The organism is Blastococcus aurantiacus, assembly GCF_900102425.1.
Classification (GTDB): Bacteria; Actinomycetota; Actinomycetes; order Mycobacteriales; family Geodermatophilaceae; genus Blastococcus; species Blastococcus aurantiacus.
Genome location: NZ_FNBT01000010.1, coordinates 1 through 56,889 on the forward strand (window position 1 = coordinate 1; position 56,889 = coordinate 56,889).

Annotated in this window: 50 protein-coding genes and 2 pseudogenes (1 of these 52 only partly in view); 15 read left to right on the top strand and 37 right to left on the bottom strand. The window is 74.5% G+C overall.

The genetic code is table 11. The annotated features are described in order from the left end of the window. Positions 1-648, bottom strand: a 648-nt coding sequence (locus BLS70_RS18150) for a DUF222 domain-containing protein (RefSeq protein ID WP_143030450.1), incomplete at its 3' end; no start/stop codon positions are given. A 180-nt stretch (positions 649-828) separates the two neighbouring features. Between BLS70_RS18150 and BLS70_RS18155 the strand changes: the two genes are divergently transcribed. Together BLS70_RS18155 and BLS70_RS21540 are read left to right on the top strand one after the other, a co-directional pair. Beyond that, positions 829-2,226: a thioredoxin family protein gene (locus tag BLS70_RS18155; RefSeq protein WP_091771160.1), complete on the top strand. Its 1,398-nt coding sequence runs from the start codon at positions 829-831 to the stop codon at positions 2,224-2,226. Continuing rightward, a pseudogene (locus BLS70_RS21540) lies at positions 2,223-2,750 on the top strand (UGSC family (seleno)protein). Before BLS70_RS18155 ends, BLS70_RS21540 begins: the two are co-directional and overlap by 4 nt. A 22-nt stretch (positions 2,751-2,772) precedes the next feature. Here the strand turns inward: BLS70_RS21540 and BLS70_RS18170 are convergent. Then, positions 2,773-3,756, bottom strand: coding sequence for a coiled-coil domain-containing protein (locus BLS70_RS18170; RefSeq protein ID WP_091770847.1), 984 nt, complete (start codon positions 3,754-3,756; stop codon positions 2,773-2,775). A 193-nt stretch (positions 3,757-3,949) separates the two neighbouring features. On the opposite strand from BLS70_RS18170, the gene BLS70_RS18175 reads away from it, so the two are divergent. The 4 genes from BLS70_RS18175 (at position 3,950) to BLS70_RS18190 (ending at position 8,351) form a co-directional block, all read left to right on the top strand. Then, positions 3,950-4,231, top strand: coding sequence for a hypothetical protein (locus BLS70_RS18175; protein WP_091770849.1), 282 nt, complete (start codon positions 3,950-3,952; stop codon positions 4,229-4,231). A 223-nt stretch (positions 4,232-4,454) separates the two neighbouring features. After that, positions 4,455-5,957, top strand: coding sequence for an AMP-binding protein (locus BLS70_RS18180; protein ID WP_091770851.1), 1,503 nt, complete (start codon positions 4,455-4,457; stop codon positions 5,955-5,957). Positions 5,958-6,027: 70 nt separating this feature from the next. Further along, on the top strand, positions 6,028-7,227 hold the full coding sequence (locus BLS70_RS18185; protein WP_255362567.1) for an acyl-CoA dehydrogenase family protein: 1,200 nt from the start codon (positions 6,028-6,030) through the stop codon (positions 7,225-7,227). Continuing rightward, positions 7,224-8,351, top strand: coding sequence for an acyl-CoA dehydrogenase family protein (locus tag BLS70_RS18190; protein WP_091770853.1), 1,128 nt, complete (start codon positions 7,224-7,226; stop codon positions 8,349-8,351). Before BLS70_RS18185 ends, BLS70_RS18190 begins: the two co-directional genes overlap by 4 nt. Positions 8,352-8,430: 79 nt before the next feature. On the opposite strand, the gene BLS70_RS18195 is transcribed toward BLS70_RS18190, so the two are convergent. Beyond that, a complete protein-coding gene (locus tag BLS70_RS18195; protein ID WP_176946484.1) occupies positions 8,431-9,480 on the bottom strand; it encodes a porin PorA family protein in 1,050 nt (349 codons plus the stop codon). A gap of 115 nt (positions 9,481-9,595) precedes the next feature. Continuing rightward, positions 9,596-10,255 carry a trimeric intracellular cation channel family protein gene (locus tag BLS70_RS18200; RefSeq protein WP_091770857.1) on the bottom strand — a complete coding sequence of 220 codons (660 nt, stop codon included), beginning with the start codon at positions 10,253-10,255 and terminating at the stop codon, positions 9,596-9,598. Positions 10,256-10,375: 120 nt separating this feature from the next. On the opposite strand from BLS70_RS18200, the gene BLS70_RS18205 reads away from it, so the two are divergent. Beyond that, entirely contained in the window at positions 10,376-11,632 is a 1,257-nt protein-coding gene (locus tag BLS70_RS18205) for an MFS transporter (RefSeq protein WP_091771162.1), read from the top strand. Here the strand turns inward: BLS70_RS18205 and BLS70_RS18210 are convergent. The 22 genes from BLS70_RS18210 to BLS70_RS18310 all read right to left on the bottom strand — a co-directional run bounded on the left by BLS70_RS18210 (position 11,619) and on the right by BLS70_RS18310 (position 34,090). Continuing rightward, positions 11,619-12,647 (bottom strand): MsnO8 family LLM class oxidoreductase, encoded by a 1,029-nt coding sequence (locus tag BLS70_RS18210; protein ID WP_255362568.1) that lies wholly within the window; start codon positions 12,645-12,647, stop codon positions 11,619-11,621. The two genes, BLS70_RS18205 and BLS70_RS18210, sit on opposite strands and share 14 nt — an antisense overlap. A gap of 37 nt (positions 12,648-12,684) precedes the next feature. Further along, positions 12,685-13,899, bottom strand: a complete 1,215-nt coding sequence (locus BLS70_RS18215) for an MFS transporter (protein ID WP_255362585.1) — start codon at positions 13,897-13,899, stop codon at positions 12,685-12,687. A gap of 53 nt (positions 13,900-13,952) precedes the next feature. After that, on the bottom strand, positions 13,953-14,123 hold the full coding sequence (locus tag BLS70_RS20915; protein ID WP_176946485.1) for a hypothetical protein: 171 nt from the start codon (positions 14,121-14,123) through the stop codon (positions 13,953-13,955). A gap of 71 nt (positions 14,124-14,194) precedes the next feature. Continuing rightward, complete coding sequence (locus tag BLS70_RS18220) at positions 14,195-15,244, bottom strand: isopenicillin N synthase family dioxygenase (protein WP_091770863.1); 1,050 nt, start codon at positions 15,242-15,244, stop codon at positions 14,195-14,197. Then, a complete protein-coding gene (gene add / locus BLS70_RS18225; RefSeq protein ID WP_091770865.1) occupies positions 15,241-16,392 on the bottom strand; it encodes an adenosine deaminase in 1,152 nt (383 codons plus the stop codon). Before add ends, BLS70_RS18220 begins: the two co-directional genes overlap by 4 nt. Further along, positions 16,389-17,240 (bottom strand): ABC transporter permease, encoded by an 852-nt coding sequence (locus BLS70_RS18230; protein WP_091770867.1) that lies wholly within the window; start codon positions 17,238-17,240, stop codon positions 16,389-16,391. The genes add and BLS70_RS18230 overlap by 4 nt, the downstream gene beginning before the upstream one ends. Then, the gene (locus BLS70_RS18235; RefSeq protein ID WP_091770869.1) at positions 17,237-18,028 is read right to left on the bottom strand and encodes an ABC transporter permease; all 792 of its coding nucleotides are present in this window, start codon (positions 18,026-18,028) and stop codon (positions 17,237-17,239) included. The genes BLS70_RS18230 and BLS70_RS18235 overlap by 4 nt, the downstream gene beginning before the upstream one ends. After that, a complete protein-coding gene (locus tag BLS70_RS18240) occupies positions 18,025-18,882 on the bottom strand; it encodes an ABC transporter ATP-binding protein (RefSeq protein WP_091770871.1) in 858 nt (285 codons plus the stop codon). The genes BLS70_RS18235 and BLS70_RS18240 overlap by 4 nt, the downstream gene beginning before the upstream one ends. A gap of 38 nt (positions 18,883-18,920) precedes the next feature. After that, the gene (locus tag BLS70_RS18245) at positions 18,921-19,976 is read right to left on the bottom strand and encodes an ABC transporter substrate-binding protein (RefSeq protein ID WP_091770873.1); all 1,056 of its coding nucleotides are present in this window, start codon (positions 19,974-19,976) and stop codon (positions 18,921-18,923) included. A 161-nt stretch (positions 19,977-20,137) separates the two neighbouring features. After that, a complete protein-coding gene (locus BLS70_RS18250; RefSeq protein WP_091770875.1) occupies positions 20,138-20,605 on the bottom strand; it encodes a nucleoside deaminase in 468 nt (155 codons plus the stop codon). Beyond that, positions 20,602-23,253, bottom strand: coding sequence for a molybdopterin-dependent oxidoreductase (locus tag BLS70_RS18255; protein WP_091770877.1), 2,652 nt, complete (start codon positions 23,251-23,253; stop codon positions 20,602-20,604). Before BLS70_RS18255 ends, BLS70_RS18250 begins: the two co-directional genes overlap by 4 nt. Further along, positions 23,250-24,059 (bottom strand): FAD binding domain-containing protein, encoded by an 810-nt coding sequence (locus tag BLS70_RS18260; RefSeq protein WP_091770879.1) that lies wholly within the window; start codon positions 24,057-24,059, stop codon positions 23,250-23,252. Before BLS70_RS18260 ends, BLS70_RS18255 begins: the two co-directional genes overlap by 4 nt. After that, positions 24,050-24,874, bottom strand: a complete 825-nt coding sequence (locus tag BLS70_RS18265) for a MurR/RpiR family transcriptional regulator (RefSeq protein ID WP_091770881.1) — start codon at positions 24,872-24,874, stop codon at positions 24,050-24,052. Before BLS70_RS18265 ends, BLS70_RS18260 begins: the two co-directional genes overlap by 10 nt. Then, complete coding sequence (locus BLS70_RS18270; RefSeq protein ID WP_091771164.1) at positions 24,871-26,109, bottom strand: allantoate amidohydrolase; 1,239 nt, start codon at positions 26,107-26,109, stop codon at positions 24,871-24,873. Before BLS70_RS18270 ends, BLS70_RS18265 begins: the two co-directional genes overlap by 4 nt. Beyond that, entirely contained in the window at positions 26,109-27,332 is a 1,224-nt protein-coding gene (locus tag BLS70_RS18275; protein ID WP_218122488.1) for a pyridoxal-phosphate-dependent aminotransferase family protein, read from the bottom strand. Before BLS70_RS18275 ends, BLS70_RS18270 begins: the two co-directional genes overlap by 1 nt. Continuing rightward, entirely contained in the window at positions 27,332-28,672 is a 1,341-nt protein-coding gene (gene allB / locus BLS70_RS18280) for an allantoinase AllB (protein ID WP_091771168.1), read from the bottom strand. The genes BLS70_RS18275 and allB overlap by 1 nt, the downstream gene beginning before the upstream one ends. Next, a complete protein-coding gene (gene pucL, locus BLS70_RS18285; protein ID WP_091770883.1) occupies positions 28,669-29,565 on the bottom strand; it encodes a factor-independent urate hydroxylase in 897 nt (298 codons plus the stop codon). The genes allB and pucL overlap by 4 nt, the downstream gene beginning before the upstream one ends. Continuing rightward, complete coding sequence (gene uraH / locus BLS70_RS18290) at positions 29,565-29,879, bottom strand: hydroxyisourate hydrolase (protein ID WP_091770885.1); 315 nt, start codon at positions 29,877-29,879, stop codon at positions 29,565-29,567. The genes pucL and uraH overlap by 1 nt, the downstream gene beginning before the upstream one ends. Beyond that, complete coding sequence (gene uraD / locus BLS70_RS18295) at positions 29,876-30,373, bottom strand: 2-oxo-4-hydroxy-4-carboxy-5-ureidoimidazoline decarboxylase (RefSeq protein ID WP_091770887.1); 498 nt, start codon at positions 30,371-30,373, stop codon at positions 29,876-29,878. Before uraD ends, uraH begins: the two co-directional genes overlap by 4 nt. 45 nt (positions 30,374-30,418) lie before the next feature. Next, the gene (locus BLS70_RS18300) at positions 30,419-31,936 is read right to left on the bottom strand and encodes an AtzH-like domain-containing protein (RefSeq protein ID WP_218122489.1); all 1,518 of its coding nucleotides are present in this window, start codon (positions 31,934-31,936) and stop codon (positions 30,419-30,421) included. Continuing rightward, on the bottom strand, positions 31,933-33,003 hold the full coding sequence (locus BLS70_RS18305; RefSeq protein ID WP_091770889.1) for an acetamidase/formamidase family protein: 1,071 nt from the start codon (positions 33,001-33,003) through the stop codon (positions 31,933-31,935). Before BLS70_RS18305 ends, BLS70_RS18300 begins: the two co-directional genes overlap by 4 nt. Before the next feature lie 58 nt (positions 33,004-33,061). Beyond that, entirely contained in the window at positions 33,062-34,090 is a 1,029-nt protein-coding gene (locus tag BLS70_RS18310) for an LLM class flavin-dependent oxidoreductase (RefSeq protein WP_091770891.1), read from the bottom strand. Positions 34,091-34,228: 138 nt separating this feature from the next. Between BLS70_RS18310 and BLS70_RS18315 the strand changes: the two genes are divergently transcribed. Then, a complete protein-coding gene (locus BLS70_RS18315; protein WP_091770893.1) occupies positions 34,229-36,565 on the top strand; it encodes a lysylphosphatidylglycerol synthase transmembrane domain-containing protein in 2,337 nt (778 codons plus the stop codon). A 27-nt stretch (positions 36,566-36,592) separates the two neighbouring features. On the opposite strand, the gene BLS70_RS18320 is transcribed toward BLS70_RS18315, so the two are convergent. Further along, positions 36,593-37,279: an NRDE family protein gene (locus BLS70_RS18320; protein WP_255362569.1), complete on the bottom strand. Its 687-nt coding sequence runs from the start codon at positions 37,277-37,279 to the stop codon at positions 36,593-36,595. A gap of 117 nt (positions 37,280-37,396) precedes the next feature. On the opposite strand from BLS70_RS18320, the gene BLS70_RS18325 reads away from it, so the two are divergent. Next, positions 37,397-37,717, top strand: a complete 321-nt coding sequence (locus BLS70_RS18325) for a hypothetical protein (RefSeq protein ID WP_143030451.1) — start codon at positions 37,397-37,399, stop codon at positions 37,715-37,717. A 43-nt stretch (positions 37,718-37,760) separates the two neighbouring features. Here the strand turns inward: BLS70_RS18325 and BLS70_RS18330 are convergent, their stop codons facing one another. Together BLS70_RS18330 and BLS70_RS18335 are read right to left on the bottom strand one after the other, a co-directional pair. After that, on the bottom strand, positions 37,761-40,304 hold the full coding sequence (locus tag BLS70_RS18330) for an ABC transporter permease (protein WP_091770897.1): 2,544 nt from the start codon (positions 40,302-40,304) through the stop codon (positions 37,761-37,763). 1 nt (position 40,305) lies between these two features. Continuing rightward, a complete protein-coding gene (locus tag BLS70_RS18335) occupies positions 40,306-41,109 on the bottom strand; it encodes an ABC transporter ATP-binding protein (RefSeq protein ID WP_255362570.1) in 804 nt (267 codons plus the stop codon). Positions 41,110-41,267: 158 nt separating this feature from the next. Here BLS70_RS18335 and BLS70_RS18340 point away from each other — a divergent pair, with 158 nt between their 5' ends. Further along, positions 41,268-42,050, top strand: a complete 783-nt coding sequence (locus BLS70_RS18340; RefSeq protein WP_091770899.1) for an alpha/beta fold hydrolase — start codon at positions 41,268-41,270, stop codon at positions 42,048-42,050. Positions 42,051-42,054: 4 nt separating this feature from the next. On the opposite strand, the gene BLS70_RS18345 is transcribed toward BLS70_RS18340, so the two are convergent. The 4 genes and pseudogenes from BLS70_RS18345 to BLS70_RS21675 form a co-directional block, all read right to left on the bottom strand. Further along, the gene (locus tag BLS70_RS18345) at positions 42,055-42,447 is read right to left on the bottom strand and encodes a VOC family protein (protein ID WP_091770901.1); all 393 of its coding nucleotides are present in this window, start codon (positions 42,445-42,447) and stop codon (positions 42,055-42,057) included. A 63-nt stretch (positions 42,448-42,510) separates the two neighbouring features. After that, positions 42,511-43,017 carry a cupin domain-containing protein gene (locus BLS70_RS18350; protein WP_091770903.1) on the bottom strand — a complete coding sequence of 169 codons (507 nt, stop codon included), beginning with the start codon at positions 43,015-43,017 and terminating at the stop codon, positions 42,511-42,513. A 43-nt stretch (positions 43,018-43,060) separates the two neighbouring features. Next, entirely contained in the window at positions 43,061-44,404 is a 1,344-nt protein-coding gene (locus tag BLS70_RS18355; RefSeq protein ID WP_091770905.1) for an amidohydrolase family protein, read from the bottom strand. Beyond that, positions 44,401-46,034, bottom strand: a pseudogene (locus BLS70_RS21675) (amidase family protein). The gene BLS70_RS18355 and the pseudogene BLS70_RS21675 overlap by 4 nt, the downstream one beginning before the upstream one ends. On the opposite strand from BLS70_RS21675, the gene BLS70_RS18365 reads away from it, so the two are divergent. After that, positions 45,955-46,473 carry a nucleoside deaminase gene (locus BLS70_RS18365; RefSeq protein WP_218122490.1) on the top strand — a complete coding sequence of 173 codons (519 nt, stop codon included), beginning with the start codon at positions 45,955-45,957 and terminating at the stop codon, positions 46,471-46,473. The pseudogene BLS70_RS21675 and the gene BLS70_RS18365 overlap by 80 nt on opposite strands. 4 nt (positions 46,474-46,477) lie before the next feature. Here BLS70_RS18365 and BLS70_RS18370 read toward each other — a convergent pair whose 3' ends face one another. From BLS70_RS18370 to BLS70_RS18385, 4 genes are all read right to left on the bottom strand, one after another. Further along, positions 46,478-47,047, bottom strand: coding sequence for a hypothetical protein (locus BLS70_RS18370; RefSeq protein ID WP_091770911.1), 570 nt, complete (start codon positions 47,045-47,047; stop codon positions 46,478-46,480). 48 nt (positions 47,048-47,095) lie between these two features. Continuing rightward, positions 47,096-48,625 (bottom strand): sugar porter family MFS transporter, encoded by a 1,530-nt coding sequence (locus BLS70_RS18375; RefSeq protein WP_369406240.1) that lies wholly within the window; start codon positions 48,623-48,625, stop codon positions 47,096-47,098. A 28-nt stretch (positions 48,626-48,653) separates the two neighbouring features. Beyond that, a complete protein-coding gene (locus BLS70_RS18380; protein ID WP_091770915.1) occupies positions 48,654-50,303 on the bottom strand; it encodes an AMP-binding protein in 1,650 nt (549 codons plus the stop codon). A gap of 114 nt (positions 50,304-50,417) precedes the next feature. Continuing rightward, entirely contained in the window at positions 50,418-51,785 is a 1,368-nt protein-coding gene (locus BLS70_RS18385; protein ID WP_091770917.1) for an amidohydrolase family protein, read from the bottom strand. Positions 51,786-52,018: 233 nt separating this feature from the next. Between BLS70_RS18385 and BLS70_RS18390 the strand changes: the two genes are divergently transcribed. The 4 genes in view from BLS70_RS18390 to BLS70_RS18405 are tightly spaced (at most 51 nt apart) and all read left to right on the top strand, a layout consistent with a single transcriptional unit that may run on beyond the window. Beyond that, a complete protein-coding gene (locus BLS70_RS18390; protein ID WP_091770919.1) occupies positions 52,019-53,665 on the top strand; it encodes an ABC transporter permease in 1,647 nt (548 codons plus the stop codon). A gap of 51 nt (positions 53,666-53,716) precedes the next feature. After that, the gene (locus tag BLS70_RS18395) at positions 53,717-54,742 is read left to right on the top strand and encodes an ABC transporter substrate-binding protein (RefSeq protein ID WP_091770921.1); all 1,026 of its coding nucleotides are present in this window, start codon (positions 53,717-53,719) and stop codon (positions 54,740-54,742) included. Further along, positions 54,739-55,536 carry an ABC transporter ATP-binding protein gene (locus BLS70_RS18400; RefSeq protein ID WP_091770923.1) on the top strand — a complete coding sequence of 266 codons (798 nt, stop codon included), beginning with the start codon at positions 54,739-54,741 and terminating at the stop codon, positions 55,534-55,536. The genes BLS70_RS18395 and BLS70_RS18400 overlap by 4 nt, the downstream gene beginning before the upstream one ends. Then, positions 55,533-56,889, top strand: the 5' portion of a protein-coding gene (locus tag BLS70_RS18405; RefSeq protein WP_255362571.1) for an aldehyde dehydrogenase family protein. It continues 158 nt past the right edge of the window; only the first 1,357 of its 1,515 coding nucleotides appear in the window; it begins with the start codon at positions 55,533-55,535; the stop codon falls past the right edge of the window. Before BLS70_RS18400 ends, BLS70_RS18405 begins: the two co-directional genes overlap by 4 nt.

A 56,889-nucleotide genomic window follows, 5' to 3' on the forward strand; every position in this document is an offset into this window, starting at 1 on the left:
CTGCTGGGCGCGGGTGCGGGTGTCCCCCGCGGGGCGGGATGCCTGCAGGATCGACTCGACCGCGGCCTGGAGCTTCTCCCCGCCGATGGCGTCGAGGGTGCCGTGGAAGGACAGCGACCCGTCGGTGCGCTTGCTCAGCGACAGCGACCGCTTCTCGGTGGGGTCGGGTTCGGTGCCGTCGGGGTCGAGGCGGGCCAGGTAGTGGCCGACCACCTGCCGCAGTTCGGCATGCGGCCGGGTCGATGCCACCGTCGTGAGTGCGGCGTCGATCGCCGGGACGTCGACGTCCTGCGCCTCGGCGCGGGCGAGGTTCTCGGCCGAGGCGACCGGCGCGACCACGGACACGGCTTCCGCGGTCACCGCACCAGCCGTAGCCGCTGCTGCGAGGGCCGGTAGCTGCTCCAGGGCGCGCCCGTTGCGCACCAGCCGGCTCGCCTCGCCCTGGGACAGGCGGTGGTGGCCCCGCAGCCAGGAGGACATCGATGCCTTGCCGTCATGCTCCGAGGCCTGGGTCAGCTCGCCCTCGCGCACCGTGCGCGCCAGCACCGCGTCCAACCGGTTCCGGGCCACCACCAGCGAGCCGGTCCGCTCGATCACCGCCGGCCCGAACGACTGCTTCAGGTCCTCACCGGCCAGCGTCTCCAGCACACCTGCGAGGCACCGCCTTCGGAGTCGCACAGCCGGTCGAACAATGTACGAAGCCTACCGAGGTGGAGTGTCGTCCAGCACCCGAACCCGCAGGTCAGCGCCCTGTCCACAGATGTCGAAGGGGTCTTGACGAGGCTCGCGTGGGCTGTCATCAGCGGTCGGGTGCGCTACGGTCCGGCGATGCGGCTCCCGGACGGTCTCGTGGCCGTGGTGAAGCGCGAGTGCCCGACCTGCGTGCTCGTCGAGCCGGTGCTCCGGGAGCTCGGCGCCGAGGTCTGGTGCCAGGACGACGCCGGCTGGTTCGAGCACGACGACACCGAGCTCGAGCTGTCCTATCGCCTGGGCATCGAGACGGTGCCGACCCTGCTGCGCATCCAGGACGGCGAGGAGACCGCCCGCGTCGTCGGCTGGAGCCGCGAGCAGTGGGAGGCCCTCACCGGCGTCCCAAGCCTGGGCGCGGACCTTCCCGAGCACCGCCCGGGCTGCGGCTCGCTGTCGGTCGACCCGTTCCGCATCGACGCGCTGGAGGCCCGCTACGGAGGCAGCGGTCTCGGCAGCCGCCGGGTGGAGCTGGCAGACCTCGAGGACGAGCACGAGGCGATGTTCGACCGCGGCTGGACCGACGGTCTCCCCGTCGTCCCGCCCACCCTGGAACGCGTCCTGCGGATGCTGCGCGGCACGACCCGCGCGCCCGGCGATGTCGTCGCGGTCGTGCCGCCGGACCTCGTCGAGTGCACGGTCGAGAAGGTCGCCGTCAACGCGGTGATGGCCGGCTGCCTCCCGGAACACCTGCCGGTCGTGCTGGCGGCGCTGGAGGCGGCGTGCACCGAGGAGTTCGCCCTGCACGGCCTCCTGGCGACGACGTACTTCTCCGGCCCCATGATCGTGGTGAACGGCCCGATCGCCCGCCGGATCGGCATGAACAGCGGGGTCAACGCCCTGGGCCAGGGCAACCGCGCCAACGCCACGATCGGCCGGGCGCTGCAGCTCGTCGTCCGCAACGTCGGCGGCGGCCGGCCCGGCGGCATCGACCGCGCCACTCTCGGCAACCCGGGCAAGCTCACCTCCTGCTTCGCCGAGCGCGAGGAGGGCAGCCCCTTCGCACCGCTCGCCGCCGACCGCGGCGTCCCCGGTGACGCGGTCACCCTCTTCGCCGGCTCGGGCGTGCAGCCTGTCGTCGACCAGCTGAGCCGGACGCCCGAGTCCCTGGCGCGCTCGTTCGCGGCCTGCCTGCGCGTCAACGGGCACCCGAAGCTGCCGCTGTCGTTCGACGCGGTCCTCGTCGTCTCCCCGGAGCACGGGCGCGTCTTCCGCGAGGCCGGCTGGGACCGGGCCCGGCTGGTCGCCGAGATCGAGGGCCTGCTGACGCTGGACGCCGACGAGCTCGTCCGCGGCGCCGGCGGCATCACCGAGGGAGTGCCCGAGGCGCTCGCCGGCAGGAAGCTGCCCAAGTTCCGCCCCGGCGGGCTGCTCGTGGTGCACGCCGGTGGCGACGCCGGCCTGTTCAGCGCCGTCGTCGGCGGCTGGGTGTCCGGTACGACCGGGAGCTCCCCGGTGACTCGAGAGGTGCGCGCATGAGAACCGTCCTGGACCCGACCGGCGAGCAGCAGGCATCGGTGCGGGAGCTGCTCCCGCGTCCGGCGTCCCTGCGCGGCCGCACGGTGGGCCTGCTCGACATCAGCAAGCCCCGGGGGGACGTCGTCCTCGACCGGCTCGAGGAGCTGCTCGCCGCGGGCGGCGCCGTGGTGCGTCGGTACCGCAAGCCCACGTTCACCCGGACCGCGCCGGTCGACCTGCGGCACGAGATCGCCGAGCAGTGCGAGGTGGTCATCGAGGCGCTCGCCGATTAGGGCTCGTGCACGTCGTGCAGTGTGCACGACATCGCCGACCTCGAGCGCCGTGGCGTGGTGGGGGTCTTCCTCGCCAGCGAGGTGTTCGCCGACGCCGCCCGGTTGCAGGGCGCCGCACTCGGCTTCCCCGCGCCGTTCGTGCTGGTGCCGCACCCGGTCCAGGACCGCACCGACGCCGAGCTGCGTGCAGCCGCCGAGGGTGCCTACGCCGCGGTCGTCGCCGCCGTCACCGCCGGGGGAGGAGCTGCCTGACCCGTGGTGCCGTCCCGGTTGCTCAGGGGCGGCGGGCGGTGGTGAGCCGCAGGGGAGCGAGCAGCCGACGTCCCGCGCGCCGGGCGTGCGCCGCCGCGACGGCGTTCGCCAGGTGGTCGGCGTGCGCGCGCAGGTCGGCCCGCCGCTGCTGAAGCGCGGCGACCTCCGCGCTCAGGACGTCCAGCTCGGCGAGCAGGGCGGCGCGGCGCGCGGCGGCGTCGTCGTCGAGCCGGGTGCGCGCGTCGGCCGCGGCGTCGTCGGCGCGACGGCGCTCCTCGCGGCCGGCGGCGAGCAGTGCGACGACCTCCTGGCGGGCGTGCAGCAGCGCGGCCGCGGCGTCGGCGGTGGCCCGCTCCCGGAGACGGTCCGCCTCCTCGGCGGCGCGCCGTTCGAGCGCGGCCACGCCCTCCAGCCGCCGGTGGGCCTCGGCGCGGGCGCGGACGCCGGTCTCCCGGGCCGCGTCGCGGTCCTGCCGTGCCTCGTCGAGCAGCGCGCCGGCCGCGGCCCTGGCCTCCACCAGCGTCCGTTCGGCCTGCGCCGCCGTCTCGGCCGCCCGTCGCCGGGCGACGGCGATCGTCTCCTCGGCGGCGTCCGCGGCGGCCCGCCGGTCGGCGGCAGCCTCCGCGCGCATGGCGTCGGCCTCGTCAGCCGCGGTGGCCATCAGGGTCCCGATCCGGCGGGAGACCTGCAGGAACTCACCGCCCCCCGCGGAGTGCCCGAGGAGCTCGCGGGCCTCGTCGAGCGCGGCCCGGGTCTCCAGCTGCCGGGCCAGCAGGTGCTCCCGCTCGCGGTCGGCCGTGGCCAGCTCGCTCTCGGCCCACTGGACGTAGGACTGGACCTCGAACCGGTCGTAGCCGGCGATCGCCCGCCGGAACATGGGCGCGGACCCCAGGACGTCGTCCAGGTCGCCCGCCACGTTCGGGCGCGTGCGCTCGGCGGGCTCCGGAGGCAGGAGGGGACCGGGGTGGCCGTCCGTCCGGCCGTCGGCGTGCAGCTCGATGGTCATCCCACTCACTCCCAGCAGTACCGGTATCCGGGACGACGCTAGGTGGAGCTGAGCGTGCCCGCCCGGTCACGTTCAGTCGCATCACCCGGACGGGGAGGGTGCCGCGCCTCCGCCGGGCGAGGCCTCGCTCCGGCGGGTGACGGCGTCCTCTCAACGGTCGCCGACGGCGGCGCGCGGGGGAACCCTCGGTGCCATGACCCCCGATGCGACCCCGGAACCGGGCAGCCTCACCGTCCCGCCGCTGTTCGGCTGGGAGGGCATCGTGGTGCTGCTGGTCGCCGCGGTCGTGATCGGCGTGGGATACCTCGTGCTCAGCGCCCTGTCCGCGAGCCGACGTCCCTCGGCGGACTGGGACGAGTGGCTGCAGGGCCGCTCCCGGCAGCGGCACGACGTCGTGGACCGGTTCGGCGCCCAGCGGTCGGCCCCGCCGTCCGGGCACGCGGCCGAGCGTCACGGAGCACGCCGGTCCGGCTGACGGAGCGCCGAAGCGACGGCTCCGGCTCGCGGGCGCGTGCTGCCCACCCGGTGTCCCCTCTGCCACACGGCCCGGTCCCCGTGCCCTGATCCGGGCGCCGCCGATCGGGCCCCGCGGGGCCGGGTGAGGCCTGCGTTACAGTCCGAAAGCCGGCGGGCCGATGTGGGCCCGCTCACGCGGTCCGGGGTGCGTCACCGGCCCGCCCGCTCCGTGGAGGCAGCCGATGACCGAGACCGTGCCGGCCCCCGGACCCGTCGAGGAACCCCCGCCCGCGATCCCCATCGGGGTGCGGGTCGCCCAGCTCACGGCCGAGTACGGCGACGCGCCCGCCGTCATCAGCGGGGACACCACGCGCAGCTGGACCGAGCTCGACCGCCGCACCAACCGGCTCGCCCGCGCCCTGCTCGCGCGCGGCGTCGTCCTCGGCGACCTGGTCACCATCGGCCTGCCCAACAGCGTCGAGTTCGTCGAGGCCTGCGTCGCCTGCTGGAAGGCCGGCGCCGTGCCGCAGCCGGTCTCGGCGGCGATGCCGCCGCTGGAGCTGCAGGGCATCGTCGAGCTGGCGAACCCGCCGCTGGTCATCGCCCGCGGCGACATCCCGCTGGACCGCCCGATCGCCGACGTCGACGAGCTGATCGCCGAGGCGGAGGACGACGGCCCGCTGCCGACGGTGGTGTCCCCGGCGTACAAGGCGCCCGCCTCGGGTGGCAGCACCGGGCGGCCCAAGCTGATCGTCTCCGCGCAGGCCGGCGTCGTCGAGCCGTTCGGGTCGATGGTGTGGAAGCACCGGCCCGGCGGCACCGTCCTGATGCCCGGCCCGATGTACCACAACGGGCCCTTCACCAGCGCCATGGCAGGACTGCTCAACGGCTCCACGATGGTCCTCATGCCGCGGTTCGACGCCGAGGGCGTGCTGCGGCTGGTCCAGGAGCACCGCGCGACCTGGCTCTACCTCGTGCCGGCCATGATGAGCCGCATCTGGCGGCTGCCCGAGGAGGTGCGCGCCGCCTACGACCTCTCCTCGCTCGAGACCGTCTGGCACCTGGCCGCCCCCTGCCCGCCGTGGCTCAAGGAGGCTTGGATCGACTGGGTCGGCCCCGAGGTGCTCATGGAGCTCTACGCCGGCACCGAGGCGCAGGCCGGCACGATCATCAGCGGGACCGAGTGGCTCGAGCACCGCGGCTCGGTCGGCACGGTCCTCTACGGCGAGATGACGATCCTCGGCCCCGACGGCGAGCAGCTGCCCCCGGGCACGGTCGGCGAGGTCTACCTCCGCCGTGGCCCTGGCCAGGGACCCTCCTACCGCTACATCGGCGCCGAGGCGCGCACCCGCGGCGACTGGGAGTCCCTCGGCGACATCGGCTGGATGGACGAGGACGGCTACCTCTACCTGGCCGACCGGCGCACCGACATGATCCTGGTCGGCGGCTCCAACGTGTACCCGGCGGAGGTCGAGGCCGCGCTCGACGAGCACCCGCAGGTCGCCTCCAGCGCCGTCATCGGGCTGCCCGACCCCGACCTCGGCCAGGTCGTGCACGCCATCGTCCAGCCGGCTCCCGGCCTCACCGACGTCGACCTCGACGACCTGCGCCGCCACCTGGCCGAGCGGCTGGTCCGCTACAAGCAGCCGCGCACCTTCGAGCTGGTGAGCGAGCCGCTGCGCGACGACGCCGGCAAGGTCCGGCGCTCCCAGCTCCTGGCCGACCGGGTGCCCGCCCAGCAGTGACGGCGCCCGCCCACCCTGACGGCACCCACCGCCCACCCACTGACCGCCCCGATCCGACTGGAGCCCGACCGTGACGACGACCGACGCACGAACCGTGGGGGAGGACCTGCGCCAGCGGGTCGCCGACTTCCTCGCCGAGCACGACCACACGACCATGGACCGGCTGGACTTCCTGCGTGCCCGGTACGACGCCGGCCTGGCGTGGGTCAACTTCCCGGAGGGCCACGGCGGCCTCGGCCTGCCCCGCGCCCTCCAGGGCCAGGTGGACGCCCAGCTCGCCGCCGCCGGCGCCCCCGACAACAACCCGCGCGGCAACGGCATCGGCCTGGGCATGGCCGCGCCGACGATCCTGGCCTTCGGCACCGAGGAGCAGAAGAAGAAGTTCCTGCGCCCGCTGTGGACCGGCGAGCAGGTCTGGTGCCAGCTGTTCAGCGAGCCCGGCGCCGGCTCCGACCTCGCCGCCGTCAGCACGCGCGCGGTCCGCGAGGGCGGCGACTGGGTGGTCAACGGCCAGAAGGTGTGGACGTCGAGCGCGCACAAGGCGCAGATGGCGATCCTGGTCGCCCGCACCAACCCGGAGGTGTCCAAGCACGCCGGCCTGAGCTACTTCCTCTGCAACATGGACGCCCCCGGCGTCGACGTCCGGCCGCTGCGGCAGATCACCGGTGAGGCCGAGTTCAACGAGGTCTTCCTCACCGACGTGCACATCCCCGACAGCCAGCGGCTCGGCGACGAGGGGCAGGGCTGGAGGGTCGCCACGGCCACCCTGAACAACGAGCGGGTGGCCATCGGCGGCGGTGGCGGCGGCCGGGAGAGCGGCATGGTCGGCGTGCTGGCGAAGAGCTGGCGCGAGCACCCCGAGCGGCGCGGCGTCGGCCAGCACGACAAGCTCCTGCGGCTCTGGGTGGACAACGAGGTGGCTCGCATGACCGGCCAGCGGCTGCGGCAGAAGCTCGCCGCGGGCGAACCCGGCCCTGAGGGCTCGGCGATGAAGCTGACCTTCGCCCGCATCGCCCAGGAGGCGAGCGGCATGGAGCTGGAGCTGCTCGGCGAGGAGGGCCTGCGGGCGTCGGACTGGACCATGAAGCGTCCGCAGCACGTCGACTTCACCGGCCGCGACGCGGTCTACCGCTACCTGCGCGCCAAGGGGAACTCCATCGAGGGCGGCACCTCGGAGATCCTGCGCAACGTCATCTCCGAGCGGGTGCTCGGACTGCCCTCCGAGCCGCGCGTCGACACCGGCATCGCCTGGAAGGACCTGCCCCGATGAGCGACCTGAACCTGCTCTACACCGACGTCGAGGACGACCTGCGCAGCAGCGTCCGCGACCTGGTCGCCGCGCGCAGCGAGCCCGCGTCCGTGGCGGCGGTCTACGACGGCGACCGGTCCGTCGTCGACCCGCTGTGGCGCGCGATCGCCGGTGACCTCGGCCTCGCCGGACTGCTGATCCCGGAGGAGCGCGGCGGCGCCGGCGCCTCGGCGCGCGAGGTCGCCGTGGTCCTCGAGGAGCTGGGCCGGTCGGTCGCCCCCGTGCCGTTCCTGACCAGCAGCGTCGTCGCCACGACCGTGCTGCTGGCCGCCGCGCCGGGGGGTGCGGCCGACGACCTGCTCGCCGGCCTGGCCGCCGGTGAGCGCACCGCGGCGCTGGTCCTCCCGCTGGCCGCCGGGCCCGGCGACGAGGCGCCCGCCTTCGCCGTCGACGCCGACGGGCGCCTCACCGGGAGCGCCCGCAGCGTGGCCGGGGCGCTGGAGGCCGACGTCCTGCTGGTGCCGGTCGGGACCGCCGGCGGAACCGCCGTGTACGCGGTCCCGGCCGCGGACGCGCGGATCGAGCCGGTGGTCTCCCTGGACATGACCCGCCAGCTCGCCGACGTGACCATCGAGGGCGCCGCCGGCCAGGAGCTGCTCGGTGGCGCGCAGGGCGGCGACGCCGTCGCCCGCGCGCTCGAGGTCGGCGCCGCGCTGCTGGCCTCCGAGCAGTTCGGCGTGGCCCAGTGGTGCCTGACCACGACGATCACCTACCTCAAGGACCGGCGTCAGTTCGGCCGTGTCGTCGGTGGCTACCAGGCGATCAAGCACCGACTGGCCGACCTGTACGCGGCCGTGGAGTCCGCGGGCGCCGCGGCGCGCTACGCGGCGGCGGCGACGGCCGAGGACGACCCCGACGCCGTCGTGTCCACCGCGGTGGCGCAGTCGTTCTGCTCCGACGTGGCGGTCAAGGCGGCCGAGGAGGCCGTCCAGCTGCACGGCGGGATCGGCATGACGTGGGAGCACCCCGCCCACCTCTACCTCAAGCGCGCGAAGGCCGACCAGATCGCGTTCGGAACGCCGGCCACCCACCGCGCCCGGCTGGCCGAGCTGGTCGACCTGCCCGCGCCGGTCCCGGTGGGCTGACCGCCGGGCACCGCACGCCGGAACGCGGACGGGCCCGGCCCCGGGTGGAACCACCCGGGGCCGGGCCCGTCGTCGTCGGTCAGACCGAGGACTGCGACGCGCTCTCCGTCGGCGCCGAGGCCCGGGCCGCCGCGCGGCGGGCCAGGAGCAGGGCCGCGACGAGGAGCAGGACGCCCAGCACGAGCAGCACGACCGGCAGCACCGTCCCGACCAGGTTCAGCAGGCGGGAGTCGTCGGCGACCTGGTCGCCGCGGGTGTCGATCGAGTCGTCGGTGGAGTAGATGTCGATCGTCGCGAAGGGCACGTCGACGGTGGTGACCCCGAGGTCCAGCGAGCCGGTGACCTCCTGCTTGCTGCCGCCGGCGATGGTCGCCCCGAGCTCCTGGTCGGCGTCGACGAAGGTCGTCGTCCGCGACGTCCAGGCGATCGGGATCTCCGCCGGCAGCGACGGCAGCACCGCGGGCAGAGCGGCCAGCAGCTCGGGGGAGACCAGGCCGTCCAGCCCCGGCGCGAGCGCGGCCAGCGTCGCCTTGGGCAGCGAGGTGGGCAGGTTCAGCGCGGCCGGGTTGGCCAGATCGCCCTCGGAGACCGACTCGTAGCGGTAGACGTCCCGGCCGCCGAAGGTCTCCTCGCCCTCGAAGGTCACCGGGGCGGACTGCAGCGTGTTCTGGTCCCAGTACTCGTACGCACCGTCCTCCGTCGAGGGGTCGACCGGCAGGGTGAAGACCAGGCCCTCGGCGTCGGTGACGTCCTCGGCGCCATCCGGGGCCGGGCCGGCCTCGGCGGTCTCGCGGTCCACGGCGAAGAAGACCTCGGTCAGCGCGGGCTCGCCGTCGCCGACGGTGCGCTCGTCGGCGCGGCGCACGATCTCGGTGTCGCCGTCGACCGACTCGGCCGAGACGTTGCGGGTGGCGACGATCGGGACGCCCTCGGCCAGGACCTCCGTGGCCCCGCCGGAGAGCACCGCGGGGTTGATGCCGTCGTACGTGCCCGCGAACTCGAGCGTGACGTCGAGGTCGGTCGGGAGCTTGGTCACCGACGGGACGACGACGAAGCGGACGACGGCGGCCGCCACGATCAGGAGCACGCCGACGACGGCGAGCACGACGGAGGAACGGGACAGTTTCACTGAGCAGACTCCGGGTTCGTACGGGCGCAAAGAAGCCAGTCTGCGCCCGTGCCGGCCGTCACAGCGGGGCCGGGTGGTTGGCCCTGTCAACCGGTTGGCGCGCCGGTGACGCCGGTCATCGCTCGCCGGTGCCGCGCCCTTCGGGGTCGTCGCGGCGGCGCACGGCCGGCGGGAACGGCGCGTCGATGTCGTAGCGCACGCCCAGCATGCGGATGGCGAAGCACACCGCGGCGGCCGCGACCGCGGCGACCGGGCCGCGGGTGTCGAGCACGTCGGCGACCACGACCACGGTGGCCCCGACGAGGGCGGGAACGGCGTAGAGCCCGCTGCTCAGCACCGACGGCACCTGGCGGATCAGCACGTCGCGCAGCGTGCCGCCGCCGACGCCGGTGATCGCGCCGACGATCACCGCCTGCGCCGGGCCGAAGCCCAGGTCGACCGCCTTGAGCGCGCCGGTCACCGCGAACAGGCTCAGCCCGGCCGCGTCCAGCACGGTGATCGTGCCGTTCAGCCGGTCCAGGCGGTGCCCGGTGAGGAAGGCGAGCAGCCCTCCGGCGGCCGCCACCGCCAGGTAGCGCCAGTCGAGGAACGTAGCCGGCGGCAGGGCGTCGAGGAAGACGTCCCGGAGCACGCCACCGCCCAGCGCGGTGATCATGCCGAGCGTGATGACGCCGACGATGTCCAGCCGGGTGGCCCGCAGAGCGGTGAGGGCACCGTTGAGCGCGAAGGCGAAGGTGCCCACCAGGTCGAGGACCAGCAGGGCCGTCGTCGTCATGCCGGGAACGTAGCTCCCGCCACGCCCGCCCCCGGCCGGCGCCCGGCGGCGCAGGACGTCTAATGGTCGAGGCCGGTCATGGTCGAGGCCGGCGATCGGCCGGGAGGAGGGACCACCGCGATGAGTTCGACCCTGAGCACCGTTCTCCGGCAGATCGGGCCGTCGGTGATGCTGCCGATGCTGGTCTACGAGATCGGCCACGGTGCGGTCATGCCGGTCATCGCCCTCGTGGCCCTGGACGCCGGCGCATCGACGACGGTGGCCGGTCTGATGCTCGCCGCCATCGGCATCGGCACCATCCTCGGCGACGTCCCCGCCGCCTGGCTGGCGAACCGGGTCGGCGAGAAGGGCGCCATGCTCGCGGCGATGCTCGCCTCGGCGGTCGCGATGTCCTCGGTCCTGGTCTTCGACTCGGTCGCCGCCCTGGCCGTCGCGCTGCTGGTACTGGGCGCGTGCGGGGCGACGATGCACCTGGCCCGCCAGTCCTACGTGGCCGAGGTCGTGGCCGTGCACCACCGGGCGCGCGCGATGTCGACCCTCGGCGGCGTCTTCCGCATCGGGCTGTTCATCGGCCCGTTCGTGGGCGCGGCCGTCATCTCGGTGTGGGGCACCCGCTCGGCCTTCGCGGTCGCGGTCGTGGCGTCGCTGCTGGCGGCGGTCGTCCTGGCGTTCGCGCCGGTCACCGGCGCCGCGGGCGCACCCGCGGGCGGCGCGCACGCCGGCCCGGTCGGTGTGCGGGAGATGTTCCGCCGGAACCGCCGCCTCTTCTTCACGCTGGGCGTCGCCGTGGCGTCGATCAGCGCCATCCGCGCGGCCCGGGTGGCGGTGATCCCGCTGTGGGCCGACCACATCGGGCTGGACGCGACCACGACCAGCCTGATCTTCGGCATCGCGAACGCCGTGGACATGGTGCTGTTCTATCCGTCCGGCCACGTGATGGACCGGCTCGGGCGGCTCTGGATCGCCGTTCCCTGCATGGTGGTCCTCGGCCTGGGCACGCTGGCCCTGCCGCTGACGGACAGCGCCGTGAGCCTCACGGCCGTCGCCATGGTGATGGCCTTCGGCAACGGGATCGGCTCGGGCATCGTCATGACCCTCGGCGCGGACACCTCGCCGGCGGTGGACCGGCGCTCGTTCCTGGCGATCTTCCGGCTGATGAGCGACGTGGGGCAGTCGCTGGGCCCGGTGGTCCCGGCCGCCATCGCCACGGTCGCCACCCTGGGGACGGGCATCTCGGTGATGGGCGGCGTCGCCCTGCTCGGTGCGGCCGGGCTGGCCCGGTGGGTGCCGAGGTACTCGACCTACGCCACGCGGGCCATGGTGCGCGACCACCACCGCCGGCTCACCGAGGAGCGGGACTCCGTCACCCCGGGCTGACGGCCCGCTCGAGCGGGGTGGCGGCGCGGCCGAGGAGCGTGGCGAGGGCTGCGTCCGAGGCGGCCAGCGCGGCCCGGTCGAAGGTGCTGCTGCTCGCGACCAGTTCGGCGGCACCCGTGCGCTCGAGCAGCTCGGCCAGCCGGCTCTCCACCGAGGCGGGGGTGCCGGCGATCGCCATGGCCGCCGTCCGCTCCACGTACTGCCGCTGTCGCGGGGTGGGCGAGGCCGCACGGACCGCGGCCACCGGTTCCAGCGGCGGGAACGAGCCGGTCGTGCGCGAGAGCGCCATCGCCCAGGCCTCGGGCAGCAGCAGGTCGGCGGCCTCGGCGGCGGTGTCGGCCACCAGGACGTCGAGGCTGATCGACACCCGGGGCCCGGGCTGCTGGGCCGAGGGCCGGAAGGCGCGCCGGTAGTCGGCCAGGGCCGCCAGACCCGGCTCGGGGTCGCCGGCCACGCCCAGTAGCGGACCGCCGACGATCACCGGTAGCCCGAGCGCGGCCGCCACCTGCAACCCCTGCCCGGTGGCCAGCACGTGCATGGGGACGTTCCCGGCCGGCTGCGGGTGCAGGGTGATCTCGCCCGAACCGGTGAGGAAGGCGCGCAGCTCGGCGAGGTCGGCGGCGAAGTCCCGCTCGGTCTCCCGCAACGCGCGGCGCACCGGCGGGGTGAAGCCGGGGGAGCGGCCCAGCCCCAGGTCGACCCGGCCGGGTGCGAACGCCGTCAGGGTGGCGAACTGCTCGGCGACGACGAGCGGCTGGTGGTGGGGGAGCATGACCCCGGCCGAGCCCAGCCGGATCGTCGACGTCGCCCCGGCGATCGCCGCCAGGAGCACGGCGGGCGCGGCGCCGGCGATGCCCGGCACCCCGTGGTGCTCGGCCACCCAGAACCGGCCGTAGCCGAGCCGCTCGACGGCGACGGCGCGGGAGACCACGCCGGTCAGCGCGGCGCCGTCGGGCTCGCCGGCCCGCGTGCGGGCGCGGTCGAGCAGCGAGAACCCCGGTCCGGTGTCGGTCACGGCACCTGCAGCGCGGGCGGGCGGCGCGCTGTTCCGCTCAGCCGCCCGGTGCATCCGCGGCGGGGACGCCGGGCTGCTCGACGGTCCGCGGCAGCGCCAGCGTCGCGCCCACCGCCGCGGCCAGCACGAGCGCGCTGAGGCCGAACGCCCACTGGAAGGACGCGACGTCGGTGAGCCAGCCGGCCACGAGCGGCCCGGTGATCGCCCCGAGGTCCGCGGCCATCTGGAAGACCGCGACCAGCCGCCCGCCCCGTGCCGGGCTGACGTCGGCGACCAGCGCAGCGGGTGCGCTGGAGAGGAGGGCGGCGGCCAGTCCGAAGACCGCCATCGACAGCAGGAACAGGCCCAGCTGCGGCGGGGCGACCAGCACCAGCATCGACGTCGTGGCCAGCGTCGAGCCGAGCAGCAGGGACGGACGCCGTCCCCACTCGTCGACGAGCCGGCCCGAGCGCAGCAGCGCGATCGCCTGGGCCAGGGAGCCGGCCAGCAGACCGGCCCCGGCCCAGGCGACGGTGCGGCCGAGCTCCTCGGTCACGTACAGCGGCACCAGGGAGTTGCGGACGCCGAAGGCCACCCAGCCCACGCCGAGATTGGCGATCAGGGCGGCGCGGTAGGCGCGGGTGCGCAGGGCGGCGCGCAGCGGCACCGCGCCGGAGCCCAGGTCGACGCCGGTCGTCGCCGGAGCCGGACCCTCGGGCGCGGAGCGCAGCATCACCAGGCCGACCGCGCCGGCCACCAGCAGGAAGCCGGCGTAGAGCAGGAAGGGCAGCCGCGGCGAGAGCTCGGCGAGCAGGCCACCGGCGGCCGGGCCGGCGATCCCGCCGAGGATGAAGCCGCCCTGCCAGGTGGCGGCCGCGCGTCCCCGGTGCGTCGGCGGCGCGACCCGGAACAGCAGCGAGAGCGCGGCCACGGTGAACATCGCGCTGCCCACGCCCCCGGCCGCGCGCAGCGCCAGGAAGACCGGGAACGACCCGGCCAGGCCGGCCGCTCCGGTGGTGACGGCGACGACGACCAGGCCGGCGGTGAGCACCAGCCGTTCCCCGAACCGCTCGACGAGCGAGCCGCCGCCGAACGCGGAGACGAACCGGAAGAAGGCGAAGGCGCTGACCGCCAGGCCGACCGCGGTCCGGCCGACGCCGAAATCGCGGGCGAACAGCGGGATGGCCGGCGCCACGATGCCGAAGCCGAGTGCGACGACGAAAGCGATGATCGCGAGGACGCCGACCTCCCGGGGCAGGTCCCCGCGCCCCATCAGCCGCACGACGGTCGATCCTGGCACGCCGTCGTGGCGGACCTGCCGGGGGCTCAGGCCGGCTCGGGCACCCCGCCCGGGTCGCCACCGGGGTCGTCCGGCGTCGCCTCGATCGGCGGGGGCGGGAGCTCCTCGGGTGCGTCGGGGAGCAGTTCGGCCGGATCGTCGGGGATCGGCTGATCGGGGTCGATCTCCCGACCCGATTCCGGCAGCGGAGAGACCATGCGGTCAGTCAACCAGGTGGGACGTCCCCGGCGCAGCGCCGTGCGCGGCCGGGGACGCCCTCCGTGCCAGGTCAGGCAGGCCGTGCGGCCAGCACCCGTGCCGCCTCGCGCTCCGCCTCCGGGTTGGCGACGCCGGCCCGCGATCCGGCCAGCTTGGCCCGGATGTGCTCGCCCACCGTGGTCGGGCCGTAGGCCGAGGTGCCGTCGGCGTCCAGGCAGGTCGGGAGCGTCTCGATGACGGCGTCGATGTTGCCGTCGTGGAAGAACGCCGCGGACCGGCGCCGCTCGATCCGGCCGTCCACGATCGGCGGCTTGACGCGGTGCAGCGTCGACATCCAGCGCTCGTTCGTCCACCGCGCCATGAGGTCGCCGAGGTTGATGAGCAGGGCGCCGTCGGCGGGCGAGACGTCGTGCCAGCCGCCGTCCCGGCCGAGCACCTGCAGACCCTTGACCTGGTCGGCCCAGAGCACGGTCACGATGCCGTAGTCGGTGTGCTCGCCCATGCCGGTGAGGTCGCCGTCCAGCGTCACCTCGCCCGGAGGCAGGGCGTAGTTGTTCATCCGCAGCACGTCGAGGCTGTGGTCGGTGAAGCCTTCGAAGAACCCCGCGGGGAGGCCGAGCGCGTCGGCGAACATCGTGGTCAGCGTGCGGGCCACCCGCCCCGCCTCGTCGAAGTAGGCCGACACCGCCTCCTCGAAGCCGGCGGCCTCGGCGGGCCACACGTTCTCCGGGTAGTCCTCGGCGGGCAGGTCCAGACCGGGGTAGTCGCTGACGGCCGCCCCGACGTTGAACGCCTCGAAGAAGTCGTGCATCCGGTTGGACGGTGCCAGCCCCAGGCTCAGGCTCAGCGACTCGGTCTTCGGCGGGCTGTACCCGCGGTTGATCTGCGGCGGGGTCCGGTAGGCCTTCTTGGCGTCCACGGGCAGGTGGAAGAACGAGTCGAGCGCGGCGGCGAAGGCGTCGGTGACCGCCGCGGGCACGCCGTGCCCGAGGATCTGGACGAAGCCGACCGTGCGGGCGGCCTCGTCGAAGGCCCGCGCGGCCGCCTGCCGGTCCTCGTCGGTGGCGGCGGGGTCGACGTAGGCGGAGATGTCGACGACGGGGACGGAGAAGTCGGTCATCGGGAGCTGTCCTCCAGGAGGTCGGGACGGTCAGGGGCTGGCGGGGGCGGGAGGAGGGATTGCGGAGGCGCGTCGGGGGTGGCGGCGACCACCGCCTCGACCCGGCGGAGCAGGTCCGCCTTGCTGGTTGCGTCCAGCCAGCAGGCCTCGACGGCGTTGGCGGTGAAGGCGGCCAACTGGTCGCGGCGGTAGCCGAGGGCGTGGGCGAGCACCCGGTAGTCGTGCGTGGGGTCGGTGCCGAACATCGGCGGGTCGTCCGAGTCGATGGTGACGAGCAGCCCGGCGTCGACCATCTGCCGGATGCGGGCGTGCGTGCCGTCGCCGCTGCCGGAGTAGCGGCCGATGTCGGAGCTCACCGGGGTGCAGGTGAACGGGATCCGCTCGGCGACGCAGCGCGCGGTGATCTCCGGGTCGTCGACGACGTGGTAGCCGTGGTCGACGCGGCTGCAACCGAGCTCGTCCAGCAGCGTGAGCACGTGGGCGGGCGGGCCGGACTCGGAGTGCGCCGTCCGCCCGAGGCCGGCGCGACCGGCCAGCCGGTAGGCCTCGACGAACCGCCCGGGTGGGCCGTTGACCTCCGCGTAGTCCAGGCCGATGCCGACCACCTCGTCGATCCGGTGCTCGATCACCTGCTCGACCAGCTCCACCGCGTCGGCGCCGCTGCGCTCCCGGTTGATGCCGACGACGAGCCGGGCGTCGATGCCGGAGTCGGTGCGGGCGTCGCGGAGCCCGGCGACGACGCCCTCGAGGATCCGCGGGTACGGCACCTCCGGGTGACCCGGGGGGCTGAGCTGGATCTCGCGGTAGAGGACGTTGTGGTCCGCACCGCCGGCGACCAGCGACTCGTAGGTGACCCGGTGGAAGTCGTCGACGTCGCGGATGACCGAGCCGACGACGTCGAGCACCCGGAGGAACTCGCCGAGGTCCTCGTAGCTGCCGTGGTCGTACAGGTCGTGGGCCCCGCGGTCGAGGGGCACGCCGTGCTTGGCGGCGAGCTCGACCACCGTCGCCGGCGCCACGGTGCCGATGAGGTGGCAGTGCAGGCTCACCTTGGGCAGCGCGGCGACCATCGCGTCGACGGCCGGGTCGGCGGGGACGGGCCTGGAGTGCGGGGGATAGCCGGGTGGCCGCCGCTGGGTGTCGGTCATGCCCGGCCGGTCTGGCCGAAGCGGCTGAGGACGGCGGCCTCGACCAGCTGGGCCACGAGGTAGAGCAGCAGCGACACCAGCGTGATGACGACGACGAGCGCCCACACCTTGCCGATCTGGGACCGGGAGGCGGCGGACACGACCGCGTACCCGATGCCCTTGCCGGTGGCCAGCCACTCCGCGAGCAGCGCGCCGGTCATCGACGCGGGCACGGCGATGCGGACGGAGGCGAAGAACGCCGGCAGGGCGGAGGGGAACGCGACCTTGCGCAGCACCGACGCGGGGCTGCCGCCGTAGACAAGCACGACGTCGCGCATCTGCGGGTTCACCGACCGCAGCCCGACGACGATGTTGACCAGCGCGGGGAAGAGCACCACGACGGCGCTCATGACGGCGACGATGGAGTAGCCGCGACCGACGAGCAGGATGAGCATCGGTGCCAGCGCGATCAGCGGCACGGTCTGCAGGATCAGTGCCACGGGCATGATCGCGCTCTCGGCGGCGCGGAAGCGGACGACGACAGCGGCCAGCACCACCGCGGCCAGCATGCCGGCGAGGAAGCCGATGCCCGCGTCGATCAGCGTGCGCCCGAGCAGCCCGGCGATCTCCGACCGCAGGGCCGCGGCGTCCTCGTCGAGGATGAGGATGTCGACGACGTCCATCGGCCCCTTGCCGACGTAGGTGGAGACGTCGAACACCTTCAGCGCCAGCACCCACAGGCCGACGACGACGGCGAGGACGAGGGCCATCGTGCCCACCGCCCGGAGCACGGCGCTCAGCAGCGGACGACGACCGGAGGGGGCAGGGACGCCCGCCGTCGGGGCGGACATCAGCAGGTCGGCGCTCATGCCGCTCCTCGGGACCAGGGGGTGACCAGTCGGGCGAACAGGGCGAAGAGGGCGTAGAAGGCACCGGCCACGAGGGCGCAGCCCAGGCCGATGGCCCAGGCACCCGCGACGTCGACGTTCTGCTGGGCGATCTTGAGCGTGATGGCCACGCCGCGCTGCACCCCGCCGACGTACTCGCCGAGGATCGCGCCGAGGAACGCCAGGGGTGCGGCCACCCGCAGGGCGGCCAGCATCGCGGGGAGGGCCGCGATCAGCCGGACCTTGGTGAGCTGGCGGACGGCACCGCCGCCGAAGACGCGGACCACCTCCAGGCTCGCCGGATCCGCCGAGCGGAGGCCGAGCACGGTGCCGACGACGGTGGTGAAGAAGACCGACAGCGCCGCGAGCGCCGTCGCGGTGCCGGCGCGGGTGCCCTCCTCGGGGTTGCCGATGACGATGAACAGCACCGGCGCGATGGCGACCAGCGGCACGCAGTAGGTGATGACGGCGATCTGCATGACCAGCTGCTCGAGTGCCGGCACCAGCAGGGTGACGGCGGCGAGCGCGATCGCGGCCACCGTGCCGTAGGCGAAGCCGACCGCGGCCTCCTCCAGCGTCATGCCGAAGTGGGTGGCGTAGAAGGTCCAGCCGCGATCGAGAGCGGCCTCCACGACCCCCGCCGGTGAGGGGATGCGGGCGTCGGCGAGCACGCTCAGCACGAGCAGCTGCCAGACGGCGACCGCACCGAGCACGCCGAGCAGCCCGAGACCCGCGGAGCGCAGGGCGTCCCGGCGGAGCAGGGCGCTCACTCCGCGGCCGCCCCGCCGCCGAAGAGCAGCTCGGAGGCGTGGTCGTGCAGGGCGTGGAACTCCGGCGTCCGCATGATCTCGGGATGCCGCGGGCGCGGCAGGTCCACGTCGATGACCTCGACGATCCGGCCGGGCCGCGCGCTCATCACCGCGACCTGGTCGGACAGGAAGATCGCCTCGGAGATGCCGTGGGTGACCATCAGGGTGGTGGCCGGCTTCTCCGTCCAGATGCGCAGCAGTTCGACGTTGAGCCGTTGCCGCGTCATGTCGTCCAGGGCCCCGAACGGCTCGTCGAGCAGCAGCACCGACGGCTTGACCACCAGCGCGCGGGCGATCGACACGCGCTGCCGCATGCCGCCCGAGAGCTGGGCCGGCTTGGCCTTCTCGAACCCGGACAGGCCGACCAGGTCGATCAGCTCCGCCACGAGGGCGGCGTCCGGCCGGGCGCCGGCGACCTCGAAGGGCAGCCGGATGTTGGCCTCGACCGAGCGCCACGGCAGCAGCGCCGAGTCCTGGAACGCGATGCCGAGGGCGTGCGCCCGGCGCAGCTCCTCGGGAGTCATCCCGTCGACCAGCGCGGTGCCGTCGGTCGGCTTCTCCAGGCCCGCGAGGATCCGCAGGATCGTCGACTTGCCGCACCCCGACGGGCCGAGCAGCGAGGTGAAGCTGCCCTGGTCGGTGTGCAGGGAGGCGTCGGTGAGGGCCTGCACCTGCTTGCGGCCGGAGCCGAAGGACTTGGTGAGGCCCTGGAGGTGGATGCCGGTACCTCCGGCCGGCCGAGGAGCGGCCGGCCGGAGGGTCCCGGTCCCGGAGAACGATGTCCCGGAGAGCGATGTCTCGGAGAGCGAGGTCACGGGTGTGCTCCGGTTCCGATGGGAGGGGCAGGGGGCGGTCAGGCGCCGGTGGGCACCTCGGTGAGCTCCGGCTTCTCCTCGAGCAGCTCCTCGAGCAGGGAGAGGTCGAACAGGTCGTCGGCCTCGGTGACGCCGATGTCGGCGGCGGCCAGGGTCTCGAGCACCTGCCCGATGAGCTCGTCGGTGATCGTCAGCAGCCCGTTGGCCTCGACGTCGGGGGTGACGATGAGCGTGCTCTGCACCTCGGCCTGCTCGATTTCCTTCGCCATGTCGAGGTCGAGGTCCTTGCCGTACTCCTCGACGGCGAGCCGGGCGCCCTCTTCCGGGTCGCGCAGGTAGTCCTGCCAGCCGAGGATCTCGGCCTCCAGGAAGGCCTTCACCTTCTCGGGCTCCTCGGCGATCATCTGCTCGGTCGTGATGATGCTCTCGGCGACGAACGGCAGACCGTTGTCCGCGAAGGGCAGGTTGGTCACCGCGTAGCCGGCGCTCTCCACCGTGATCGACTCGTTGGTGATGTAGGCCAGGAAGCCGTCGACCTCGCCGTCGATGAGCGGCGCGGGGTCGTACTCGACCGGCACCTTCTCGACCGAGGCGGGATCGATGCCGTTGACCTCGAGGAGCGCGTCGAACAGCGTCTCGTTGCCGCCGGCCTGGACGCCGATCTTCTTGCCGACGAGGTCCTGCGGCGTCGCGATGTCGCCGCCGTCGGCCATCGACAGGATGGTGAAGGGGTTCTTCTGGAACTTCGTGCCGATGATCTTCAGCGGCGCGTCCTCCTCGGCGATGACCTGTGCCGTGGAGACGGCGTTGCTCAGCCCGAAGTCCACCTCGCCGCTGGCCACGAGGGTCTCGATCGGGCCGGGGCCCGGGTCCATCGTCACGTCGGAGAAGCCGACGTCGGTGTAGTGGCCGTTGGCGTCGGCGAAGTACTCACCGGCGAACTCGGCGTTCTTCACCCAGGACAGCTGGAGGCTGACCGGGCCGAGGTCGCCGCCCTCGGCCGCGGAGTCCGACTCGTCGGAGCCGCCGCACGCCGTCATGGCGAGGACGGCACCGGTGAGCACGGCGGTGGTGCGCAGGGCGCGGTTCAACATGTGCGACTCCAGGTCGGGAGAGGGGTTCTGCGACGGCGGGAGGCCCGCCGTCTCTCGGTGCTGGACGCTAGGAGCGGCGGGTTTCGGCCCTGGTCGACCGGCGTTTCCGGGCGGTTAAGGAAATTCCCGTTGCAGGCCGGAACGACCGTTGCGCCGCCGGCTCAGTAGTCGACGCGCACCGGGTTGTCCCGCCAGGCCTGGAACGGGGAGCCGGCGGAGTGCAGGCGCAGCTCGTGGACGGCGGTGGGCCAGCCTTGCGGGGCGGTGGTGAGCAGCTCGTAGAAGGCGCGGTCGTCGAAGCCGCCGTCGGCGGCGTCGTCGCGGTTGGCGCAGAACACCACGCGGTCCAGCCGCGCCCACAGCGACGACGCCGCGCACATCGGGCACGGCTCGCAGGAGGTGTAGAGCGTGCAGCCGGTCAGCGCGAAGACGCCGAGCTCGCGGCAGGCCGCGCGGATCGCGGTGACCTCCGCGTGCGCGGTCGGGTCGAGGTCCAGGGTCACCCGGTTCACGCCGGTCGCGACGACCGCGCCGTCCCGGACGACGAGCGCCCCGAACGGGCCCCCGCCGACCGCGACGTTCGCCGTCGCCAGGTCCACGGCGCTCTGCAGCCAGTGCTCGTCGGTCATCGCTGTTCTCCTCGGGTCAGGCGCCAGATGCGGTCCCGGCTCATGGGCAGCTCGTGCGGGCGGACGCCGACGGCGTCGCGCACCGCGTTGGCCAGCGCCGGCGCCACGGGGTTGTAGGGGGCCTCGCTCATGGACTTCGCGCCACGCGGTCCGAGCTCGTCGAACGTGCGGGCGAACAGCACCCGGGTGGGCGGCACGTCGCCGATCTGCGGGGTGCGGTAGCTGCGGAAACCACGGGTGAGCACCTCGCCGTCGACCACCAGCACCTCCTCCTGGAGGGCCGAGCCGAGCGCCTGGGCGACGCCGCCCTCGACCTGGCCGCGCAGCTGCTCGGGGTTGATGACCACGCCCGCGTCGACCGCCTGGACCGAGTCGAGGATCCGCACCTCGCCGCTGGCCGGGTGCACGGCGACGCGGACGGCGTGCACGTTGAACGCGACCGAGCGCCGCCTGCCGTCGCTGCGCCCGGTCGCCGACAGCTGCCCCTCGAGACGGCCGAGTGCGGGAGGCCCGCCGAGCGCGTCGAGCTGCCGGCGCACCTCCTCGGCGGCGCGCTGGACGGCCAGGCCGGCCACCACCGAGCCGGTGGAGCCGAAGGCGCCGGAGTCGTAGCCGGAGGTGCCGGTGTCGGAGGGGACCAGGCGGACCCGGGCGGGGGAGACGCCGAGCGCCTCGGCCGCGAGCTGCGCGTGCACCGTCGCGGTGCCGTTGCCGAACTCCGCGGTGCCCACCTCGACGGTCACGGTCCCGTCGGGGTCGAGCACGACCCGGGCCTCGGAGTGGTGGCCGCGCGGCGGGATGGTGGCGATCATCGCCATCGCCATGCCCTCGCCCACGGTCCAGCCCTCGCCCGGCGGCACCGCCGGTGCGGTGCCGGCGAGGGCCTGCTCGGCGAGGTCCAGGCACTGGTCCAGCCCGTAGCTGCCGAACTCCAGGTCGGTGGAGGGCGGCCCGTTGACGACGAGGTCGTCGCCGGGGACGACGACGTTGCGCCGGCGCAGCTCGTAGGGGGACAGGCCCACCTCCCGCGCCAGCTCGTCGAGGGCCGACTCGATGCCGAACATGACCTGGCCCAGGCCGTAGCCCCGGAAGGCGCCGCTGGGCGGGTTGTTCGTGTAGACGGCCTCCGCGTCGACCCGCTTGGCGGCGCAGCGGTAGACGGCTACCGACTCGTGCACGCCGTGGTACATCACGCCCGGGCCGTGGTTGCCGTACGCCCCGGTGTCGCTCAGGACGTCGACGTGCATCGCGGTGAGCCGCCCGTCGGTGTCCGCGCCCAGCCGCACCGACACGCGCATGGGGTGGCGCAGCGGCACCGCGGTGAACTGCTCCTCGCGGGTGAGCTCGAGCTGCACCGGCCGGGAGTCGCCCCGGTCGGCCAGCCGCAGCGCCGCCAGCGCGACGACGTCCTCCACGAGCAGCTCCTGCTTGCCGCCGAAGCCGCCTCCGACGCGGGCCGCGATCACGCGGACGCCGGCCGGGTCGCGGCCGAGCACGTGGGCCAGCTCGTCGCGCACGAGGAAGGGCACCTGGGTGCTGGTCCGCACGACGAGCGTGCCGTCGTCGTCCACCCAGGCCCGCGCGCCGTGGGTCTCCAGGGCGGCGTGGGTGACCCGTGCGGTGGTCCAGGTGCCGCTGACGGTGTGCGCGGCGGTTGCCATCCCGGCCTCGACGTCCCCGACCTCGCCGGAGGTCCGGGCGACGACGTTCCGGCCGGGCTCGGCGATGCGGGACTCCGCGGCGTCCTTGTCCCCGTGCACCAGCGGCGCCCCGGGGGTGCGCGCCTCCTCGGGGTCGAAGACCGCCGGCAGCGGCTCGTAGGTGACGTCGACCAGCGCCGCGGCACGGTCGGCGAGCGCCGCCGACTCGGCGACGACGGCCGCCACCCGCTGGCCGCGGAAGCGGACCACGTCGTCGAACAGGCGGGTGTCGTCGGGGTCCTCCAGCCGGCTCTCGTGGCGGCCGGTCGAGTAGAGGACGCCGGGGGAGTCGCGATGGGTCAGCACGAGGACGACTCCGGGGAGCGCCTCGGCGCGCGAGGTGTCGACGGAGCGGACGCGGGCGTGCGCGTGTGGGGAGCGCACGAGCTTCACGTGCAGGACGCCGGCCTCCGGCATGTCCAGCGTGTAGGGCTCCCGGCCGGTGGTGACGCGCGCCCCGGCGGGCGCGGCGACCGACGCGCCGAACGCCTCTCCGCAGCCCCCGCGGGTCACGTTCGCCCGGCCGGCGAGGGCGTCGCGGATCGACCGGTAGCCGGTGCACCGGCAGAGGTTGCCCTTGAAGCACCGGTCGATGTCCCCGTCCGGGACGGTGCCGTCCTCGTCGGCGAGCGCGGTCGCGGTGACCACCCACCCGGGCGTGCAGAAGCCGCACTGGAAGGCGGCCGCCTCGGCGAACCGGCGCTGCACGGGCGAGGGCTCCTCGGGGGTGCCGAGACCGGCGGCGGTGGTCACCGTCCGGCCCTCGGCGCGCACCGCCGGGGTGATGCACGAGTGCACCGGCACGCCGTCGAGCAGCACGCTGCACGCGCCGCAGTCGCCGGTGTCGCAGCCCTTCTTGACCGCCGTCCCACCGGACGCGCGGATCCAGGTGCGCAGGCACTGCCCCGGCGCAGGCCGCCCCGTCACCGGGGTCCCGTCGAGGTTCACGGTGCTCCGTCCGCGAGCTCGGCGCAGACCTCGACCGCGAGGCGCGCGGTCTGGGCCGCCCGCCAGTCCGGCGCGCCGTGCGGATCGGCGTACCAGCCCACCCGGGCACCGGCGTCCGCCACGGCGTCCCGCACCGCGGCCTCCGGGGAGCCGACAGGGACGGCGACGACGACGGGCCGGGGCACGGAGCCGGTGAGCGTCAGGACGACGGAACCGGGCTCGGCCCGGCCGATCACCAGCGCGCCGGTGCGACCGTGGGTGGTCAGCGAGGCACGCCGGAGCGCCGTCGGACGGGAGAGGGCCGCGGCGGGCAGGTCGACCGCGCGGACGACGTCGCCGGGCCGCAGGTCCACGACCTCCGGGCCGCGTACGAAGTCGGTCACGGGCGTGCGCCGCTCCCCGCCGTCGGGGGTCCAGATGACGACCTCGCCGTCGAGCGCCGCCGTCAGCGCGATCATGGCGCCGGCCGGCAGCGCCAGGCACAGGTTGCCGCCCACGGTGGCGGTGGACTGGACCTTGAACGACATGAGCAGCGCATCGGCGCACTGCCGGATCAGCCCGGCCCCGGGCCACGGCGCCTGCTGGGCTTGCGCGATCGTGCAGGTCGCGCCCAGCCGGAGGCCCCCGTCCGGGAGGTCCTCCCACGGCGCCCACCCGAGCGAGGTCAGGTCGACCAGGCCGGTGACGTCCGGCTGCGGCGCGGAGAACAGCCAGGTCCCGCCCGCCAGTACGTGCTCGCCCGGCCGCAGGGCCAGGTCTCCGCGGTCGACGGCGAACCGGTGGGTCTCCACCCGGGTCAGGTCCATTCCTCCACCTCTGCCAGCCGGTCGTAGGTCGCGCTGATCGCCGAGATCCGCTCCCGCCCGGGCCGACCGACGCGCGACAGCACGCCGTCGGCGAGGACCCCGACCAGGCTCATCGCGGCGGCGTAGGAGTCGTAGGCGAGCGCGCCCTGCACGGGGCATTGCAGCCAGACGCGGGCGGAGCCCGAGTGCCCGGCGGCGGTCGGGTCGCCGACCAGGACGACGTCCGCGCCGGTCAGGGCTGCCGCGGACATGAACTCCGCGAAGCCGGCCGGCCGCCGGCGGAAGCCGACGGCGACCACCGCGTCGCCGCGCCCGAGGTCGACCAGTTCCTCGCCGAGCACCTGCCCCGGCAGCGGGGCCAGCGCGACGTCCGGCCGGGCCTGGACCAGCTGCTCGCGCAGGTGCAGCGCGACCGGGTGGCTGTTCCGCCAGCCGACGACGAGCACCCGGCGAGCCTCGGCGAGCACGGCCACGGCGGCGGCGACGGCGGGCTGCAGCACGGTCGTGGCCACCGCCGTCGCCTCGTGCTGGGCGTGCGCGGCCAGGTCGGGCAGCCCCTCGACCCGGCGCGGCTCGCCGGCGGTCCGCAGGGCGCGCAGGTGGTCGCGCACCTCGTCGAAGTCGGTGAAGCCCAGCGACCGGAACAGCCGGCTCATCGTCGCCTTCGACACCCCGGCCATCGCCGCGAGCTCGGCGGCGCGGTAGGTGGCGAGGTCGTCGAGGTGCTCCAGCAGGGTCTCCGCGGCCCGCCGCTCCTGCGCGCTGAGCGAGGGGTGGCTGCGGGCGATCCGCTCGTCGATCCGCAGCCCGCTCATCGCGCCGTCACCTCCGCCGCGACGCGCAGCACCGCGGCCTCGAGCGCGTCGAGCCCCCGGGCGACGTCGACGGCGCGGACGGACTCGTCGGGGGAGTGGCTGATGCCGTCGGCGCAGCGGAGGAACAGCATGCCGACGTCGGTGACCGCCGCGATGGCCATCGCGTCGTGCCCGGCGGGGCTCCACAGCGCCATCGGCTCGTGGGCGCCGACGTCGTCGGTGGTCCGGATGCCGTCGACCACGGCCTGCTGCAGCCACGGGGCGCAGGGAGCGGCCGGCGCGCGGTGGGTCTCGACGACCTCGAGCGCCAGTGCGCGGCGGTCGCAGATTGCGGCGATCTCGGCGCGCATGCGGTCCCACATCGCGTCCCGCTGGGCGTCGGTCCCGGCGCGGAGGTCGAGGGACAGTTCCGCGCGGCCGGGGATGACGTTGACCGCGCCCGGCCACACCTGGATGCGGCCGACGGTGGCCAGGCAGCCGCCGTCTCGGGCCAGCCGCTCGACGGCCACGACCGCCTCGCCCGCGCCGACCAGCGCGTCGCGGCGCCGCGGGTAGGGGGTGCCGCCCGCGTGCCGGGCCTCGCCGACGACGGTCAGCAGGAAGCGCCGGGCGCCGGCGATGGTGGTCACGTAGCCCAGCGAGCGGTCCGCGGCCTCGAGGTAGGGGCCCTGCTCGATGTGCGCCTCCAGGTAGCCGACCAGCTCCTCCGGGCGCCGGGCCGCCTCGCCGACGCGGGCGACGTCCAGGCCGAAGTCGAGGAAGGCCTGGCGCAGGGTCGTGCCGTCCCGGTCGCGCAGCTCCGCCCAGGCCGGGTCCCAGGTGCCCGCGACCGCCGAGCTGCCGAGCAACGCCTTGCCGAACCGCGCGCCCTCCTCGTCGCCGAACCCGACCACCTCGAGGGCGAAGGGCAGGTCGGTGCCGCGCAGCCGCTCGGCGACGGCGATCGCCATGACCACGCCGAGCATCCCGTCGTAGCTGCCGGCGTCGGGCACGGTGTCCAGGTGCGAGCCCAGGACCAGCGCCGGCCGGCCCGGGGTGCGCGCCTCGCGGCGTCCCCACTGGTTGCCGGCGGCGTCCTGCCAGGTCCGCAGGCCGGCCTGCTCGAGCCAGCCGGCCGCCAGCCGGTTGGCCGCCGCGTGCTCCGGGGTGAGGTGGACGCGCTCCAGGTGGTGCGGGCTCGCCGAGCAGCGGTCCAGCTGGGCGCAGCGCGCCAGGACCTCGGCCGCGGTGGTCATCACGCGTACACCTCGCGGGCGGCGCAGACCCCGCCGCCGGCGGTCACCGGCACGCCGTAGCCCCGGAGCACCTGCTCGAGCGCGGCCAGGGTGGTGAGGACGGCGTCCCGGCGGGCGTTGTAGCCCATCGTCCCGATCCGCCAGACCCGGCCGGCGAGCGGACCGAACGAGGTGCCGATCTCGATGCCGAAGTCCTCCAGCAGCGCGTTCCGCGCGGCGTCACCGGGGACGCCGTCGGGGATCTCCACCGCCACGACGTTGGTCATCTTGTGCGCGACGTCGCCGAAGACGGCGAGGCCCAGGCCGCGGACGCCCTCGAGCATCGCGCGGCCGTGCAGCTCGTGCCGGGCCACGGCGGCGTCGACGCCCTCCGCGACGAGCAGCCGGGCGCACTCGCGGGCGGCGTAGAGCATGCTGCCCGCCTCGGTGTGGTGGTTGAGCCGGCGCGGGCCCCAGTAGGCCATGATCTGGCCGAGGTCGAGGTAGTTGGACGCGATGCGGGTGCCCCGGTCGGTGTCCTGGTCGGAGCGGATGCCCGCCTCCACGTGGGCGCGGGCGTCGATCACCTCGACCGCCCGCGGCGACAGGGTGACCGGTGCGCTGCCCGACGGCCCGCCGAGGCACTTCTGCAGCCCCGCGGTGGCGACGTCGATGCCCCAGGCGTCGGCCTCGAACGGGTTGCCGCCGAGCGAGGCGGTGGCGTCGCAGTAGAGGAGCACGTCGTGGCGGCGGCAGATCTCGCCGATCCCGGCGAGCGGCTGGCACATCGTGGTGGAGGTGTCGCCCTGCACGAGGGCCACGAGCTTCGGCCGCACCCGGACGACGGCGTCCTCCACCGCCTCGGGCGCGAACACCTCGCCCCACGGCACCTCGACGGTGTGCACCTCGGCGCCGCAGCGGGCGGCGATCTCCTGGAGCAGGTGGCCGAACCGGCCGAAGACGGGCACCAGCACCCGGTCGCCTGGCTCCAGCAGCGACACCAGCGCCGCCTCGATGCCGGCGCGGGACGTGCCGTCGACCAGGAACGTCTGCTCGTTGTCCGTGCGGAAGACGGCGCGGTAGAGCTCCATCGTCTCGTTCATCGTCGTGGTCATGAACGGGTCGAACTGACCGACCAGCTGCGCGGACATGGCCCGCAGGACCCGTGGGTCGACGGTGATCGGGCCCGGGCCCATGAGCAGCCGGGGTGGCACGTCGAGCTCGGCCGTGGCGCGCGAGACCATCAGGGGGTCCTCTCCAGCTGGCGGCCCCACGAGCGGTCGGGGCGGTCGGGGTCCACGGCGCGGCCGCGCACGAGGGTGGTGGTGACCCGGCCGGGGAAGGTGAGCCCGTCGTAGGCCGAGATCGGGTTGCGGTGAGCCAGCCGGTCGGCCACCACGACGGTGTCCTGGGCGGTGTCGTGCACCAGGAGGTCGGCGTCCGCGCCGACCGCGATGCGGCCCTTCGTCGTGAAGCCGACCAGGTCGGCGGTGGCGCGGGACATCCAGCGGCTGACGGTCGGAACGTCGATGCCCCGGCGGGCGGCCTCCGCGGCGACGGCGGGGAACCCCACCTGCAGGCCGGAGACGCCGCCCCACGCCTGCTGCAGGTCGCCGTCGCCCCGCTGCTTCTCCTCCGCCGTCGCGGGGGAGTGGTCGCTGACGACGCAGTCGACGACCCCCTCGACCAGCGCCGCCCAGAGCTCGTCGCGGTTCGCGGCGTCCCGGATCGGCGGGCAGCACTTGAACTGCGGCGCGGCGTCCGGCACCTGCTCGGCGGTGAAGGTCAGGTAGTGCGGGCAGGTCTCGACCGTGACCGGCAGGCCCTCGTCCCTCGCGGCGCGGAGCAGCGGCAGCGCCCGCGCGCTGGACAGGTGCAGGACGTGCACGCGGGCTCCGGTCTCCCGGGCGCCGTCGAGGACCTGGCGGATCGCGCGGGTCTCGGCCTCGTCGGGGCGGCTCACGAGGAAGTCCGCGTAGGCCCGGCTCGGCCGGGCGGGTGCCGCGTCGAGGACGCCGGCGTCCTCCGCGTGCACGACCACCAGCCCGCCGAAGCCCGCGACGGTCCGGAGCGCGCGGCGGAAGGCGGTCGGGTCCAGCGGGGGGAACTCGTCGACGCCGCTGGGGGAGAGGAAGCACTTGAAGCCCAGGACGCCGGCGTCCCACAGCGGCTCGAGGTCGTCGGCGTTCCCGGGGACGGCGCCGCCCCAGAAGGCGACGTCGACGGCCAGCTGCCCCGCCGCGGCGGCCTGCTTGGTGCGCAGGTGCGCCACCGTGGTGGTCGGCGGGAGGGAGTTCAGCGGCATGTCGACGAAGGTGGTGACGCCGCCGAGCGCCGCGGCCAGGGTCGCGCTGGCGAACCCCTCCCAGTGCGTGCGGCCGGGCTCGTTGACGTGCACGTGGGTGTCGACGACGCCGGGCAGCACGGTGGCGGTGTCGGGGACGTCGAGGTCCGGGACGCCGGCTTCGTCGTAGGCGTCGATCGCGGCGATGCGCCCGGCGGCGATGCGCAGCGTGGCGGGCCGGAGCTCCTCGCCCACCAGGACCCGGCGGGCCCGGACGGTGGCGACGTCGTCCCGGCTCACGCGAACGCCGGGACGCTGGCCCACGCGCGCGGCTCGTCCGGGACGCCGGCGCGCTGGATCGTGGCCTGGATGAGCCCGTAGGGGCGGTCGGCGGCGAGGAAGACCTCCCCGCCGTTGGCCATCCCGAACGGGGTCAGGTCGACCTCGAAGTGGTGCTTGTTGGGGCAGCTGATCCGGATCTCGGCGACCTCGGGCACCGCGTCCAGCGCCGCGGCGCCCATGGCGTGGATCGTCTGCTGCAGCGCGAGGCTGTGCGTGCCGGCGAAGGCGTCGACCATCGCGGCCCGGATCGCGGCGTAGGCGGCGTCCCAGTCCAGGTCGGTGGTCGTGTACCGCCACCAGGCCGTGACGCTGGTTGCCAGGATCCGGTCGTCGGTCTCGGGCAGCGTGGTGAACCGGTCACGCGGGAAGCCGGCGAACTCGCTGCCGGTGCTCTTGAGCACGACCAGGCCGGTGAGCCCGCCGACGACGAAGGTGTCGTCCCCGTCGGTCTGGACGACGGCGGTGCGCGTCTCACCACCGGCCCGGGCGAAGGAGTGGCCGCTGCCCGGCGTGCCGGCGCCGATGCGCTCCCAGGCGTACTGCTCCGCGGTCATCTGGGTGCCGGTCACCCACGGCTGCTCGCGCCAGTGGCCGGCGAGCACGAGCAGGAAGCCCTCGGGGGAGGGCACTCCGTGCTGCTTGGCCAGCGCGTAGACGGTGTTCTTCTGCGTGTCGGTGGCGTGCACGTGGGCGTTGTCGCCGTCGGTGTAGGCGGCCGCGAAGTCGCCGCGCAGCTGGGTGCTGACGTTGAGGTCGGACAGCACGTGGGCGGGTGAGTAGCGGTCGACGCGGACCAGCCGGCACTCGGCCTTGCCGTACTGGTTGGGGCCCAGCACGTAGGAGCTGCTCATCAGGACCCCCGGTAGGTCGTGTAGGCGAAGGGGCTCAGCAGCAGGGCCACGTGGGTGTGCTCCCCGTCGGGGAGGGCGACGATCACCGTGACCGCGGGGAAGAAGGTGTCGCGCTGCTGGTCGGCGAACCACGAGCCGGTCCCGAATCGGACGGAGTGCTCGCCGGCGGGCAGGTCGGCGTCCACCCGGGCGCGCCCGTCGTCGTCGGTCCGCAGCGCGATGGTGCTGCCGTCGGGCAGGGCGAGGGCGACGTCCATGCCGGCCGCGGGCCGGCCGAGCACGGCGTCGAGCACGTGCGTGCTGAAGGTGCTCATGGGGTGATCTGGCCTTCCAGTCGGAGCAGCGCGATCTCGGCGAGCTGCTCGCGGGTGACCGCCAGCTCGGTGGCGGGGTCGTGGGTGAGCCGCTGCTCCAGCAGGTCGAGCAGCTCGGGCCCGGTGCGGCCGGCGGCGCGGACGAGGTAGATCCGCCCGAAGCGCTCCTCGTACCGGCGGTTCCCGTCGGCCAGGCGGCGGCGCAGCTCGTCGTCGGCGGGGTCGACGCCGGCCTGCTCCCGACCGGACATCGCGCCGCTCGCACCCGCGCCGGTGGGCCGCTCGCCGATGCGGGGGTGGTCGGCCAGGGCGGCGTCCACCTCGTCGTCCGTCCAGGCGGCCGCCGCGGTGCGGGCGACGACCATCAGCTCGTCGACGCCGCCGTAGGGCCGGGCCGCGGTGAGAGCGGTGACGAAGGAGGGGATGCGGGCGCAGCTGCGGACCAGGTCGCCGGCCTCGCCGGCGGGCAGTGCGTTGAACGCGGCGAGCTGCATGGGCCGAACGTAGGAAACCCGCGTTTCAGCAGCGTTGCGTCCGTTTCAGGTTCTCGTGTCCTCCTGCACCAGGTCCAGCAGCGCCCGGTCCCGGCCCGGTGCGGCGACCAGGCAGACGCCGGCGGGCAGGCCGTCGCCGGTGCGGACGGGGAGGCTGACCGCGGGCAGGCCGGCCAGCGCCGCCAGGCAGGTGAGCCGCATGGTCGCGTTCCGCAGCTCGGGCGTCGCGCCGGTCGCGGCCAGGGGTGCCACCGAGGGAGCGCTCGGCAGCACCAGCACCCGGTCCCCGACGAGGTCCAGCACCCGCGAGCGTGCTGTGTCCAGCAGCGCCCGTGCCCGGCCGGCCGCGTCGTCGTCGATCGCGGCGGCGGTCTCGAACCGCGACCGCACGTCCGGCCCGAGCACGTCCATCCGGTCGGCCAGCCAGGGGCCGTGCGCCTGCCACGCCTGGAACCCCTGCCAGGTCTGGAAGGCGGCCCGCCAGGCGTCGAGGTCGTCGAGCGTCTCGCCGAGCTCCGTCGCGCCGGCGTCGGCGAGCCAGCCGCGGACGGCGCTGCGGACGTCCGGCTCGGCGGAGTCGACCAGGCCGGGCAGGAAGACCAGCCGGTCCCCGCCGCCGGACGACCCGGCGGGGAGCAGCACGTCGCCGACGGCGGCGAGCAGGGCCGGCGAGCGGGTGAGCCAGCCGACCGCGTCGAAGTCGGCCGCGAGGGGGAGCAGGCCGGACCGGTCGACGGCGCCGTGCGTCGTGCGGATGCCGTAGAGGCCCTGGTAAGCGGCCGGGACGCGGATCGAGCCGCCGGTGTCGGTGCCCAGGCCGATGGTCGCGTGCCCGAGGGCGACGGCACTGGCGCTGCCGCTGGAGGAGCCGCCCGGGACGCGGTAGGGCGCCGCCGGGTTGGGCGGGGTGCCGTAGTGGGCGTTGGTGCCGGCCAGGGAGTAGGCGAACTCGTCGGTGCGCGCGATGCCGCGGACCGCGGCGCCGGCGCCGAGCAGCCGGCCGACCGCGCCCGCGTGCGCCGGCTCCGGGGCGGCGTCGGCGAGCCGCGCCGGGTTGCCCGCGCCGACGGCGTGGCCGGCGACGGCGTACAGGTCCTTGACCGCGACCGTCTGACCGGTCAGGGGTCCGTCCCCGGACGGCGGGACGAGCGGATCGCCGACGGCCCGCCACACCCGGGCGTCGAGCGCGGGCGGTGACACGGACACGTGCGCGGCGGTGATCCGCCAGCCGCCGTGCCCGGGCCGGTCGGCGGAGCGCTGCCAGAGCTGGGTCTGCAGGCCACGTCCGCCGCGGTCCAGGACGGTCCCCGCCACCACCAGCGCGCTGTCCTGGTCGACGGCGCGGACGTGCACCTCGGCGAGCGTGCGCCCGGGAGCTCCGCCGCGGGTGGCGCGGAACTCCGCGATCCGGTCGTGGCCGACGAGCACGCCCTCGCCGTCGGCGCGCAGGGTGTCCGCACCCGGGGCGAAGAGCTCGTCGAGCGTCGCGACGTCGTCGGCCATGAGGGCGGCCTCGTAGGCGCGGAACGCCTCCAGCAGGCACTCCGGTGCGGGGCCGGTCACGCGAAGTCCGACTTCCGGATGGTGGCGTGCACGCCCTTCACGACGTCGACGACCTGGCTGATGCGGAAGTCGGTGGCGGCGGAGAGGTAGGCGTAGGCCAGCCGGGGGTCCATGCCGAAGCGGGCCTGCAGCAGCGCGATCGCGGCGCGGACGCAGTGCTGGACGGCGACGTCCAGGTCCTCGTCCATGCCGGTGGGGACCAGATACTCGGTGGTCTCGGCGAGCGGGCCGGCCAGCTCGCCGAACCGCTGCAGCGCGTCCTCGCGGGCGACCACGTCCAGCCGGACCGTCGCGCGCAGGCTGCCCTCCATCGCGGTCAGGCTCACCTCGCCGTCGCCCTGGGCGAAGTGCGGATCACCGACGTAGGCCAGCGCGCCGTCCACCTGCACCGGCAGGTAGAGCGTGCTGCCCGCCGTCAGCAGCGAGATGTCGATGTTGCCCCCGTGCGGTCCCGGCGGCACCGAGTGCGGGCGCTCGCCGCCCGGTACGGCGACGCCCATGATCCCGAGGAAGGGACGCAGCGGGAAGCGCACCGACCGCTCGCCGCCGTCCACCAGCGGCAGCAGCCCGGACGTGCCGTCGTCGCTGACGCCGGCGAAGGCGCTGAACAGCGGCATGCCCTCGCCCGGGTACTCGCCGGGCAGCGCGCCCCGCCCGTGCCGGTTGGAGATGACCCCGTAGGGCACCCGCGGCGTGGCCTCGAGCAGGGTGACGGCGAGCAGATCGCCGACGCACGCGCCGGATACGGCGATCGGCCGGCTCACCACGTGCGGCCCGTCGATGCCGAACCGGTGCGGGTCGTCGCTCCCCGCCAGGGCGATCGCGTCGTCGAGCACGTCGACGACACCGTGCCGGCCGAAGAAGTCCGCCGGGTCGCGCCCCTGGTCCTCCAGGATCCCCTCGTGGCTCACCGTGTCGAGGGTGAGCTCGGTGCCGGGGTCCACGGTGAGGACCGGCGCGTCCGTCGCGCAGGGCAGCCGGCCCCAGAGCACGTGGTCCGGCGTCGAGGGCAGGTACGTGGCGGCGGGGATCGGGCCGCTGCCGGGCTGGAGGACGGGGCTGGTCACCGGCCGGACGGTAGGAGACGAACGTTTCAGCGATGTTCCGGCCGGAACGCGCCGGCGGTCAGGTCCGCGGTCGCCACCCCAGCGCCGGCCCGAGGCGGCCGGCGATGTCGGTGAGGATCTGCTCGTAGTCCTCGTCCGCGAAGCTGAACGGCAGCGCGAACGCCACCTCCCTGACCTCCCGGAATCCGGTGTGGGCGTGCAGCTGCTCGGCGATCTGCTCGGCGGTGCCGATCAGGTCTGCGGTGAACAGCATGCGGGCCGGCCCCTGCGGGGCGGTCGTGCGGGGGAGGCGCTGGGCCACGTAGGCGGCGTACTTCTCCCGCTGGGCGGGGGTCGCGCTGTCGGTCGGGATGACCACCAGCCCCTGGGAGACGCGGGCCGCATCCCCGAGCGGGTGCGCGGCCCGGAAGGCCTGGATCTGGGCGCGCTGGATGGCGGCGAAGTCGGGCTCGGCGCCGTCCTCGGCCTTGACCACGCTGCTGGTCAGGAAGTTCATGCCGTGCGCGCCGGCCCACCGTGCCGAGCCGAGGCTTCCGCCGCCGTACCAGAGCCGGTCGCGCAGTCCTGCAGCGTGCGGCTGGACGCGGTCGGACCACTCCTCGACCACCCCCTCGCGCCCGGCGAAGGAGCTCGCCGGCTCACCGCCGACCAGCGCGAGCAGCCGGGCCACCCGCGCGTAGGAGAAGTCCTCCAGCTCCGCGGTGTCCGGGTAGAGGGCGCCCTTGACGTCGTCCCAGTGCATCGGCGGGCCGACGCTGACGCCGGGGTTGAGCCGGCCACCGGAGAGGACGTCGACGGTCGCGAGGTCCTCGGCCAGCCGCAGCGGGTTCTCCCAGCCGAGCGGGATCACCGCGGTGCCGAGCTCGATCCGGCTGGTGCGCTGGCTGGCGGCGGCGAGGACCGCGACGGGGGAGGAGATGCCGTACTGCAGGTGCCGGTGGCGCACCCACGCGCTGTCGAACCCGAGCCGCTCACCCAGCTCGATCACCCGCAGCGTCGTCTCGTGCCCCGCCCGCGGATGGGCGCCGTCGAAGGAGCCGATGGTCAGGAAGCCGAGCTTCTCCAGCGGCTGCGAGGGGACGGGCATGCGGGGGTGCTCCTTCGTCGGTCCGGCCGGCCCAGTCAAGCAGCGCCGCGCCCGCACGAGCCGGGGCACCGCCCCCCGAACGGGCGGACTCGCGTCCCGGTGACACGCGCCGGACCGCCGCTCGTGGATGATCGCGCGGTGAGCGGGGGTGGCGGCGAGACGGCACACCCGCCGGTGACCCGCGTCCGTCGCCCGAACGACCTCGTCCAGCTGCTCACCACCGCGGCCGGGCTGGGCGTGATCGTGCTGCTCACGCTGCAGACGCCCGACGCCGTCGCGACGCTCGACCGCACGGTGCCCACGGTCGTGCGCGACCCGCTCCGGGCGCTGTTCTCCCTCGCCTCGGTGGTCTCGTCCCTGGCCACGCTGGCCGTCCTGCTCACCGTGGCCGTCGACGCGGCACGGCACCGGCGGGCGGCCCTGGCCCAGGCGCTGGTCGCCGGCGTGCTCGGCCTCGGGCTCGGTGCGGTGGCGGAGCGCATCGGCGACGCGGCCGGCGGCGTCGTGGCCGACGTGCTGACCGGTCCCCGCACGGACGCGGCGCTGGTGCCCGTGGTGGCCACGATCGCCTTCCTCGTCGGCGCGGACCTCCAGCGACGGCGGCGCTGGCGGCAGCCCAGCCGGTGGGCCGTGCTGGCGGGGCTGGCCTGCGGCGTGGCGCTGGGCAACCTCACCCTCCAGGGCACGGTCGCTGCGGTGCTGCTCGGGGGGGTCGCGGGGCTGGCCGTGCGCCTGGTGGCCGGTGTCAGCTCCGCCCGCCCGTCGGACGACGTCATCCGCACCGAGCTCGCCCGCGCCGGGGTGGTGGTCGACGCGCTCGAGGTCGCCGAGCAGCACGCGGGCCTGGTCCGCCTGACCGGGGCCGATGCCACGGGCCCGGTGTGCATCACCGTCGTCGACCCCGACGGCCGGGGGCTGCCGCTGGTGCGCCGGGCCGGGCGCATGCTCCGGTTCCGCGCCGCCGTGGTCGGCCGGCCCTCCCTGAGCCAGCGCGGTGACCTGGAGCGGGAGGCGTCGAGCGCGGCCCTGGCCGCCGCGGCCGGCGTGCCCGTGCCCGCGGTCATGGCGCTGCTGGCCGTCGGACCGGCGCTGGTCCTGGTCGAGCGCCCGCTGACCGGCACCCCGCTGACCGAGGCGGGTGAGCGGGCGGCTGACGCGCTGGCGGCGGCCTTCGCGGCGCTGCGCAGGCTGCACGCCGTCGGGCTCGCGCACGGCGCGCTCACCCCTGACTGCGTCCTCCTCGAGCCGGACGGGACCGTCGGCTTCCGCGACCTGCGGGCCGCGCAGCCGGCGGCCGGCGAGCTGCAGCGCGAGCTCGACACCGTCGCCCTGCTGGTGGCCGGCGCGGCCGTCGTCGGCTCGGACGCCGCCGTCGCGGCGCTCCGGGCGGGCGGCGCGGACCCGGTGCCGCCGCGGGTGCCGGCGCTGCTGCAGCCGGTCGCCCTCCCGTCGTCGGTCCGGCGGGCGGTGCGCGGCACGGGACTGCTCGGCGAGCTGCGGCGCGCCCTCACCGGCCCGGACGGCACCGTGGCCGCCGCGCCCCGACTCGAACGCTTCTCCCCGCGGGTCATCCTCACCGTCGCGGCGTCGACCGTCGCGGCCTTCCTGCTCGCCTCGCAGCTGTCCCAGGTGAGCATCGTCGACGAGCTGCGCCGGGCCGATCCGCTGTGGCTGCTGGTCGCGCTCGGCGGCTCCGCGCTCACCTACGTCGGGGCCGCCCTCGCCCTCATCCCCTTCGTGCCGGTCGCCCTCTCCCTGGGCCGTACCACGCTGGTGCAGCTGTCGACGGCGTGGCTGACGCTGGTCACCCCGCCGACGGTGGGCCACGTCGGCCTCAACATCCGGTACCTGCAGCGGGCCGGCCTCACCGTGGGGGCGGCCGCGGCCAGCGTCGCGGTGAGCCAGGTGGCGACGGTCGCGGCGACCGTGCTGCTGCTCCTCGTCGTCGGCTGGGCCAGCGGGGTGTCGACGGCGCGGCTGTCACTGGTGCCCAGCGGGGACGTGCTGCTCGTGCTGCTCGGGGCTGTCGCCGTAGTCGGGCTGCTGGTCGCGATCGCGCCGGTGCGCCGCCTGCTGATCAGCCGTCTCGAGCCGCTGGTCCGGCAGTCGCTGCCCCAGCTGCTCGCCGCCGCCACCGAACCGCGGCGGCTGGCCACCGCGCTGGGCGGCATCCTGCTGCAGAACGCCGGGTACGTGCTGGCGCTGGCCGCCTCGCTACGGGCGTTCGACGCCTCTCTGGCGCTGCCCACGGTCATCGGCGTCTACCTGGTCTCCTCCGCCGTCGGCTCGGTCGCACCCACACCCGGCGGGCTCGGCGCGGTGGAGGCGGCGCTGCTCGGCGGCCTGACCGCGACCGGTGTGCCGGTGGCGGCGGCGCTGGCCGCGGTGCTGGCCTTCCGCGTCGTCACGTTCTGGCTGCCGGCACCGGTGGGCTGGCTCGCCTTCGTCCACCTGCAGCGCCGGCACGCCATCTGAGTCACCCTGTCGGACCGGGGGCCGGGCTCAGGCGTCGAAGGCGGCGCTCTCCCAGGCGGCGGTCCAGGGCTCCCGGCTGTACTCCAGGCGCAGCCGGCCGGGGCGGGCGTCGATCGTCTCGGCGAAGACCGTGCCGTACACCCGGCCCTCCCGCTCGCGGCGGACGACGAGTGCCTCGGCCTCGGGTGCGGGCTCCTGCTCCTGCACCAGTCCGCGCCACCGGTCGGGGAAGGCCGCCTCCGCGAAGGTCCCGCGCCAGAGCTCGCCCTTGCGGTCCTCCGATCCGCCGGAGGTGAACACGTGCGTGCCGGCGGGGTGCTCGGTGGTGGTCAGCCGCTCGCCGTCGAACTCCCGGCTGGTCAGCCGGTCCGGAGCGACCAGGACGAGGAGGAACCCGGCCATCCCGGTCAGGGCGACGTGGTCCACCCACGCCGCCCCGTGGACGACGCCGAGCAGGGGGAGCACGCCGCGGCTCGGTGCTCCCGGGGCCGCCGTCCGCTCGTGGTAGCGGTTGAGCACCAGGGCCGTGACGCCGGTGCCGACGTCGGTGGCGCACCACGTCCCGCCGGCGACGCGGTCCCGGCCGCCGACCACGGAGGGGAGCTCCGGCCACCACCGCCCGGGATCGTCGAACTGCCGCCCCGTCAGCTCGTCGCGGACGGCGAGGACCTCTCCGGGCCGGTCGCCGGACCGTCGCACCACCACCGTGCACATGCGGCCATCCTCCCGAGCCGGGTCGGGCTCCTCCGCGCGGGGCAGGACCTTGCGCTCTGTGCACCGCTCGGCGGGCGGAGAACACTCCCTGACGCAGGCATCCCCGTGGGAGACGCGATGAGCACCGAGACCAGCACCTCGCGGACGCGACCGGCACGCCCGGCCCCCGACCCCCTCCAGATGAGCGCCGCCGAGAAGTGCATGGCCGAGTGGGAGGCGCGGCACGACGTCGCCGCCCGCGGCCACCGGAGCAGCCCCGAGGCACTGCAGCACTACGTCGCGCGCTCCCGGCTGAGCCGACCGGTCCCGCCGCACCCTCGCACCACCCAGTCCCCGACGGTGCACGAGCGCGAGCGGCAGCAGACCGTGGTGCCTGCGCGGACCGGGCGGCACCGGCCCCGCTCGCTGCTCGCGCGGCTGCTGCGCCGCTCGGGCTGACGTCGGGCCGGGCCGCGGCCCGGCCCCGGTCGCCAGGGGCGCGTCAGGTCTGGGCGATGGCGTCCAGAACCTTCAGCCGGGCGGCTCGCCGGGCCGGCCCGACGGCGGCGAGCACGCCGATGACCGCCGCGACGAGCAGGAACACCGCCATCCGCGGGAGGGGGACGACGAGCTCGGTGATGCCCTGATCGGCCAGTGACCGGCTGAGGGCGACGCCGAACAGCGTGCCGAGGACCAGCCCCAGCACCGCGCCGTAGATGGAGATGACCACGGCCTCGAGCCGGACCATGCGGCGCAGCTGTGCCCGCCCGAGCCCGACCGCCCGCAGCAGCCCGATCTCCCGCGTCCGCTCGATCACCGACATCGCCAGTGTGTTGACGATCCCCAGCGCGGCGATGAGCACCGACAGCACCAGCATGGCGTTGATGAGCAGCAGCAACTGGTCGACCGAGCTCTTCTGCTCGTCGGAGAACTCGCCGCGGTCCTTGAGGTCCACGACGGGATAGGCGTCGGTCACCTCCTCCAGCTGCGGGCGCACGTCGGCCGGTGCCACGTCGTCGGCCAGGTCCACGAAGAGGAAGCGGTCCAGGGCGACCCCGCCGAACGCGGTGAGCGAGTCCAGGGAGACCACGGTGGAGCCGATCACCTGGTTGGACTCGAAGACACCGCGGACCACCAGCTCCTGCTGGCGCCCGTCGCGCGTCAGCACCTCTACCGTGTCGCCCACGGCCCAGCCCCGGCCATCAGCTGTGCTCTCGTCGACGAGGAGCCCGTTCCCGCCGAGCCGTTCGGTCGAGCCGTCGACCAGGCTGAGCTCGATGGAGCGGTCCAGGGAGTCGGGGTCGACGGCGGTCAGGAAGCTGGTCCGGCCGTCGAGCTGGGCCTGACCCCAGCGCAGCGGCATGATCGCGTCCACGCCGTCGACCTCGGCCAGCTCCGCCGCGACGTCGCCGCTGAACGGGACCTGCACCGCGCTGGACACCACGAACTCGGCGCGCACGGAGCCCGTGACGAGCTCGTCGATGCTCGCGTTGGTCGACGCCCCGATGACGCTGAACGCGCTCACCAGGGCCAGGCCGATCATGAGGGCGGACGCCGTCGCGGCCGTGCGCCGCGGATTGCGGACGGCGTTCTCCTGCGCCAGCCGCCCGGTCGTGCCCCAGATGCGCGGCAGCAGCGCGCCCACGCTGCGCAGGAAGGGGACGGCCAGCACCGGGCTCAGCGCCGTCGCCCCCAGGATCAGCGCGAGAGCGCCCAGCCCCACGAGGGAGGCCCCCGTCCCGCCGTCGTCCGAGAGCGTGCCGCCGACCAGGGCGGCGATGCCGACCGCCGCGAGCACGGCGCCGACCACGGTGCGCCTGCGCAGCCCTCGCTGCGCGGTGACGACGTCGTCGCGCATGGCCGCGACGGGCGGCATCCGCGCCGCGCGCCGGGCCGGCACGTACGCCGACACCAGCGTCACCAGGACCCCGACGGCGTAGGCCCACAGCACCGTGTCGGTGCTGAGGACCAGGTCCCCGTCCAGGGTCAGCCCGAACGAGCCGAACAGGGCGCGCAGCCCGGCGGCGATGCCGTAGCCGGCGGCCAGCCCGAGGGTGGATCCGACGAGCCCCACCACCAGGGCCTCGCCCAGGACCGACCGGGTCACCTGCCCCCTGCTGGCGCCGAGGGCGCGCAGCAGCGCCAGCTCGCGGGTGCGCTGGGCGACGAGCATCGAGAACGTGTTGAGGATGATGAAGGTGCCGACGAACAGCGCGATCGCGGCGAAGACCAGCAGGAAGATGTTGATGAACTGCAGGGCCTCGGAGAAGTCGGACGAGAGGCTCTCGGCCTGCTCGCTCGCGGTCTTCACGTCGTAGTCCGACCCGACGACGGCGGCGACGCGGTCGGCCAGCTCGTCGGGGTCGACGCCGTCCGCCGCGCCGACGCCGATCCCGGTGAACTGCCCGGGCGCGCTGAGCAGCTCCTGCGCCGTCGTCGTGTCGAAGGCGGTCAACGAGGCGCCGGCGAGCCCGCCCTCGTCGCCGAAGCGGAAGGTGCCCACGAGCTCGGCCTCGACCCGGGGTCCGGGGGTCAGCACCGTGATGGTGTCGCCCACCCGGTAGCCGGTGTCCTCCGCCGAGTTGGTGTCGATCATGACCTCGCCCGGGCCGGTGGCCGCCCGGCCGTCGACGAGCGTGGTGGGGGAGAGGGACTCCTCGGTGTCCCAGCTGATGCCGATGCCCGGCGCTCCGCCGGTGTCGAGCACCTCGCCGTCGGCGTCGAGGATGTACACGCCCTCGGCCTGGACATTGCCCTCGACGGCCGCCACACCCTCGACGTCGGCGATCTCGTCGACGAGCCCGGCCGGCACGTAGGTGGCCGTCCCGCCGGTCCCGGTGCCCTCGAGGCCCTGGTCGAAGGCGGCCGCGCGGGTGACGTTGACATCTGCCGCGGTGCTCTCGAACAGGTCGTTGAACGTCTTGCTCAGGGTGTCGGTGAAGATCAGCGTCCCGACGACGAAGGCGACGCCGAGCACGATCGCCAGCCCGGACAGCGCCAGGCGGAGCTTGTGGGCCAGCAGGCTGCGCCAGGTGGTGCGCCACACGTCAGCGCACCCCGGCCCGGGACGCCGCGTCCGCCTCGCCGGTCCGGTCCTCGGCGGGGTCGAACGCCTTGAGCCGCTCCAGCACCCGCTCGGCGGTGGGCTCGGCCATCTCGTCGACGATCCGCCCGTCGGCGAGGAACAGGACGCGGTCGGCGTAGCCGGCGGCCTTGGGGTCGTGCGTGACCATGACGACGGTCTGGTCCATCCGGCGCACCGAGCTGCGCAGGAAGTCCAGCACGTCCGCGCCGCTGCGGGAGTCCAGGTTCCCGGTGGGCTCGTCGGCGAAGACGATGTCCGGGCGGCCGGCCAGGGCCCGTGCGCAGGCCACCCGCTGCTGCTGGCCGCCGGAGAGCTCGGTGGGGCGGTGCGCCAGCCGGTCCCGCAGGCCGACGGTGTCGATCACCTGGTCCAGCCACGCCTGGTCCGGCTTCCGGCCGGCGATGTCCATCGGCAGCGTGATGTTCTCCAGGGCGGTGAGCGTCGGGAGCAGGTTGAACGCCTGGAAGACGAAGCCGATCCGGTCGCGCCGCAGCACGGTGAGCGCCTTGTCGTCGAGCGAGCTCAGGTCGACGTCGCCGATGAAGGCCTGTCCCTCGGTCACCGAGTCGAGGCCGGCCATGCAGTGCATGAGCGTCGACTTCCCGGAGCCGGACGGCCCCATGATCGCGGTGAAGCGGCCCCGGTCGAAGTCCACGTCGACCCGGTCGAGCGCCACCACCCGGGTGTCGCCCTCGCCGAAGACCTTGGTGAGGGTGCGACCGCGTGCTGCCGGGAGTGCGGCGGACTGCGGGCCGGGGAGGGTCACGGGAACTCCAGGGGTGAGGGTGTCCGAGGCGTGCGGCCACGACGCTAGGGAAGATCCACGACAGTTCGGTAGGGCTTTTCGGACCATCCGCCGCACGGCGGACGCACCGCCTCGGCTGCGGCTTGTCGACCTGGTCCCGGCGCGGTTGGCTGACCGCGATGGAGGTCGAGGCGGGCGAGGTGCGGTTCTCCGTCGTGGAGCACGGGCCGGGGCGGCCCGTGCTGGTCCTGCACGGCGGCTACGTCGACCACCGGGAGGCCGAGGCGTGCTTCGAGCCGGCTCTCGAGGGCGTCGGTGGTCTGCGGCGGATCTATCCCGACCTGCCCGGCATGGGGCGCACCGCGGCACCCGACACGCTGCGCAGCTCCGACGACGTCCTCGAGGCGCTGCTCGCGCTCGGGGACGCGGTTTCCGGCGGCTCGCCGTACCTGCTGGCCGGGCACTCGGCCGGGGCCTGCTACGCCCAGGCGATGGCGGCCCGGCGGCCGGAACAGGTCGCCGGACTCGCCCTTGTCTGCCCGCTGCTGCCAGGGGTGCGCGACGTCCCGGCGCACCGCGTGGTCGCCGGGGCGCCGGACCTGGGTGACGAGGAGTTCCGCGGGTACTTCGTGCTGCACACCGCCGAGATGCTCGAGCGGTACGAGCGGTTCGTCGCCCCGTCGGCGGCGCTCGTGGACGTCGCGGCGCAGGAACGCCTGGGCGAGCGGTGGGAGCTCACCCCGCATCCCGGACCGCCCTACGCCGGGCCCGCGCTGGTCGTGGCGGGGCGGCTGGACTCGACGGTCGGGTACGCCGCCGCCGTCGAGTTCGCCGGGTCGCTTCCGCACGCCACGCTGGCCGTCGTCGACCACGCCGGGCACGCTCTGCCGCACGAGCAGCCGGCGGTGCTCCGCGCCCTGCTCGGCGAGTGGCTCGGCCGCGTGGAGCGCTCGGGCCGGTGACCGACTAGAGCCAGAGCTCGAACTGGATGCCGTCGGGGTCCTCGAAGGACACGAAGCGCCCGAGGTCCAGGACGCGGACCGGCGAGTGGGGGACGCCCAGCTCGTCGAGGTGGGCGACCCAGGCGTCGAGCTCCGCCTCGTCGGCCACCTTGAAGGCGAGGTGGTCCAGGCCGGTGCGCCGGTGGTCGAACGGCTCGGACGATCCGTCGTCGGGCTGGCAGAGCCCGAGCACGAAGAAGCTGCTCGGCTCCAGCAGCAGGACGCGCGGCGACCCGGCGTCCTCCGCGCTGTACCGGCGGAGCTCCTGCAGACCGAGGACGCGCTGGTACCACTGGGCGCTGGCGTCCATGTCGCGGACGGTCAGAGCCACGTGCGAGGCGCCGCCGAGGGAGGGCATGCCGCGATCCTGGCAGCTCCTGGTGGCGTCGTCCCGTGCTCCGTGCACGGGTGGCCGGCGCGGTCAGGCGTCGAACTGGTCGTGGGCCCAGAGGTTGGCCAGCCGCTCCTCCTCGGAGAGCTGGAGGCCGGCCGCGGCCCGGGCGATGTTCCCGGCGAAGTAGGACTCCCTCGGTGCACCGGGCGCGAACAGCAGCAGCATCTCCGCGCGCTCCCCGGAGGCGTTGCGGAAGGCGTGCACCCCGCCGACGGGCACGTGCAGGAAGTCCCCGGCCGTGGCGTCGTACCAGTCGCCGCCTTCGTAGAGCTGGACGGTGCCGGACAGCACGAAGAACGACTCCGAGATGGTGCGGTGGAAGTGCGGGCCCGGGCCCGTGGGAGGGCCCGTCATCGTGTACCGGTACAGGCCGAACTCGCCGTCGGTCTGCACCGCGGTGGCCAGGAACCCGATCTCGGTGGCCGGGCCGACCAGGTCCGGTGGGGTGCCGGCACGGCGCAGCCGGCCGCTGCGCTCGCCCTGCTCGTCGCGGTACCGGACCGGCGGGTAGCCGGGCGCGTCCGGGAAGCTCACCGGTCCAGCCTGCCAGAGCTGCGGGCTCGGCGGTCCGGTCCTCCTACCGGCTCAGCGAGCGGTCGCGGAGGGCGTAGGCCCTCTCCGTGAAGGTCGCGACTATGCGCGCCTCGTCGAGGCCCACGACCTCCCCGCCGTCCACCAGGACGCGACCGCCGACGACGGTGTGCGTGACGTCGCCGGCCCGGCTGCTGTAGACCAGCGCGGCGGCCGCGTCGTACACCGGCGCGGTGTGCGGGCGGTCCAGGTCGACGACGATCAGGTCGGCCGGTGCGCCGACCGCCAGCCGACCCACCTCGGGCCGGTGCATCGCGTCCGCGGAGCCGGCCGTGGCCAGGTGCAGCGCCTCGCCGGTGGTGAGGAACGTCGGGTCCTGCGTCGCCTGCTTCTGGATGGCGGCGGCGAACTTCATCTCCTGGAACATGTCCAGCGAGTTGTGGCTGGCCGGCCCGTCGGTGGCCAGCCCCACGGTGACCCCGGCCTGCAGCAGTCCCCGGAGATCCATGGTCCCGGACACCAGCTTGGCGTTGCTGATCGGGCAGTGGGCCACCTTGACCCCGGCGCCGGCGAGCAGCGCGATGTCGCTCGCGGTGAGCTGCGTGCAGTGCGCCGCGGTCACGTCGGGGCCGAGGAAGCCGAGGTCGTCGAGCCACTGCACCGTGGTGCGTCCGTGGGTCTGCTCCATGAACGCCTGCTCGCGCAGCCCCTCAGCGACGTGCGTGTGGATCGGCAGCCCGCGGTCGGTGGCCAGTTCGCGCAGCGCCTTCCAGAGATCCCCGGTGCAGGAGTAGGGCGCGTGGGGGGACAGCCCGAGGCGCACCCGGTCGCCGTCGACTCCGGCGGCGACGGCACCGGCGGACGCCGCGTCGAAGTCGTCGACCGCCTTCCAGGACCACGGGGCCACGTCGGCGTAGACGCCGCGGTCGGCGAACCCGAAGCCGAGGGTGGCTCGCAGCGGCAGGTCCTGCAGGGCCCGCACCTGCGGGGTCACCGCGTAGGCGTCGAAGTGCTCGTTGAAGCTGGTGATCCCCGCCTTGGCCATCTCGACGAGGCCGCACATCGATGCCCAGTACAGGGTCTCGTGGTCGAAGTCCTGCTTGAGCTGCCACATGGTCTCCAGCCAGGCGAACAGCTCGGTGTCCTCCAGCAGGCCGCGCAGGAGCATGTTCGACGCGACGTGGGTGTGCGAGTCCACGAAGCCCGGTAGCACCGCCGAGCCCGAGGCGTCGATGGTCCGCGTGGCGCGCACGGGCACCGAGGCCGGGACGACGCCGGTGATCACCCCGCCGTCCACGAGGACCGTCGCGCCGGGCAGCGGGTCGCCGCCGGTCATCGTGAAGACGGTCCCGCCGGTGACGGCGAGGTCGCAGGTCCGTTCGGGGGTCATGCCGGTTCTCCTGAGGGGGAAGGGGTGCGGAAACGGACGAGCCCGAGCGCCTCGAGCCGGCAGCCCAGCTGCAGCAGTGCCCGGTCGGATCCGGGGGCGCCCAGGAGCTGGGCGCCGACGGGGAGGCCGCTCTCGTCGCCGGGCCCCACGGGGACGACGAGGGAGGGGCAGTGCGCGACCGAGGTGATCACCGACCAGTCGCACAGCGACTCCGCCGGCATCTCGACGCCGTCGACGGTGGCCGTGCGCTGCGCGGCGGGGACGTCGGACAGCAGCGAGGCAGTGGTGGCCACCGCCGGGCAGACCAGCGCGTCGACCGCGCCGGGGCCGGCGTAGACGCCGTCGGTCCAGGCGGCGGCGACGTCGGCCTGCTCCTCCAGGTCGGCGAGCAGCGGCCGGGCGGGGGAGAGGTCCCCCGCACCGTGGGCGATCTGGGCGGCGACGAGGCGGCCGTACAGCTCCGCCTCGGACCGGCCGGCCCGCGGCGGGGTGACCGGCACGACGTCGCAGCCGGCGTCCGCGGCCTCGGTGCACCACCGCTCCAGCGCCCGGCGGGTCTCGGAATCGGTGGCGGGCCACACCGCCGGCAGCCAGAGGCCCAGCCGGGGGGCGCGCTCCGTCGGGGGAGCCGTGTCCGCCGGTCCGAGGTGCAGGGCGGCGCCGGCGAGCAGGGCGTCCCAGGCGGGGATCAGCTCCGCGCAGGTGCGGGCCGTCAGCCCGACCGTCGCGGCCGGCGGTTCCAGGCGCAGCCGTGAGGGCCAGGGCAGGTGGCCTCGATTGGAGACGACACCGTGGGTGGGGCGCAGCGCCGCGACGCCGCACCAGGCCGCGGGCATCCGGACCGAGCCCACCATGTCGCTGCCGAGGTCGAGCCGGGAGTGGCCGGCCGCGACGGCGGCCGCCCCGCCGGAGGACCGCCCCCGGTGCGCGTCCGGTCCCACGGGTTCCTGGTGTGCCCGAACTCCGCGGACCGGGCCTGGTGGTCGGCCAGCCGCTCCGGGACGTTCGTCTTGCCCACCACGACGCACCCGGCCGCGCGCAGGGCAGCGACGGCGGGGGCGTCGGCCGCCGCGACGTGACGGTGGTCGGGCACCCCGTCGTCGGTGACCAGCCCGGCCACGTCGAAGGAGTCCTTGACCGTGATGGGCAGGCCGGCCAACCGGGGGAGGGGCGCGCCGGACCGCCGCCCGGCATCGATCGCCGCCGCCTCGGCCAGCGCCGCGGGGGCCGGCCGTACCACCGAGTTGACGGGGTCCTCCGGTCCGTCGCGGTCCTGCGCGAGGGCGGCGAGCACGGTGCGGACGGCGTCCTGAGCAGTCATCGGCGGGCAGGTCATGTTCGGCGGCACCGCGACTCCCTCGGCGACGACCCGGGCGGCTGTCGGTGCGAGCGACGCTAGGGAGGCCGGATGCGCTCCGGGCGTCCGCGGTGTTCCTCTTGGGTTAACTCGCGGGACCTCGCGGCCGCCGTCCGGACCCCCGGCGGAAAGGTTCACGGCACCGAAACACGGCGGCACCCCGGGGCTGACATGCCCGCCGCATGCTGGGCCGGTGACGACCCACCTGCCGCCCAGTGCGGGCACGATCGAACGACTGACCGCCGCCGACCGGGCGCACCTCCTCGAGGCCATCCGGCTGTCCTCCGTCTCCCGGGCCGAGGGAAGGCATCCCTTCGCCGCGCTCGTCGTGAGCGGGGACGGCGCCGTCGTCGCCTCGGCGGGCAACAACTCGCTGCCGCCGGAGGGGGACCCGACCCAGCACGCGGAGCTGCGCGCGGTCGCGGCCGCCGCCCGGGTCCTCTCGCCGGAGGAGATGAACCGGGCGACGATGTTCACCAGCGCCGAGCCCTGCGCCATGTGCTCCGGGGCGGTGTACTGGACCGGCATCTCCCGGGTGGTCTACGCGCTGTCGGAGCACCGGCTCCTCGAGCTCACCGGCGATCACCCGGAGAACCCCACGTTCTCGCTGCCCTGCCGCGAGGTCTTCGCGCGGGGCCAGCGGGACATCGAGGTCGTCGGCCCGCTGCTGGAAGACGAGGCGGCGATCGCCCACGAGGGCTTCTGGGTCTGAGGGCCTACTGCTCCGGGCGCTGCTCGGCGATGGCGCGCAGCACCGTCTTCCGGCCCCGGCCGAGTTCGGCCTCGGCCTGCTCGGCGCGGTCGAGCTGGGCCTCTTCGTCCATGGCGGCCACGCGCTCGCGCGCCTCCGGAGCGGGAACGTCGATCAGCTCGGCGGCCGCACGCGCCTGCCGGGCCGCCTCGGTGTTCGGGACGTGCTGCGCGGTACCGGACCGCTTCTTCCGGTCGGTGGCCTTCTTCTCGTCGTCGGTGAGCAGCTCCCACGCGGCGTCGGGCAGGTAGCGCGCGGTGCCGTCGTCGCCTCGGGCCCGGGCGCCGCCGTCGGCGGTGTGCCAGTCCTGCTCCGTCCACTCGGCGAGGTGCTGCTGCGCCGGGGTGCGTTCGCCCTCGTGCCGGTAGCCGCCGCCCTGAGCCTCGTACTCCGACGTCAGGAGCTGGCTCTTCCGGGCGCTCCACTGACCTGGCCGGCCGCCCCGGTCGCCGGCCTTGATCTCCTCCTTGAGGCGGGCCCGCAGCTCGGGCTCGGTGTAGTCGTCCGCGTAGTCCTCCGCCGTCTTGCCGCTCATCGCCCGGTGCTACCCGCCGGGGGAGGGACGGCGAACGTCGCCCTGGGGCTAGCGGGCGCCGGCGAAGTCCGCGGGCGTGAAGCGCCCGTCGGACAGCCGACCCTCGATCTGCTCCAGGCTGCGGCCGGTGAGCTCGGGCATCCGCCGGTACAGGAAGACGAAGCCGGCGATGTTGAAGGCGGCGTACAGCCAGAACGTCTGGCCGGTGCCGATCGTGTCGATGATGCTCAGCAGGGTCAGGGTGATGAGCAGGTTCGTGCCCCACAGCGATGCCGACTGCGCCGCGGCCCCGGCCTCGCGGGTGGCCAGCGGGTAGATCTCCGAACCGGTGAGCCAGCCCATGAGCTGGATGCCGCCGGCCGTGAACGCCATGAAGGTGATCAGGGTGGCGATGATGTAGGGCACCTGCGCCTCGCCGCTGTTGCCGGTGACGAAGAAGGTGCCCAGCACGATCAGCGCCAGGGCGGCCCCCGGCAGGGTGATCAGCGTCAGCCGCCGCCGTCCGACGCGGTCGATGATCGCCAGGCCGATCAGCTGGGTGATCAGGTACGTCGCGCCCAGGGCGACCGACACCCGCAGCGCCGCGCTGTCGGAGAAGCCGTTGTCGGTGAGGATCGTCGGCGAGTAGTAGACGATCATCTCGATGCCCGACAGCTGGGTGAAGATCGCCAGGCCGCATCCGACGACGAGCGCCGGCCGGACCCACGGTTCGCGCAGGCCGCGCCAGCCACTGGTCTTCGCCGTGCGCTCGGCCTCGACCAGCTGAGAGATGTCGTGCAGCTCGGGGGAGACGTCGGTGCCGGGCGGGCGGACCCGCTCGAGCGCCTCCCGCGCGCGCTCCGCCTGACCGGCCTTGACCAGCCAGCGCGGGCTGTCGGGGAGGCGCAGCATCAACAGGAGCATCAGGGCGCTGGGCACCACGGCCGCCCCGATCGCCACCCGCCAGCCGACGCTCTCGGTCGCGCCGACGATCGTGGCGATGAGGATGCCCACGCCGATGGCGATCTGGAAGAACAGCACCAGGCGGCCGCGGTAGGCGGAGGGGGCCAGCTCCGCGACGTACACCGGGGCGGTCTGGGTGGCCCCGCCGACGGCGAAGCCGAGGACCACGCGCGACAGCGACAGGGTGACCGGATCCGGGGACAGCGACGCGGCGAGCGAGCCGAGGACGAACACCGTGGCCACGATCAGCAGCGTCTTCCGCCGCCCGAGTCGTTCGCTCAGCCGGCTGCACACCAGGGCGCCGATCACCGCACCGGCGAGGATGGAGGCGGCGATCACCTGCTCCCAGCCGCTGCCGATGGCGAACTCGTCGCTGATCTGCAGCAGCGCCCCGGAGATGATCCCGGTGTCGTAGCCGTAGAGCAGACCGGAGATCGCCGACACCAGCGCCACGATGACGACCGCGCCGGTCAGCTCACCGCCGTCGTCCCGCTGCTGGTGGGTGCCGGTCGTAGCGGAGGTGGGCGCGGCGGAGTGCTCGGACGCGGTGATCGGTCTCTCCCATTCGGCGCAGCGGCGCGACGCCCCTTCGTTGGAGCTGCGCGGCGTCCGCCACGCTAGGTGAGCGGGCCGGATGTCGCCCGCCGGACCCCGGCCCCTCCGGTCAGGCGTTCCTGACCTCGGCGGCGGCCTGCAAGCCCAGCTCCTCCACCGACACCTGTCGCATCTCGACCTTGCGGACCTTGCCTGTGACGGTCATGGGGAACTCGTCGACGACCTTCACGTAGCGGGGCACCTTGTAGTGGGCCAGCCGGCCGGCGCAGAACTCGCGCAGCGATGCCGCGGTGAGCGGCTCGGCCCCCTCGCGCAGCCGCACCCAGGCCATCAGCTCCTCGCCGTAGCGCTCGTCAGGGACACCGATCACCTGGGCGTCCACGACGTCGGGGTGGGTGTGCAGGAACTCCTCGATCTCCCGCGGGTACACGTTCTCACCGCCGCGGATCACCATGTCCTTGATCCGCCCGACGATGTTCAGGTAGCCCGCCTCGTCCATCACCGCGAGGTCGCCGGTGTGCATCCAGCGCGCCTCGTCGATGACCTCGGCGGTCTGCGCGGGCTCGTTCCAGTAGCCGCGCATCACCGAGTAGCCGCGGGTGCAGAACTCACCGGTCTCCCCGCGCGGCACGGTCAGCCCGGTCGCCGGATCGACCACCTTGACCTCGAGGTGGGGGTGCACCCGGCCGACGGTCGACGTCCGCCGTTCCAGGTCGTCGTCGGCACCGGTCTGGGTGGACACCGGCGATGTCTCGGTCATGCCGTAGCAGATGGTCACCTCGGTCATGCCCATCTCGCTGACCACGCGCTTCATCACCTCCACCGGGCACGGCGAGCCGGCCATGATCCCGGTGCGCAGGCTGGAGAGGTCGTAGTCGGCGAAGTCCGGCAGCCCGAGCTCGGCGATGAACATCGTGGGAACGCCGTACAGCGAGGTGCAGCGCTCCTCCTGCACGGCCCTCAGGGTCAGCGCGGGGTCGAAGCCGGGTGCGGGGACGACCATGGTCGCGCCGTGCGAGGTGGCCCCGAGGTTCCCCATGCCCATGCCGAAGCAGTGGTAGTAGGGCACCGGGATGCACACGCGGTCGGCCTCGGTGTACCCGCAGCCCTCACCGACGAAGAAGCCGTTGTTGAGCAGGTTGTGGTGGGTGAGCGTCGCGCCCTTGGGGAAGCCGGTCGTGCCGGACGTGTACTGGATGTTGATCGGGTCGTCCGCCGACAGCTCGTCCTCCCTGCGGACCAGGATCCCGCGGTCGGCGGCCCGGCCGGTGCTCAGCAGTCGTTCCCACTCCGGGTCGCCGAGGAAGACCACCTCGCGCAGGTCGGGGCAGTCGCCGCGGACCTCGGCGACCATCGCGCGGTAGTCGCTGGTCCTGAACTCCGGCGCCGCCACGAGCACCGATATGCCGGCCTGCTTCAGCACGTAGGCCAGCTCGTGCGTGCGGTACGCCGGGTTGATGTTCACGAGGATCACGCCGAGCTTGGCGGTCCCGTACTGGACGAACACCCACTCCGCGCAGTTCGGCGCCCAGATCCCGACCCGGTCGCCCTTCTGCACCCCCAGGTCGTCGAGGCCGAGCGCGCACGCGTCGACGTCGGCGACCAGCTGCGGATAGGTCCAGCGGCGGCCGGTGGCGCACTCCACCAGTGCCTCGTGGTCGCCGACCCGCGCCGCGGTCCGGTCGAGGTTGGCGCCGATGGTGTCCCCGAGCAGGGGGACCGTCGAGGTCCCGCCGGCGTACGACCGCGCTGTGCTCATGTGTGCTGTCCCGTCCCGTGATGGTCGAGGCGTCCGCTCGGCAGGCGCCCATCCAATCGCCGGCCGGCGCCCGTGACCAGAGGGGATCAGCGTCCGTCCCATCGAGGGGCGAAATCAGCCGTAGATGCCGGGCGGCCGCTCCGCCGTCTCGAGGTACGCGCTCCGGCGCTGGAACAGGCCAGGCACCAGGGACCGCACGCGGTCGACCAGCTCGCCCAGGTCGGCGGTCACCAGCTGCCCGTCCCGGACGACGACCCGGCCCGCGACCATGGTCAGGGCGACGTCGCTGCCCCGGACGGCGTGAACCAGATTGTGGTGCACGTTCGCGTACGGCCCGCTGCCGAGGATCGGGGTCATCCGCGGCGTGTGCGCGCGGACGGCGATCAGGTCGGCGTCCTTGCCCGGCTCCAGCGAGCCGATCCGGTCGTCCAGGCCGAGCGCGGCCGCGCCGCCCCGGGTGGCCATGTGCAGGACGTCCCAGGAGTCCATGGCCGCGGCGTCCATGTCGCGCAGCTTGCCCAGCAGCGAGGCGACCTTCATCTCCTCGAACATGTCGAGGTTGTTGTTCTCCTTCTCGCCATCGGTGCCCAGGCCGACGTGCACGCCGGCGGCCAGCAGCTCGCGCACCGGCGCCATGCCGCTGGCCAGCTTCATGTTGCTCACCGGGTTGTGCGAGACGCCGACCCCTCGCTGCGCCAGCAGCTCCACCTCGGCCTGGTCCAGCCACACCGCGTGTGCGATGACGGCCCGCGGGACGTCGAGCAGCCCGAGCTTCTCCAGGGCGAACATCGGGCGGGCTCCGACCCTCGCCTCGAAGTCGGCCACTTCCACCTCGGCCTCGCTGCAGTGGGTGTAGAAGCCGGTGTCGTACTCGCGGGCGAGCGCGGCCGCGCGCTGCTGGCCGGCCCGGTCGGCGTAGAAGGGGTGCTCGAGGCCGACCCAGGGGACGATGCGCCCATCCGCGGCGCCCGACCACTCGCGCAGCATCCGCTCGTTGTCGTCGAGGGTGTCGAAGTAGTCGTGGTCGGGGTGGGCGCCGACGTAGTTCACCGTGACCAGCCGGTTGCCCAGCTCCGTCGCGGCCCGGGCCGCGCCGTCCAGGTAGCGCCACATGTCGACGACGGTCGTGGTGCCCGAGAGCAGCCCTTCGGCGTAGCAGAGCCATGCCGCGGCCTCCGCCTCCTCGGGACGCAGCACCCGGTGCATCGGGTCGATGTGCAGCCGCAGCCACTCCCACACCGGCAGGTGCTCGGCGGTGCCGCGGAGCATGCCGGAGTGGTGGTGGGCGTTGACCAGGCCGGGCATCAGCACGTGGCCGCGCAGGTCGACCCGCTCGGCGTCCGGGTGCCGGGCGAGCAGGCCCGCGGCGTCGCCCACCTCGGCGATCGTGCGCCCGTCGACCAGGACGGCGGCGTCGGGGAGGACCGACCGGGCGTCGTCCATGACGACGACGTGGTCGGCGGTGAGCAGGCGGCGGGGCATCGGACTCCTCGGCTCGGGAGGGGCCGACCCTAGGGCTGTGCGGCGCGCCCATCCGGAGCCCTCGCGCGGATGTCGCGCAGGTCACCGGCCGGGGAACGGCTGTTGACACGAACGCAACTTCCGGCTGACCAGTTCGTCATCGACCGCGGCGAGATTCATCCCCGTCACGAGCCCGGCACACGCCGGGAGGCCGGCTCCCGGCCTGCCCGCCGTGGCGACGGGAGGAGGACGTCATGTCGCAGGTCCTGACCGCAGCCGTCCCCACGACGCCGCCGGCCGGGGCGCCGCCGGTCACCGGCCGGCCCCGCCGGCGGACCGCCTCATTGGCCGGCCGCCTGGCGCCACTCACCGGCCCGGCCGTCGTCCTGGCCGCGTGGGAGCTCGCCTCCCGCACCGTGCTGGCCGACAGCTACGCGCTGCCGGCGCCGACCGAGATCCTCGTCCGCTTCGTGCAGGACGTGCCCTTCGCCTGGCCCAACCTGCGTCAGACGGCGTTCGAGGCCGCCATGGGCTGGCTGTGGGGCAACCTCGTCGCCGTCCTGGCCGCGGCGGTGTTCGTCCTCGTGCGGCCGGTCGAGACGATGCTGTTCCGGGTCTTCGTGGCGCTGTACTGCCTGCCGATCGTGGCGCTGGCGCCGATCCTGGGTGCGGTCCTGTCGGAGCCCAGGGCCCAGATCGTCATCTCCGCCCAGGGCGTCTTCTTCACCACCCTCATCGCCACGATGCTGGGCCTGCGCAGCGCCTCGCAGACCAACCTCGATCTGGTCACGGTCTCCGGTGGGGGCGGCTGGCGGCAGCTGGTGATGGTGCGCGTGCACGCCGCCCTGCCGTCGCTGTTCTCGGGGCTGCGGATCGCCGCGCCGGCCGCGGTGCTCGGCGCCGTCGTCGGTGAGTACCTGGGCGCGCGGTCCGGGCTGGGCGTCGCCATGGTCTACAGCCAGCAGTCCCTCGACATCACCCGCACCTGGGCCCTCGCCCTGTACACGACCCTGCTGGCGGCCGCGTTCTACCTCCTGACGGTGCTGGCCGAGCGCCTCCTGATCCCGTGGGCCACCCACGGCACCGCCCTGCAGGCCCTCCCGGCCCCGGCGGTCCGCCGGGGCGGCCGGCTGCGGCGCACGTCGGCCACCCTGGGCTCGGCGGCGCTGAGCGTGGGACTGGTCCTTGCGCTGTGGCACGGCGCGGTCGTGCTCAGCGGGCTCAGCTCCTACTTCATGAAGACGCCGGTCGACGTCTGGGCGCACCTGTTCACCGATGCCGACGCCGCGGCCAACCGCTCGGAGCTGTGGTCGTCCCTGCTGATCACCGTGCAGGACACGGTGCTGGGCTACGCCGCCGGCACGCTGGCCGCCCTGGGCCTGGCCACGGCCGTGGCGGTCAGCACCGCAGCGCGGCGCGTCGTGCTGCCGTTCACCATCGCGCTGCGCGCCGTGCCGCTGGTCGCCCTCACGCCACTGTTCGTGCTGCTCTTCGGCCGCGGCGTCGGGGTGGTGCTGTTCATCGGCGGGCTGGTGACCTGCATCCCGACGTTGATCACCGTGGTCACCGCGATGGACCGGACGCCGACGGCGGGCCGCGACCTGGTGACCGTCAACGGCGGCAGCAGGTGGCAGGCCGTGATCCGGGTGATGCTGCCGTCAGCGCTCCCGGCCGTCTTCGCCGCCGCCCGGGTCGCTGCCCCGACCGCGCTGCTGGGCGCGCTGCTGGCCGAGTGGCTGGCCACCGGCGAGGGGCTGGGCTCGGACATGCTCCGGGCCGCCGCCGGGGCCCAGTTCGGCTTCGTGTGGTCCGGCGTCGCCGCCATCACCCTCGTGGCCTTCCTCCTCTACGCGCTGGCCACGGCCGCCGAATCCGCCTCCCTGCGGCGCCTCGGGGGCTGACCGGCCCGGCCCGCACCGCTTCTTCCCTGTCCCTCCCCGAAAGGAACCGCCATGTCCGCACGCCCCTCCACCCCGCGCCCCGGCTCCCGCTGGCCGGCCCTCGCCGCCGGCGTCCTCGCCGTCGCCCTGGCCGCCACGGGCTGCTCCGACGACTCGTCCGAGGGCGACGCGCCGTCGGCGGACTCGCCCCAGGAGCTGACGTACCAGCTCGGCTGGCTGCCCACCGTCGAGTGGGGCGCGCACTGGATCGCGGACAGCGACGGCCTCTACGAGGACGAGGGGATCGAGTTCGAGTGGCTCCCCGGCGGCCCGAACGTCTCGCCGGACACCGTCGTCGCCGCCGGGACGGCGACCATCGGCAACGCCAGCTCGGACGTCGTCGCGGCGGCCATCGCCGAGGGCGCGCCGCTGAAGATCATCGGGGCCGGCTTCAAGCGCAGCCCGTACAGCATCGTGAGCCTGGCGGGATCCCCGATCGAGAGCCCCGAGGACATGATCGGCAAGCGGATCGGCGTGGCCGCGGGCAACCAGACGCAGTTCGAGCTGTTCCTCGCCCTGAACGACATCGACGCGGGCGACCTCACCGTCGTGCCGACGCAGTTCGATCCGTCCCCGGTCGCCAACGGCGAGGTCGACGGCCAGGTCGTCTACTCGATCAACGAGCCGGGCCAGCTCAACGTCCAGGGCATCGAGACCAACACGATGCTCTTCGCCGACTTCGGCTTCGACGTCCTCACCGACGTCTACTTCGCGACCGAGGAGACCATCGAGCGGCAGCCGGAGCTGCTGGCGGCTTTCCTCCGGGCCACCCAGCAGGGCTGGGCGGAGCTCTTCGAGGACCCGCAGAAGGGCGTCGACCTGACCCTCGGCGAGTACGGCGGCGACCAGGGGCTGGACGAGGAGCAGCAACTGCTCGAGGTCGAGGCCATGAAGGAGCTGGTGCTGTCCGAGGGCAGCGACGAGACGGTCGTCATGGACGAGGAGCGGATGCAGGCCACCGTCGACACCATCGCCGAGATGGGTGTCGAGATCTCCGTCGACGACCTGTTCGACACCTCGATCCAGGACATGCTGTGACGGCTGCCGTCGCACCACCTGCCGTCGGCATCGAGATCACCGGCCTGTCCAAGAGCTTCCGGACCGGCAGGAGCACGGTGGACGCCGTCGACTCGGTCGACCTGACCACCGGCCCCGGCAGCTTCATCTCGCTGCTCGGCCCCTCGGGCTGCGGCAAGTCGACGGTGCTGCGGATCCTGGCCGGGCTCGAGGAGCCGACGTCGGGGACCGTCTCGATCGGCGGGCGGACCCCGCACGAGCTGCAGGCCGCCCACCAGATCGGCATCGCGTTCCAGGAGGCTGCGCTGCTCCCGTGGCGCAGCGTCGCCCGCAACATCCGCTTCCCCAGGGACGTGGCGCGGGTGCGGACGTCGAAGGAGCGGATCGACGAGCTGATCGACCTCGTCGGCTTGCGCGGCTTCGAGGACGCGCGGCCGTCGCAGCTCTCCGGCGGCATGCGGCAGCGGGCGGCCATCGCCCGGGCGCTGGTCAACGATCCCTCGGTGCTGCTGCTCGACGAGCCGTTCGGCGCCCTGGACGACATGACGCGGCAGCGGCTGAACTTCGAGCTGCAGCGGATCTGGACCGAGACGCGGCCCACGACGCTGATGGTCACCCACGGCATCGGCGAGGCGGTACTGCTCTCCGACGTCGTGGCCGTGATGAGTGCCCGGCCTGGCCGGGTCGTCGAGGTGGTGGAGGTGGACCTGCCGCGGCCGCGGACGCTGGAGACGCTGCGCTCCGACCGCTTCCACGAGCTCCAGGACCACCTCTCCTCGCTGCTGTTCAGCGGTGTCGTCCCGGCGGCCCCGTGACCGTGCAGATCGGCGCGCCACCGCGGCGGGACGGGCGGACGGCGGGGTTCCTGGACGGGGTGCCCAAGCGGCTCCTGGTGCACGGGGAGTGGGTGCCGGCGGTCACGGGGGAGACCTTCGAGACCCTCGATCCGGCCACCGGGGAGGTGCTGGCCGAGGTCGCCCGCGCCCGGGCGGCCGACGCCGACGCCGCGGTGACCAGCGCGCTGAGAGCGTTCACGTCACCCGAGTGGGCCGGGATGACCCCCGCCGCCCGGGGGTCGGTGCTGTGGCGGGTGGCCGACCTGATCGAGGCGAACGCCGACGAGCTCGCCACGCTGGAGACCCTCGACCAGGGCAAGGCTTGGCGGACCTCCCGGCTGGCCGAGATCCCCGCGGCCGCCGGTCAGTTCCGCTACTACGCGGGCTGGCCCACGAAGATCCTGGGCGACACGATCCCGACCTCGCTGGCCCGCACGCCTCCGGGGAAGGAGCTGCTCGCCTACACCCGCCGCGAGCCGGTGGGCGTGGTGGCCGCGATCGTGCCGTGGAACTCGCCGCTGCTGATGGCCGCGATGAAGCTGGCCCCCGCGCTGGCGGCCGGCTGCACCGTGGTGCTGAAGCCGGCCGAGGACACCCCGCTCACCGCGCTGCGGCTGGGGGAGCTGCTGCTCGAGGCCGGCCTGCCGCCGGGCGTGGTCAACGTGCTCACCGGGTTCGGCGCGGAGGTCGGCCAGGCGCTCGTCGAGCACCCGCGGGTGGCGAAGGTGGCGTTCACCGGCTCCACGGAGGTGGGCAAGCGGCTGGTCGCCACGGCGGCGCAGACCCTCAAGCGGCTGACCCTGGAGCTCGGCGGCAAGTCGCCGTCGATCGTGCTGCCCGACGCCGACCTCGGGGCGGCGGTCGAGGGCATCTCCCGGGGGATCTTCGACAACGGCGGCCAGGTCTGCGTGGCCAGCGCCCGGGTCTACGCCCACCGCGACGTCTGCGACGACGTCGTCGCCGGGATGGCGGCCTACGGCAGCGGGCTGCGGCTGGGGCACGGCCTGGAGCCCGGCACCGACCTCGGACCGCTGGTCAGCCGCGCCCAGGCCGACCGGGTGAGCGACTTCGTCACCGAGGGCGCGGCCGACGGCGTGGAGGTGGTCACCGGCGGCGGCCGGCACGGGGCGCTGGGCACGTTCGTGGAGCCCACCGTGCTGACCGGCGTGCGGCCGGACGCCCGCCTCATGCGCGAGGAGGTGTTCGGCCCCGTCGCGACGGTGACGCCGTTCGACGACGTGGACGAGGTGCTCGGCTGGGCCAACGACTCCCGCTACGGCCTGGCGGCGAGCGTCTGGACCGAGCGGCTGGGCCAGGCGCACCGGCTCGCAC

Coding starts and splice junctions, on each gene's coding strand:
- BLS70_RS18155 (WP_091771160.1), top strand. CDS start 829: ATGCGGCTCCCGGACGGTCTCGTGGCCGTGGTGAAGCGCGAGTGCCCG.
- BLS70_RS18170 (WP_091770847.1), bottom strand. CDS start 3,756: ATGACCATCGAGCTGCACGCCGACGGCCGGACGGACGGCCACCCCGGT.
- BLS70_RS18175 (WP_091770849.1), top strand. CDS start 3,950: ATGACCCCCGATGCGACCCCGGAACCGGGCAGCCTCACCGTCCCGCCG.
- BLS70_RS18180 (WP_091770851.1), top strand. CDS start 4,455: ATGACCGAGACCGTGCCGGCCCCCGGACCCGTCGAGGAACCCCCGCCC.
- BLS70_RS18190 (WP_091770853.1), top strand. CDS start 7,224: ATGAGCGACCTGAACCTGCTCTACACCGACGTCGAGGACGACCTGCGC.
- BLS70_RS18200 (WP_091770857.1), bottom strand. CDS start 10,255: ATGACGACGACGGCCCTGCTGGTCCTCGACCTGGTGGGCACCTTCGCC.
- BLS70_RS18205 (WP_091771162.1), top strand. CDS start 10,376: ATGAGTTCGACCCTGAGCACCGTTCTCCGGCAGATCGGGCCGTCGGTG.
- BLS70_RS18215 (WP_255362585.1), bottom strand. CDS start 13,899: ATGGGGCGCGGGGACCTGCCCCGGGAGGTCGGCGTCCTCGCGATCATC.
- BLS70_RS20915 (WP_176946485.1), bottom strand. CDS start 14,123: ATGGTCTCTCCGCTGCCGGAATCGGGTCGGGAGATCGACCCCGATCAG.
- BLS70_RS18220 (WP_091770863.1), bottom strand. CDS start 15,244: ATGACCGACTTCTCCGTCCCCGTCGTCGACATCTCCGCCTACGTCGAC.
- add (WP_091770865.1), bottom strand. CDS start 16,392: ATGACCGACACCCAGCGGCGGCCACCCGGCTATCCCCCGCACTCCAGG.
- BLS70_RS18230 (WP_091770867.1), bottom strand. CDS start 17,240: ATGAGCGCCGACCTGCTGATGTCCGCCCCGACGGCGGGCGTCCCTGCC.
- BLS70_RS18245 (WP_091770873.1), bottom strand. CDS start 19,976: ATGTTGAACCGCGCCCTGCGCACCACCGCCGTGCTCACCGGTGCCGTC.
- BLS70_RS18250 (WP_091770875.1), bottom strand. CDS start 20,605: ATGACCGACGAGCACTGGCTGCAGAGCGCCGTGGACCTGGCGACGGCG.
- BLS70_RS18260 (WP_091770879.1), bottom strand. CDS start 24,059: ATGGACCTGACCCGGGTGGAGACCCACCGGTTCGCCGTCGACCGCGGA.
- BLS70_RS18265 (WP_091770881.1), bottom strand. CDS start 24,874: ATGAGCGGGCTGCGGATCGACGAGCGGATCGCCCGCAGCCACCCCTCG.
- BLS70_RS18270 (WP_091771164.1), bottom strand. CDS start 26,109: ATGACCACCGCGGCCGAGGTCCTGGCGCGCTGCGCCCAGCTGGACCGC.
- BLS70_RS18275 (WP_218122488.1), bottom strand. CDS start 27,332: ATGGTCTCGCGCGCCACGGCCGAGCTCGACGTGCCACCCCGGCTGCTC.
- pucL (WP_091770883.1), bottom strand. CDS start 29,565: ATGAGCAGCTCCTACGTGCTGGGCCCCAACCAGTACGGCAAGGCCGAG.
- uraH (WP_091770885.1), bottom strand. CDS start 29,879: ATGAGCACCTTCAGCACGCACGTGCTCGACGCCGTGCTCGGCCGGCCC.
- uraD (WP_091770887.1), bottom strand. CDS start 30,373: ATGCAGCTCGCCGCGTTCAACGCACTGCCCGCCGGCGAGGCCGGCGAC.
- BLS70_RS18310 (WP_091770891.1), bottom strand. CDS start 34,090: ATGCCCGTCCCCTCGCAGCCGCTGGAGAAGCTCGGCTTCCTGACCATC.
- BLS70_RS18320 (WP_255362569.1), bottom strand. CDS start 37,279: ATGTGCACGGTGGTGGTGCGACGGTCCGGCGACCGGCCCGGAGAGGTC.
- BLS70_RS18325 (WP_143030451.1), top strand. CDS start 37,397: ATGAGCACCGAGACCAGCACCTCGCGGACGCGACCGGCACGCCCGGCC.
- BLS70_RS18340 (WP_091770899.1), top strand. CDS start 41,268: ATGGAGGTCGAGGCGGGCGAGGTGCGGTTCTCCGTCGTGGAGCACGGG.
- BLS70_RS18345 (WP_091770901.1), bottom strand. CDS start 42,447: ATGCCCTCCCTCGGCGGCGCCTCGCACGTGGCTCTGACCGTCCGCGAC.
- BLS70_RS18355 (WP_091770905.1), bottom strand. CDS start 44,404: ATGACCCCCGAACGGACCTGCGACCTCGCCGTCACCGGCGGGACCGTC.
- BLS70_RS18370 (WP_091770911.1), bottom strand. CDS start 47,047: ATGAGCGGCAAGACGGCGGAGGACTACGCGGACGACTACACCGAGCCC.
- BLS70_RS18380 (WP_091770915.1), bottom strand. CDS start 50,303: ATGAGCACAGCGCGGTCGTACGCCGGCGGGACCTCGACGGTCCCCCTG.
- BLS70_RS18385 (WP_091770917.1), bottom strand. CDS start 51,785: ATGCCCCGCCGCCTGCTCACCGCCGACCACGTCGTCGTCATGGACGAC.
- BLS70_RS18390 (WP_091770919.1), top strand. CDS start 52,019: ATGTCGCAGGTCCTGACCGCAGCCGTCCCCACGACGCCGCCGGCCGGG.
- BLS70_RS18395 (WP_091770921.1), top strand. CDS start 53,717: ATGTCCGCACGCCCCTCCACCCCGCGCCCCGGCTCCCGCTGGCCGGCC.